Origin of the sequence: Marinobacter litoralis, from assembly GCF_003336705.1 — a bacterium.
Classification (GTDB): Bacteria; Pseudomonadota; Gammaproteobacteria; order Pseudomonadales; family Oleiphilaceae; genus Marinobacter; species Marinobacter litoralis.
In genome coordinates this window covers 115,343-172,867 of the sequence record NZ_QMDL01000002.1, presented here as the reverse complement: position 1 = coordinate 172,867, position 57,525 = coordinate 115,343, and the positions used below count along the sequence as shown (strand labels likewise).

The 57,525-nt window shown below is 51.2% G+C and carries 53 protein-coding genes (2 of these 53 only partly in view); 40 read left to right on the top strand and 13 right to left on the bottom strand.

Going from position 1 to position 57,525, the window contains the following annotated elements; all coding sequences use genetic code 11:
* The 20 genes from pseI to DOQ08_RS06150 form a co-directional block, all read left to right on the top strand.
* Positions 1-1,010 carry the 3' portion of a pseudaminic acid synthase gene (gene pseI / locus DOQ08_RS06245; protein WP_114334058.1) on the top strand. 40 nt of this gene lie to the left of the window's left edge, so 1,010 of the gene's 1,050 nt are visible here — the last part of the coding sequence; its start codon lies off the left edge, out of view; it ends in the stop codon at positions 1,008-1,010.
* Positions 1,003-1,650 (top strand): PIG-L deacetylase family protein, encoded by a 648-nt coding sequence (locus DOQ08_RS06240; protein WP_114334057.1) that lies wholly within the window; start codon positions 1,003-1,005, stop codon positions 1,648-1,650. The genes pseI and DOQ08_RS06240 overlap by 8 nt, the downstream gene beginning before the upstream one ends.
* Before the next feature lie 104 nt (positions 1,651-1,754).
* The gene (locus tag DOQ08_RS06235) at positions 1,755-3,083 is read left to right on the top strand and encodes a hypothetical protein (RefSeq protein ID WP_114334056.1); all 1,329 of its coding nucleotides are present in this window, start codon (positions 1,755-1,757) and stop codon (positions 3,081-3,083) included.
* A gap of 3 nt (positions 3,084-3,086) precedes the next feature.
* Entirely contained in the window at positions 3,087-4,421 is a 1,335-nt protein-coding gene (locus DOQ08_RS06230; RefSeq protein ID WP_114334055.1) for an O-antigen polysaccharide polymerase Wzy, read from the top strand.
* A complete protein-coding gene (locus tag DOQ08_RS06225; RefSeq protein ID WP_114334054.1) occupies positions 4,409-5,401 on the top strand; it encodes a glycosyltransferase in 993 nt (330 codons plus the stop codon). Before DOQ08_RS06230 ends, DOQ08_RS06225 begins: the two co-directional genes overlap by 13 nt.
* Positions 5,382-6,143, top strand: coding sequence for a WecB/TagA/CpsF family glycosyltransferase (locus DOQ08_RS06220; protein ID WP_165823624.1), 762 nt, complete (start codon positions 5,382-5,384; stop codon positions 6,141-6,143). The genes DOQ08_RS06225 and DOQ08_RS06220 overlap by 20 nt, the downstream gene beginning before the upstream one ends.
* A gap of 206 nt (positions 6,144-6,349) precedes the next feature.
* The gene (locus DOQ08_RS06215; protein ID WP_114334052.1) at positions 6,350-7,759 is read left to right on the top strand and encodes a mannose-1-phosphate guanylyltransferase/mannose-6-phosphate isomerase; all 1,410 of its coding nucleotides are present in this window, start codon (positions 6,350-6,352) and stop codon (positions 7,757-7,759) included.
* Between the two features lie 154 nt (positions 7,760-7,913).
* Positions 7,914-9,032, top strand: a complete 1,119-nt coding sequence (gmd, locus tag DOQ08_RS06210) for a GDP-mannose 4,6-dehydratase (RefSeq protein ID WP_114334051.1) — start codon at positions 7,914-7,916, stop codon at positions 9,030-9,032.
* A 1-nt stretch (position 9,033) separates the two neighbouring features.
* Positions 9,034-10,008, top strand: a complete 975-nt coding sequence (gene fcl / locus DOQ08_RS06205; protein ID WP_114334050.1) for a GDP-L-fucose synthase — start codon at positions 9,034-9,036, stop codon at positions 10,006-10,008.
* A 49-nt stretch (positions 10,009-10,057) separates the two neighbouring features.
* Positions 10,058-10,822 (top strand): Wzz/FepE/Etk N-terminal domain-containing protein, encoded by a 765-nt coding sequence (locus DOQ08_RS06200; RefSeq protein ID WP_165823622.1) that lies wholly within the window; start codon positions 10,058-10,060, stop codon positions 10,820-10,822.
* A complete protein-coding gene (locus tag DOQ08_RS06195; protein WP_114334048.1) occupies positions 10,822-11,667 on the top strand; it encodes a hypothetical protein in 846 nt (281 codons plus the stop codon). Before DOQ08_RS06200 ends, DOQ08_RS06195 begins: the two co-directional genes overlap by 1 nt.
* Positions 11,668-11,676: 9 nt before the next feature.
* Entirely contained in the window at positions 11,677-12,267 is a 591-nt protein-coding gene (locus tag DOQ08_RS06190) for a CatB-related O-acetyltransferase (RefSeq protein ID WP_114334047.1), read from the top strand.
* Positions 12,268-12,298: 31 nt separating this feature from the next.
* Positions 12,299-13,351: a hypothetical protein gene (locus DOQ08_RS06185; protein WP_114334046.1), complete on the top strand. Its 1,053-nt coding sequence runs from the start codon at positions 12,299-12,301 to the stop codon at positions 13,349-13,351.
* 5 nt (positions 13,352-13,356) lie between these two features.
* Positions 13,357-14,130: a glycosyltransferase family 2 protein gene (locus DOQ08_RS06180; protein ID WP_114334045.1), complete on the top strand. Its 774-nt coding sequence runs from the start codon at positions 13,357-13,359 to the stop codon at positions 14,128-14,130.
* Complete coding sequence (locus tag DOQ08_RS06175; protein WP_114334044.1) at positions 14,127-15,113, top strand: UDP-glucose 4-epimerase family protein; 987 nt, start codon at positions 14,127-14,129, stop codon at positions 15,111-15,113. Before DOQ08_RS06180 ends, DOQ08_RS06175 begins: the two co-directional genes overlap by 4 nt.
* Positions 15,110-15,667: a sugar transferase gene (locus tag DOQ08_RS06170; protein WP_114334043.1), complete on the top strand. Its 558-nt coding sequence runs from the start codon at positions 15,110-15,112 to the stop codon at positions 15,665-15,667. Before DOQ08_RS06175 ends, DOQ08_RS06170 begins: the two co-directional genes overlap by 4 nt.
* A gap of 3 nt (positions 15,668-15,670) precedes the next feature.
* Entirely contained in the window at positions 15,671-17,614 is a 1,944-nt protein-coding gene (locus DOQ08_RS06165) for a nucleoside-diphosphate sugar epimerase/dehydratase (protein WP_114334042.1), read from the top strand.
* A 44-nt stretch (positions 17,615-17,658) separates the two neighbouring features.
* The gene (locus DOQ08_RS06160; RefSeq protein WP_114334041.1) at positions 17,659-19,101 is read left to right on the top strand and encodes an MBL fold metallo-hydrolase; all 1,443 of its coding nucleotides are present in this window, start codon (positions 17,659-17,661) and stop codon (positions 19,099-19,101) included.
* 11 nt (positions 19,102-19,112) lie between these two features.
* Complete coding sequence (gene tviB, locus DOQ08_RS06155; RefSeq protein ID WP_114334040.1) at positions 19,113-20,375, top strand: Vi polysaccharide biosynthesis UDP-N-acetylglucosamine C-6 dehydrogenase TviB; 1,263 nt, start codon at positions 19,113-19,115, stop codon at positions 20,373-20,375.
* A 163-nt stretch (positions 20,376-20,538) separates the two neighbouring features.
* Positions 20,539-20,910, top strand: a complete 372-nt coding sequence (locus DOQ08_RS06150; RefSeq protein WP_114334039.1) for a histone-like nucleoid-structuring protein, MvaT/MvaU family — start codon at positions 20,539-20,541, stop codon at positions 20,908-20,910.
* Positions 20,911-20,949: 39 nt separating this feature from the next.
* On the opposite strand, the gene DOQ08_RS06145 is transcribed toward DOQ08_RS06150, so the two are convergent.
* Positions 20,950-21,906 (bottom strand): sensor domain-containing diguanylate cyclase, encoded by a 957-nt coding sequence (locus DOQ08_RS06145; protein ID WP_114334038.1) that lies wholly within the window; start codon positions 21,904-21,906, stop codon positions 20,950-20,952.
* Between the two features lie 2 nt (positions 21,907-21,908).
* Positions 21,909-22,934 (bottom strand): response regulator, encoded by a 1,026-nt coding sequence (locus DOQ08_RS06140; RefSeq protein ID WP_114334037.1) that lies wholly within the window; start codon positions 22,932-22,934, stop codon positions 21,909-21,911.
* A 168-nt stretch (positions 22,935-23,102) separates the two neighbouring features.
* Between DOQ08_RS06140 and DOQ08_RS06135 the strand changes: the two genes are divergently transcribed.
* From DOQ08_RS06135 to DOQ08_RS06085, 11 genes are all read left to right on the top strand, one after another.
* The gene (locus tag DOQ08_RS06135; protein WP_114334036.1) at positions 23,103-23,999 is read left to right on the top strand and encodes a hypothetical protein; all 897 of its coding nucleotides are present in this window, start codon (positions 23,103-23,105) and stop codon (positions 23,997-23,999) included.
* A 59-nt stretch (positions 24,000-24,058) separates the two neighbouring features.
* Complete coding sequence (locus tag DOQ08_RS06130) at positions 24,059-24,289, top strand: DUF4160 domain-containing protein (RefSeq protein WP_114334035.1); 231 nt, start codon at positions 24,059-24,061, stop codon at positions 24,287-24,289.
* Positions 24,270-24,512: a DUF2442 domain-containing protein gene (locus DOQ08_RS06125; RefSeq protein ID WP_114334034.1), complete on the top strand. Its 243-nt coding sequence runs from the start codon at positions 24,270-24,272 to the stop codon at positions 24,510-24,512. Before DOQ08_RS06130 ends, DOQ08_RS06125 begins: the two co-directional genes overlap by 20 nt.
* Before the next feature lie 51 nt (positions 24,513-24,563).
* Entirely contained in the window at positions 24,564-26,012 is a 1,449-nt protein-coding gene (gene sbcB / locus DOQ08_RS06120; protein ID WP_114334033.1) for an exodeoxyribonuclease I, read from the top strand.
* Positions 26,013-26,172: 160 nt separating this feature from the next.
* On the top strand, positions 26,173-28,281 hold the full coding sequence (locus DOQ08_RS06115) for a motility associated factor glycosyltransferase family protein (protein WP_114334032.1): 2,109 nt from the start codon (positions 26,173-26,175) through the stop codon (positions 28,279-28,281).
* 145 nt (positions 28,282-28,426) lie between these two features.
* Positions 28,427-29,251, top strand: coding sequence for a flagellin domain-containing protein (locus DOQ08_RS06110; protein WP_114334031.1), 825 nt, complete (start codon positions 28,427-28,429; stop codon positions 29,249-29,251).
* Positions 29,252-29,324: 73 nt separating this feature from the next.
* Complete coding sequence (locus DOQ08_RS06105; protein ID WP_114334030.1) at positions 29,325-29,708, top strand: flagellar protein FlaG; 384 nt, start codon at positions 29,325-29,327, stop codon at positions 29,706-29,708.
* Positions 29,709-29,917: 209 nt separating this feature from the next.
* Positions 29,918-31,294: a flagellar filament capping protein FliD gene (gene fliD, locus DOQ08_RS06100; RefSeq protein ID WP_114334029.1), complete on the top strand. Its 1,377-nt coding sequence runs from the start codon at positions 29,918-29,920 to the stop codon at positions 31,292-31,294.
* Between the two features lie 35 nt (positions 31,295-31,329).
* Positions 31,330-31,731 carry a flagellar export chaperone FliS gene (fliS, locus tag DOQ08_RS06095; RefSeq protein WP_114334028.1) on the top strand — a complete coding sequence of 134 codons (402 nt, stop codon included), beginning with the start codon at positions 31,330-31,332 and terminating at the stop codon, positions 31,729-31,731.
* Between the two features lie 135 nt (positions 31,732-31,866).
* Positions 31,867-33,078, top strand: coding sequence for an argininosuccinate synthase (locus DOQ08_RS06090; protein WP_114334027.1), 1,212 nt, complete (start codon positions 31,867-31,869; stop codon positions 33,076-33,078).
* A gap of 90 nt (positions 33,079-33,168) precedes the next feature.
* Positions 33,169-34,191, top strand: coding sequence for an AraC family transcriptional regulator (locus tag DOQ08_RS06085; RefSeq protein ID WP_114334026.1), 1,023 nt, complete (start codon positions 33,169-33,171; stop codon positions 34,189-34,191).
* 220 nt (positions 34,192-34,411) lie between these two features.
* On the opposite strand, the gene DOQ08_RS06080 is transcribed toward DOQ08_RS06085, so the two are convergent.
* Positions 34,412-35,383, bottom strand: coding sequence for a response regulator (locus tag DOQ08_RS06080; protein ID WP_114334025.1), 972 nt, complete (start codon positions 35,381-35,383; stop codon positions 34,412-34,414).
* A 135-nt stretch (positions 35,384-35,518) separates the two neighbouring features.
* On the opposite strand from DOQ08_RS06080, the gene DOQ08_RS06075 reads away from it, so the two are divergent.
* Positions 35,519-36,001 carry a YajQ family cyclic di-GMP-binding protein gene (locus DOQ08_RS06075; RefSeq protein WP_114334024.1) on the top strand — a complete coding sequence of 161 codons (483 nt, stop codon included), beginning with the start codon at positions 35,519-35,521 and terminating at the stop codon, positions 35,999-36,001.
* A 61-nt stretch (positions 36,002-36,062) separates the two neighbouring features.
* On the top strand, positions 36,063-37,433 hold the full coding sequence (locus DOQ08_RS06070; protein WP_406565352.1) for an AmpG family muropeptide MFS transporter: 1,371 nt from the start codon (positions 36,063-36,065) through the stop codon (positions 37,431-37,433).
* 61 nt (positions 37,434-37,494) lie between these two features.
* Here the strand turns inward: DOQ08_RS06070 and DOQ08_RS06065 are convergent, their stop codons facing one another.
* On the bottom strand, positions 37,495-38,949 hold the full coding sequence (locus DOQ08_RS06065; RefSeq protein WP_114334022.1) for a protein adenylyltransferase SelO: 1,455 nt from the start codon (positions 38,947-38,949) through the stop codon (positions 37,495-37,497).
* A gap of 235 nt (positions 38,950-39,184) precedes the next feature.
* On the opposite strand from DOQ08_RS06065, the gene DOQ08_RS06060 reads away from it, so the two are divergent.
* From DOQ08_RS06060 to DOQ08_RS06050, 3 genes are read left to right on the top strand one after another with little or no spacing between them, the layout of a single operon-like run.
* A complete protein-coding gene (locus tag DOQ08_RS06060) occupies positions 39,185-41,305 on the top strand; it encodes a type VI secretion system Vgr family protein (protein ID WP_227537530.1) in 2,121 nt (706 codons plus the stop codon).
* Positions 41,302-44,820 (top strand): toxin VasX, encoded by a 3,519-nt coding sequence (locus DOQ08_RS06055; RefSeq protein WP_114334021.1) that lies wholly within the window; start codon positions 41,302-41,304, stop codon positions 44,818-44,820. The genes DOQ08_RS06060 and DOQ08_RS06055 overlap by 4 nt, the downstream gene beginning before the upstream one ends.
* Positions 44,817-45,890: a hypothetical protein gene (locus DOQ08_RS06050; RefSeq protein WP_114334020.1), complete on the top strand. Its 1,074-nt coding sequence runs from the start codon at positions 44,817-44,819 to the stop codon at positions 45,888-45,890. Before DOQ08_RS06055 ends, DOQ08_RS06050 begins: the two co-directional genes overlap by 4 nt.
* A 285-nt stretch (positions 45,891-46,175) precedes the next feature.
* Here the strand turns inward: DOQ08_RS06050 and DOQ08_RS06045 are convergent.
* Positions 46,176-47,287, bottom strand: a protein-coding gene (locus tag DOQ08_RS06045) for an IS3 family transposase (RefSeq protein ID WP_227537529.1) whose coding sequence is annotated in 2 segments (ribosomal slippage) — positions 46,176-47,026 and positions 47,026-47,287 — 1,113 coding nt in all. Because the reading frame shifts where the segments join, the coding sequence is not laid out codon by codon here.
* A gap of 93 nt (positions 47,288-47,380) precedes the next feature.
* Between DOQ08_RS06045 and DOQ08_RS06040 the strand changes: the two genes are divergently transcribed.
* A complete protein-coding gene (locus DOQ08_RS06040) occupies positions 47,381-47,869 on the top strand; it encodes a hypothetical protein (RefSeq protein WP_133297159.1) in 489 nt (162 codons plus the stop codon).
* 150 nt (positions 47,870-48,019) lie between these two features.
* On the opposite strand, the gene DOQ08_RS06035 is transcribed toward DOQ08_RS06040, so the two are convergent.
* Entirely contained in the window at positions 48,020-48,460 is a 441-nt protein-coding gene (locus DOQ08_RS06035; RefSeq protein ID WP_114334018.1) for a VOC family protein, read from the bottom strand.
* A 25-nt stretch (positions 48,461-48,485) separates the two neighbouring features.
* A complete protein-coding gene (locus tag DOQ08_RS06030; protein ID WP_114334017.1) occupies positions 48,486-49,394 on the bottom strand; it encodes a DUF1853 family protein in 909 nt (302 codons plus the stop codon).
* A gap of 179 nt (positions 49,395-49,573) precedes the next feature.
* Here DOQ08_RS06030 and DOQ08_RS06025 point away from each other — a divergent pair, with 179 nt between their 5' ends.
* Both DOQ08_RS06025 and DOQ08_RS06020 read left to right on the top strand, forming a co-directional pair.
* On the top strand, positions 49,574-50,983 hold the full coding sequence (locus DOQ08_RS06025; RefSeq protein WP_114334016.1) for a hypothetical protein: 1,410 nt from the start codon (positions 49,574-49,576) through the stop codon (positions 50,981-50,983).
* Complete coding sequence (locus tag DOQ08_RS06020) at positions 50,955-51,329, top strand: hypothetical protein (protein WP_114334015.1); 375 nt, start codon at positions 50,955-50,957, stop codon at positions 51,327-51,329. The genes DOQ08_RS06025 and DOQ08_RS06020 overlap by 29 nt, the downstream gene beginning before the upstream one ends.
* Positions 51,330-51,393: 64 nt before the next feature.
* Here the strand turns inward: DOQ08_RS06020 and DOQ08_RS16180 are convergent, their stop codons facing one another.
* Positions 51,394-51,933 (bottom strand): cold-shock protein, encoded by a 540-nt coding sequence (locus DOQ08_RS16180; protein ID WP_114334014.1) that lies wholly within the window; start codon positions 51,931-51,933, stop codon positions 51,394-51,396.
* A 167-nt stretch (positions 51,934-52,100) separates the two neighbouring features.
* Between DOQ08_RS16180 and DOQ08_RS06010 the strand changes: the two genes are divergently transcribed.
* Positions 52,101-52,319, top strand: a complete 219-nt coding sequence (locus DOQ08_RS06010; RefSeq protein WP_114334013.1) for a SlyX family protein — start codon at positions 52,101-52,103, stop codon at positions 52,317-52,319.
* An 87-nt stretch (positions 52,320-52,406) separates the two neighbouring features.
* Here DOQ08_RS06010 and dapE read toward each other — a convergent pair whose 3' ends face one another.
* The 5 genes from dapE to DOQ08_RS05985 form a co-directional block, all read right to left on the bottom strand.
* Positions 52,407-53,537, bottom strand: a complete 1,131-nt coding sequence (dapE, locus tag DOQ08_RS06005) for a succinyl-diaminopimelate desuccinylase (RefSeq protein WP_114334012.1) — start codon at positions 53,535-53,537, stop codon at positions 52,407-52,409.
* Between the two features lie 64 nt (positions 53,538-53,601).
* Complete coding sequence (dapD, locus tag DOQ08_RS06000; protein ID WP_114334011.1) at positions 53,602-54,630, bottom strand: 2,3,4,5-tetrahydropyridine-2,6-dicarboxylate N-succinyltransferase; 1,029 nt, start codon at positions 54,628-54,630, stop codon at positions 53,602-53,604.
* Positions 54,631-54,734: 104 nt separating this feature from the next.
* Positions 54,735-55,076, bottom strand: a complete 342-nt coding sequence (locus DOQ08_RS05995) for an ArsC family reductase (protein ID WP_114334010.1) — start codon at positions 55,074-55,076, stop codon at positions 54,735-54,737.
* Positions 55,073-56,275, bottom strand: coding sequence for a succinyldiaminopimelate transaminase (dapC, locus tag DOQ08_RS05990; RefSeq protein ID WP_114334009.1), 1,203 nt, complete (start codon positions 56,273-56,275; stop codon positions 55,073-55,075). Before dapC ends, DOQ08_RS05995 begins: the two co-directional genes overlap by 4 nt.
* Positions 56,272-57,525 carry the 3' end of a [protein-PII] uridylyltransferase gene (locus DOQ08_RS05985; protein WP_114334008.1) on the bottom strand. Its footprint extends 1,392 nt past the window's final position, so only the last 1,254 of its 2,646 coding nucleotides appear in the window; its start codon lies beyond the right edge, outside the window; it ends in the stop codon at positions 56,272-56,274. Before DOQ08_RS05985 ends, dapC begins: the two co-directional genes overlap by 4 nt.

Sequence of the window (57,525 nt, the reverse complement as noted above, 5' to 3'; positions counted from 1 at the left end):
ATCATCCCCCCTACATCATTGCTGAGTTATCTGCGAACCACAATGGTTCTTTGGAACACGCCCTGGCCACTATAGATGAAGCCAAAAAGCGTGGTGCATCTGCGATCAAGCTCCAGACCTATACCGCAGACACCATGACCATAGACTCCGACCGCCCTGAGTTTTTGATTAAAGGCGGGCCATGGGATGGCTTTAAGCTCTACGACCTCTACAAGTGGGCAGAAACACCATTCGAGTGGCACAAGGCGATGTTCGAGCATGCCCGTAAAATCGGAATTACCGTTTTCTCGACACCGTTCGATGAAACCGCGGTGGATCTGCTCGAAGAGCTGGATGCTCCCGCCTATAAAATCGCCTCTTTTGAAGTAACCGACCTCCCCCTGATCGAATACGTAGCCAAAACTGGCAAGCCCATGATTATGTCGACAGGTATGGCCAGCGAAGAGGAAATTGAGGAAGCGGTTGCGACAGCCAGAAATGCAGGCTGTGAAGAACTGGTTCTGCTTCATTGCATTAGCAGCTATCCCGCGCCCATGGAGCAGGCGAACATCGCACAGGTCAACGAGCTGGGTAATCGCTTTCAGGCCATACCAGGGTTGTCTGACCATACGCTTGGCACCACTGCCTCTGTAGCAGCGGTTGCTCTGGGAGCCTGTCTGATCGAAAAGCACTTTATCTTGAATCGAGAGGATGGTGGCCCCGATAGCGGTTTCTCGATAGAGCCGGAAGAGCTTGAACGCCTATGCCTAGAAACCCGCCAGGCTAAACTCGCTATCGGCAAGATAGGTTATGGTCGCCAAAAAGCTGAAGAGCAGAACCGGATCTTTCGTCGTTCCATATACTTCATGCGCGACATGAAGGCTGGTGAGACGATTCAAGAAAAAGATATTCGTAGAATCCGGCCGGGAATTGGTATTGAGCCCAAATACTTCAGAACCCTCATCGGAAAAACGCTAAAAAACGACGTAACGCGCGGTACTCCAACCAGTTGGGAGCTTTTTAATGAGTAAAACCGTTCTAGTGGTTGCAGCCCATACTGATGACGAGGCTCTAGGCTGCGGAGGCACCATAGCTCGCCACGTGGCGGAAGGAGATATCGTTTACGCTGTTTTTCTGGCGGATGGAGTAACGTCACGCCCAGGTGCCACAACTGAAGAGTTAGAGCAGCGGAATGCAGCTGCAGAAAAAGCCCACAAGATACTGGGAATAACCAAAGCGTATATGCTCGGATTTCCAGACAATCGGATGGATAGTGTTCCTTTGTTAGATATTGTTCAAAGCCTTGAAAGTGTGCTTAAAAAAGTTGAGCCTCAAATTGTGTATACACATCACCACGGTGACCTAAATATCGATCATAGGATAACGCATCAGGCAGTATTAACAGCTTGTCGGCCGGCACCGGACGCTTCGGTCAAAGAAATCTATGCCTTTGAAGTACTCTCAGCGACTGAATGGAATACCCCGGGTGTCGCACCATTTATTCCCAATGTGTTCGTTGACATTTCAAACTATTCTGTTCAGAAGTCCGAAGCATTACGTGCTTACAAAATGGAGATGAGAGACACTCCTCACTCCAGATCCTTAGAAAATAGTGCGAGGCAGTCTGNCCCCCCCCCCCCCTCCTGGACGAATACTCGACAATACTTTTAGTTTTCTTGTTATATTCGAACTTTCCATTCACTCCTCGGATCCACTGTAAACGTTCGGATTGAACCCTGAGGTTTGAGGCGCTTGTCATTATTTTTGGAAATGTGATGAAAACAATTTGTTTTATAGCAAATTTTGAAAAGACATTCTTTTATCTGGAAATTGCCAAAGCACTTAAATCTGAAGGCTATTTAATAAGTTGGATTACGACAAGTAAAGAGTTGAGGAAAAAGATTATCTCTGATATGCCCGCCTCAGATATCTTATATTTGAGTCCTGATGATCTAGAGACATTTGATAATCCGAGTCAAAATGTTGACATCAATGTCAATGAGATCCTTGCTATCGATAGAATTTTAACTGATTCGGCTAGAAATAAGAAATTATTACAGTCACAGGCGATTAAGATAGAGCGCTATTTGCGATCGTGCAACGTAAACCTGATTATAGGTGAGTTAACTTGGGCGCATGAGCTCTTAATTTCGAGGCTCGCATCGGAATTGTTTGGGGTCACATATGTCAACCCTCATACGATTAGGATTCCAGACAACAGAATTGCCTTTTTTACCGACGAGGAGCAGTCAAAAGCAATTGCTTTAGAAACAGGTGATTTGATAGATGAAGTTAAAGCTAAGAAACCTAAATATCTGAAATACAACGATGAGAAAATAAAAAAAACAACCAGTGCTACTTATAGAGTTAAGAAACTGTTTACATCGATGATACATAATAAAAATGTTGACCCAGAGGACCAGACCAAATTTTCTTCCTGGATCAAATGGTTCGTGGCCCGTATGAAAGAAGGCTTTTACAGGGATGCATATGGATTGATAGAAAAGAAGTTTGATCATCTCCAATTAGATCGTCCTTATATCCTATATACCCTACATAAACAGCCAGAAGCATCAGTTGACGTAATCGGGAGTTACTTTAGTGACCAAGAGGCATTAATTAAACGCTTATGGACGGCACTTCCAGATAGCTGGGATTTGATAGTAAAGGAGCATTCAAATGCGGTTGGTGATCGATCTCCTCTATTTTATGCGCGCTTAAAAGGTCATCCAAACCTTTTCTTTGCTAAAGTTTCAACTGATTCGTACAGCCTTATCCGGGGCGCAAGGGCCGTATTTACGATTTCTGGCACATCAGCATATGAGGCTGCATTAATGGGGGTGCCATCCTTCACCTTTTCTAATTGTTTTTTTAACTGCCATCCTCTGTGCCAAAGAGTCTCGATTTCTGATCTAAAATATAAAGGAATTAAGTCCTTAATTACTGAATCATTGAGTTCGAAAGAAAACCCTTCTCTACAGTTAACTGCTTGGTTAGAAAAATATTCGATGGAAGGGCAAGTTGGTGATCCTATCAGATTACCAAGCTGTATGGAGCCATCCAATATCCAGAATATAGCCCGAGCATTGAAGAGAATGATCTAAAAGATGAAACTTTCAGAGATAGTGGCGGTTATAGGGCTTTCCCTTGTTTTTATGGCTCTTTCGTCTTTGCCTTACTTAGGCCAGTTACCAAGCTGGATATTTGCATTTTGCTTGCCTGTTTCAACTTTGGCCCTAATGCTTGTGCTTGTGGTTTCTTCAATCAAAAAAGATATTGTTACATTCTGCTTTTTTCTGTTTTTCTTTTTATATTATATTGGTCCTATTCTGGCTGATCGAGCGTTCGGGCTCTACGGCTTGGATCTGCAGTTTCCAAAGTATTTAAATATTTCAATATACATATTTTCTGTTTTTTTCTTGTATTCATGCGCGCTCTATCTAGTTGTTTTTAGGAGTAAAGTCCGTATTATTCGCGAGGTTCTTGACTTAAATCAGCACATCAGGCCTAGCTTAAATAAGGGTCAAACAAAGTCTTTATTCTATGTTTTTGTTATTTCAGTTTTGGTAGTTAGCCTTCAGGGGGACTTGTCTTTCAGTGAAGGCGGATTTGATGTGGAAAGAATACACGCGCAGGCTGGAAGCGGGCTAAAAATTGCTCTTGTCAAGATTGTAGGTTCATATTTGTTTTTTGTGATAGTGCTGCGATTTAAAGATGATTTTTTTCTGCATATTGTTGGGTGTTTGCTCTTATCCTACGCTGCTTTCGCATTGACTGGACATCGTTCTTCGATCGCTGTCTTCGTTTTGCCTTTAATGTTTGTTTATTATCTTAGAGGGATTATATCATTTAAAGTTGGGCTAGTGTTCTCGCTATTGCTGGTATTCTTGTTCACAGTTTTGGGCGCTTACCGCGCTTCAGGAGAAATATCCCTAAGTGTTGCGAAATTTTTGTATATTTTCTTTGGCGCATTGGGAGACATTAAGCCTTACGTGATAGCCATCAAGCACTCCTTCGTTGAAGGACCAAGCATGGGCGGTGAATTATTGGATACAGTGATTCGGTTTATTCCCAGAGAGTTTTTCCCTGAAAAGCAATTGACATTTGGGGTTGCCGGTGATCTTGGTGGTGAAGAAGTTTTTTCAAGAGTTCCTGGGCTGATTGGTGAAGGAATGTTTTTGTTCGGCCCTTTTGGAGCTTTGGTTTTAGTTTTCGTTCATACTGCTTTCTCTACAAATTTGATATCTTTAATCAGAGAATCGAAGACGGTTTTTTCTAAAGCCTTTTTTATTTGGTTGGCACCTGGTGTCGTATTTCTAAATAGAGGAGGTCTTGATGCTTTTTTCTATAATCTTATTTTCATATTTTTTTTGCTGACTTTTTTATCGATTTCTGTGTATATTTTTTCGAATAGAAAGCTTGGAGAATCATGCCTTACTTGACAGCGCCAGTTGTTTACGTTTTTTGTTTAAAGCAGGGAGGCCAGAAAAATGGCCTTTTTTACTACGGTTTCGATCTCTTGGATGAGTTGTCAAAGCGTGGCTCAAAGGTGGTTTTGTTTTCTACGAAAGATTACTTCCTCCAAGGTAAGAAGGAAGGGCTAGTGCCGGATGTGAAATTCGTTAAGCTTCCAAGAATTTCGAATCGAGCCATGAAATGGATTCTTTTATCTATTTATTGTTTTAAGATTATGGGGAAAAGAGGGGGGCGAGAGTATATTTTTTCCTCGGAAGATCTGCCTGCTCTATTATGCGCCTGGCTTGGAAGGGGGCCAATTGGAGTGGTTGTCCATGATTTAGGTGAGTTTTATGTTCGAAGATATGGGTTGATGAAGGATTTTTTCCGGCGAACTTGGATTAAGAAGTTGTTGTCGAAAGTTAATTATGTAGTGTGCGTCTCATCAAGAACCAAGGCGGATGTAGAGAGAGTTTCACCTGGACAGAAGAATATATTAACTATTTTAAACTCACCATGCAGAATAGATGGCTCCGGAAAGTCGGTGAAACTCCTGTATGTCTCGGGATTTGATTACCCGTCGAAAGGTCACTCTAGTTTTATTTCGAAGTACGCGAATTTTCTCAAAGAGAACTCGATTGAAGTTCACTTTGTAGGCAACTGCGGAAATTTTAAAATGCTTGGTGAATTGAGAGCATTATGTCAGAGCCTTGGTGTTGCAGATCTAATAAGTTTTCATGTTAATGTTACAAATTCATTTATCGATTTAATGTATCGTAGTGTTGATGCCTTTGTTTTTCCGTCGCACTACGAGGGGTTTGGGCGGCCCCTCATCGAGGCGGCTCGCTATGGTTTGCCGATATTTTCGAATGATGTTGGGGTTTTTCGGGATCTCCAAGAATCGGGATATCATAACATTTTCCCACTTGACGAACTTGAGTGTGCCTATGGATCTTATGCGACGTGATTTTATATTTGACGTTGGTATTGTTTCAGAAGACTTCGATAATGCAATCGATTTGATCGCCCATTCTTTAGAAAATGGGCTACCGTTTACATTGGTTTTTCTCAATTCGAATCTTTTGGATTATTACTATAACAGAAAATTAGATCTTGATTTAAAAAATGAGAACGTTTTCATCTTTCCAGATGGTATTTTTCTTGATCTTTGTAATATCCTGTTTAACGGAAAGCGGTTCAAAGCTAACCTTAATGGTACTGATGTGTGTCCGAAGGTTTTGGACTTGTTGGATCCGGAGGCTAGTGTTTCAATAGTTGGTGGCGACAGCGATTTGCATAATCTCGTGCGCCAAAGGCTGAGCGGTTCTTATGATGTGAATTTGGGTTGCTTATACTCCGGTTTTTTTCGAAATGAACAAGAGAAACATGCCGTAATAAACGATATTATAGAGAAAAACGTAGAAGTTATATTTGTTGCAATGGGGAATCCGCTCCAAGAAAACTTCGTCCAAGAGCTTAGGGATGCCGGGTTTCAGGGTGCTGCGATATGCGTTGGTGCTTTCTTTAATTTTTTCGTTGGTTTAGAAAAGAGGGCTCCAAGAATATTAAGGATAGTTCGCATGGAATGGTTTTATCGATTTGTCAATAGCCCGCGCAGGCTCTTTAAAAGGTACTTTTTAGCTGGTCCTAGGCTGTTCCTTTTGGTTGTTATCTATAATTTGAGATCTAGGTTTCGTCTCTCGGACTGAAGTGACCATTGGGGTTAGTTTGGTATTTAAGCGTGGTTTGGCGGCTAAGCAATTTAAGGTTGGTCATCCCAATTTCCGCGCCCTCGCCCTAAGGTAGGTTGGTTTTTGATTTTTTTAAAATCGCTTCTTATTGGAGTGATTTAAATTAGATTATTTTTTTCATTTAACTTATTAAGTCATCCATTTTTTCTCAAGGTCTCAGTAGTTTGCTAAATCTAGTCGTTTTGGCTGGGGGCTCCGGCTCTCGCCTTTGGCCTCTCTCTCGCCAGTTAAACCCCAAGCAGTTCCTTGCTTTGACAAACGCCCATTCAACGATGCTGCAGCAAACAGTAAGCCGTTTAAAAGGCCTGAATATTGGTGCGCCAGTAATCATTTGCAATGACGAGCATCGGTTTCTTGCTGCCGAGCAGTTGCGGTTAGCGGGTGAGGATACCGCCCGGATTATTCTGGAGCCAATGGGGCGGAATACCGCGCCCGCAATTGCGCTTGCTGCTCTGCAGTCTGTTGCCGGTGGAGAGGACGATATGCTCCTCGTTCTGGGGGCGGATCATTTGATTAGCGATGTGGCGGCATTCCGAGAGACAGTTTCTCGGGCGTTGCCTCTTGCTGAGGCTGGTAAATTGGTCACCTTTGGGATTGTTCCCGGAAAAGCCGAAACTGGTTACGGTTACATTCAGAAAGGCGCGGCGCTGGATACCGGCGGTTTTGTTGTTGAGCGTTTCGTCGAAAAGCCAGATTACGGCACGGCTCAAAGCTACCTTGAATCCGGCGATTACCTCTGGAACAGCGGTATGTTTCTTTTCAAAGCCAGCTGTTACCTGGAAGAGCTGGAACGTTTTCGTCCCGATATTCTTGACGCCTGTCGGACTGCTTTAGAGAGTTCCGCAAAGGACTTGCACTTTACTCGAGTCGACCGTGGGGCTTTTTCAGCTTGCCCTGAGGAATCTGTGGACTACGCGGTGATGGAAAAGACATCTTCTGCGGCCGTTATGCCAATGGACGCTGGCTGGAGTGATATTGGATCCTGGTCTGCATTGTGGGAGGTTTCAACCAAGGATGAATCTGGTAACGCGGTTTCCGGAGATGTGATCCAACAGAATAGCTCGGGGTGTCTGGTGCGGGCCGATCATCGACTGGTAGCGACAGTCGGTTTAGAGGATCTGGTCATCGTTGAAACCAAAGATGCCGTGCTGGTTGCCCATAAAGATCGGGTTCAGGATGTTAAAAATGTCGTCAGCCAGATTGAGGCGGATGGTCGCCATGAACACTTGAATCATCGGGAAGTCTATCGCCCGTGGGGTGTTTACGATTCCATTGATAATGGTCACCGTTACCAGGTAAAGCGTATAACTGTGAAGCCGGGTGCAAAGCTTTCGGTGCAGATGCACCATCACCGGGCGGAGCATTGGATTGTTGTGAGCGGTACTGCGAAGGTGACGAATGGGGAGAAAACTTATTTGGTGACTGAGAACCAGTCTACCTATATCCCTGTTGGTCAGGTTCATGCTCTTGAGAACCCCGGGGTTATGGATCTTGAGTTGATTGAGGTGCAGTCTGGCTCATACCTGGGTGAAGACGATATTGTGAGATTTGAGGACAAGTACGGCAGGGCCTGATTGGTACCTACAGCGAATCTTTACGTTACGTGATGGTTACTGAAAAAGTCGTGCTGTTGGCGTAAACTTGCGCCAATCTCCGAGTAAGCGGGCTTTCGTGCGGAGCGAAGGCCCGTTTCTGTTATGTTGTTTGCAAAATTTCTAGGGTCGCACAATGAAGAAGGCGTTAATTACCGGTGTTACCGGCCAAGATGGTTCGTACCTTGCAGAGTTTTTGCTGGAAAAGGGCTATGAGGTGCATGGTATCAAGCGCAGGGCTTCGTCGTTCAATACCCAGCGTGTAGACCATATCTATCAGGATCCTCACACCGATAATCAGCGATTTGTTTTGCATTACGGTGACTTGACGGATTCATCAAACCTGACGCGCATTTTGCAGGAAGTCCAGCCAGACGAGGTTTATAACCTTGGGGCACAGTCTCATGTGGCGGTAAGTTTTGAGTCTCCGGAATATACTGCCGATGTAGATGCCATGGGCACCTTGCGCCTGTTGGAAGCGATTCGTTTGCTGGGATTGGAGAAGAAAACCCGTTTTTATCAGGCGTCTACCTCAGAGCTTTATGGTTTGGTTCAGGAGATACCTCAGAAGGAAACTACTCCGTTCTACCCACGCTCGCCCTATGCGGTGGCCAAGCTCTATGCCTACTGGATTACCGTGAACTATCGGGAAGCGTATGGCATGTATGCCTGTAATGGCGTGCTGTTTAACCATGAGTCACCTCGCCGCGGTGAAACTTTCGTTACGCGGAAAATCACTAGGGGCCTAGCGAATATCGCTCAAGGGCTTGAGAGCTGTTTGTACATGGGAAACTTGGACGCGCTTCGGGATTGGGGGCACGCCAAGGACTACGTGCGCATGCAGTGGATGATGCTTCAGCAAGATCAGCCGGAGGATTTTGTTATCGCAACCGGCGTTCAGTATTCGGTTCGGGAGTTTATCCAGTGGTCTGCGGCGAAGCTGGGCATAGAGCTTCGCTTTGAAGGTGAAGGTGTAGATGAAACCGGCGTAGTTGTAGCGGTGACTGGTGATGCTGCGCCGGCGGTGAAGCCCGGGGATGTGATTGTGAAGGTAGATCCCCGTTATTTCCGCCCGGCTGAAGTAGAAACCTTGCTGGGGGACCCAACCAAGGCGAAGGAAAAACTGGGTTGGGTACCGGAGATTACCGTGCAGGAAATGTGTGCTGAGATGGTTCAGGAAGATCTTCAGGCTGCCAAACGCCACGCCTTGCTCAAGGCCCATGGCCATGATGTACCTGTCTCGGTGGAGAATTAAGATGTCTGAGTTGCGTAATCAGAAGGTATTCGTTGCAGGCCACCGTGGTATGGTGGGGTCGGCGATTGTTCGTCGCCTCGAGGCTTTGGGGTATGCCAATATCGTAACCGCCGGTAGGGACCAGCTGAACTTGCTGGATCAGGCTGCCGTGCACGCCTGGTTTGCTGAGCATCAGCCGGAGCAAGTTTACATTGCCGCTGCGAAGGTGGGTGGCATTCATGCGAACAACACTTACCCAGCTGAATTCATCTACGAAAACTTGATGATCGAAGCGAACCTGATACACGCCGCTCACAAGGCTGGTGTGCAGAAGGTGTTGTTTCTGGGGTCTTCCTGCATTTACCCCAAATTTGCTGAGCAGCCGATGCGCGAGGATGCGTTGTTGACGGGTATTCTTGAGCCTACCAACGAGCCTTACGCCATTGCCAAGATTGCCGGCATCAAATTGTGTGAAAGTTACAACCGTCAATATGGCCGAGACTACCGTAGCGTAATGCCTACCAATCTGTATGGCCCCAACGATAACTTCCATCCGGAAAACAGTCATGTAATCCCGGCACTGTTACGCCGATTCCATGAGGCGGTCAAAGCGGGAGACGAAGAAGTGGTTATCTGGGGGAGTGGAAAACCCATGCGAGAGTTCTTGCATGTGGACGATATGGCTGCGGCCAGTGTTCACGTAATGGAACTGGATTACGAAACGTATGCCCGCAATACAGAGCCGATGCTTTCTCATATTAATGTGGGTACGGGTGTGGATTGCACAATTCGCGAGTTGGCGGAGACGGTGGCCAAGGTGACGGGGTTCTCAGGAAGGCTTGTGTTTGATAGTAGCAAGCCTGACGGAACGCCGCGGAAGTTGATGGATGTTGGTCGGTTGAATGCGTTGGGGTGGGAGGCTTCTATTGGGCTAGAGAAAGGGTTGCAGAATAGCTATCACTGGTTTCTGAAGCATGAAAAGGCTATACGCAGCTAATTTTTGTCAGCCATCGTGTTCGATTGATTCAAAAGGTATAGATGCCCTTATGCAACCTCCTGTGTCCACTGCGAACGATAAAGTCCAAGAAGTTAGCCTCATCGATTTGGCTTTGGTTTTTATCCGGTTTAAGAAGGTGTTTTTTTTGGTGTTCTCGGTAGTTCTGCTAATCGCATTAGCGTTGGCTCTTATACTGCCGGAAAAATATCAGTACACAACGCTTATGCAACTAGCGGAGAAAGCATCTGATGAACCAATGGAGTCACCGAGAGCTATAGTCGGTTGGCTTGAGCTCTCTCTCTTCCCAATGATAGAAACGAAGTATCGAGATGAGGGTTCGCGGAGAATGCCGTTTGAGCTTGAGGTTGTCGTGCCCACTGACACGGTGCTGCTGAAGCTGGCTTCTAAGGCGGAGCGAGAGGATTATGTTGACTTGGAGCAAATTCATCATAGTGTGGCAAATAAGATCATGGAGCGGCAGAAGGCTGCAGTTCACCGTCACGTGAAGAGGCTTCAGGACCAACTAACCAGCGTAAATGAGACGATTGAGCTTTTGCGGGCTATGGATGGACCAGGGACTGCTCTGCCCGATGCACTTGATCGGAAAGCTGGTCTGGAAAGGGAGATTTTACTCGTAAGAGAATTTGAAACCGTTACTGTGGCGCAACAGAGTCTGGAGCCGGTATCTAAGAGTCCCCTATTCATTATTGTGATAGGAGGGTTTTTGGCCGGTGTGCTGGCGAGTATAGCTACTTTGGTGTGGGCGCTGTTTAGTCATGCTAGAAAACGCCTGAGTGTTACTGAGGTGGCGTAATGTCTAGGTTGGTGAAATACGCCGTGCGCTTTTTTCTGTCATTTCTTCCTAGCCAATCTCGCCATGCGTCAATTGCTCCTTTGGAGGACAGAAAGCCTTCTTTAGTTATTCTCGCGAATGGCCCGGGGTTAAGCCATTACATTGAGGGTTTGTCCGAACCAGAGGCAAGCACTGACTCTATGTGTGTGAACCTTTTTGCCTTGAATAGCAATTTTGAATTCTTTAAGCCTCGCCACTATGTGATTTTCGATCCCTTGTTTGTTGTCGGCCTAGATGATCCAGACTCGATGGCGAGTAAAGTTTTTCGATCAATACACTCGAAGCTCAGCTGGCATATGACACTTTATATCCCATTGCGATTCAAGGGATATGAGGCACAGATTGAAAAGTTGGCATCTGTAGAAAAGCTGCGAATTGTCTATTTTAGAGATGCTGGGCTTCCTTTAGATGGCGGTGCCACAACGTTGTGGCTAATGGATAAGCAAGTGATTATGCCGCGAGCACAGAATGTTTTGGTGGCAGCCATTTATATTGGGATTCTGCTTGGGTACCCTAAGATTTTTCTTGAGGGAGCTGATCATAGCTGGCATCGGTACCTTCACCTGAATGATGAAAACAAGCTGATGATCAAGGATGTCCATTTTTATGACGGTAATCCTAAGATGACGCCGCTACTGAAGGATGCAGAAAATAGAGTTCATTTTTCCGTGGAAGATATTTTCCGAGCATATTACCTGCTGCATAAAAGCTATAGGGTTCTCGCTAAGATTTCCAAGAGGAGAGGTGTCCAGGTTATCAACCGAACGCCCGACTCATTCATTGATGCTTTTCAAAAGAAACAGTAGGGGCTTGACGTGGCATTCCTATCTGTAATAACAGGCAGTCGCATTTCAAAGCTTGCAAAAGTCAATAAATTTTGTCGTCTCAACAAAACTATAATGGGCGACTGTTCTTACATCGCAAACGGAGGTCGAGTAAATAATGCGGAGATTGGCAAGTTTTGCTCAATCGGTCCGGATGTGAGGATTGGGCTTGGAAAACACCCCATTCGTGATTATGTATCCACCCATCCTGCCTTTTATTCGAAATCAAATGCTTCCGGCCTGAGTTTTTCAAACCGGGATAAGTTCAATGAATCGGAGCAGGTTGTCATCGGAAATGATGTCTGGATCGGCCAAGGAGCTATTGTCTGCGATGGTGTTCACATTGGTGACGGAGCATGCGTGGCGGCTGGTGCTGTGGTGGCAAAGAATGTTGAACCGTATGCATTGGTTGGGGGGGTGCCTGCCAGATTCATACGGTATCGATTTGATGTCGATACGATCGAAAGGCTATTGAAATTAAGGTGGTGGGATAAGGACCTATCTTGGATAAAAGAGCATTGGGAATTATTTTCAGATGTTGAGAACTTCTTGATAGAAAGTGAGAAAAGCGGTGAGGCTTAGCCTTCCTATATCGATTGAGGTGGATCGTGCCATGCTAACAGTCATGGCGCTGATTTATTTATGCTTTTGCTTTGCGGCGTTTTTCTTTGGAAGTAGTATGTTTAGGCTGCTAAGCGGCCTGACTGGTTCTTTCTTTGTTTTCTACTTTCTTCTGGTTTATCGAGTTCGTGTTTGGGTGCCAGTTGCCACTGCGCTAATGATGCTCGGAATTGCGGTGCTGAAGGTGGATTCGAGTTTCCAGGCAAGTCTGTTTTTTGTTTTATCGCTCTTTTCTTCGGTTTGTTTGGCAATATTGATTAGAGATTATGGGCTCGGGCGGGTTTTAATAACGGTACCTTTGCTCCTGTATTCATTATTTTTGTTGTACCTTTTTTCGGTTTTGGAGTTTGGGCCCAACGAGTTTAATAGTGTTTTCGACGGGTACAGTAGAAATGGCGTTGGTGCAGTGCTGCTGGCGTTCTCCATGGGATATGTTTGGTACTGTTATGAAAAGGATTTAAAACCGTCGTTGTTCTTGGGGGCGCTGGTTCTTTTTTTAATGTTTCCACTTTATGGAAGGGCAAATATTATCGGCGGCGCAGTTCTATTTGGGCTGATGCTGTATCTCAATTTCGGCTTCGTAGGATTGTTGTTCTTGGGACTGCTTTTGAGCGTGGGTTCTGTGCTCGGGTTTGACTATATCTCTGGCTATCTGTCAGTGAATACCAACTTTTCTTCCGGTCTTGAGAGCCTTAGGTCTGAAATGCTAAGAGGGTATGCCGAGCAAACGAACCTCGGTTCGTTTTTCTTGGGTACGAAGCTTTCGGCTGTGGAGTCTATCGTTGATCACGGTGGTAATGCTCATAATGCTTTTCTTCGTGCCCATAGTTATTTCGGGTTGATGAGTTTTTGCGTGATTTTGGCTTTTGCGGCGGCTGTTGCTTTGATGCTTTCGAACGGTCAATTTGTGCTGGCGATTATTTCATTGGTTCTCATCGCTCGCGCTTCTCTCGATATTATTTATCTCGGAAATATCTTTGATTTTCTCATGTTGGGGCCGTTTTTATATTTTTATCGGCCGATCCGTTCAACCGTCTGTTTGTGATTATTATGAGTGACAGGTTATCTGTATCTATTATTACTGTGTGCTTCAATAGTGAAGCAACGATCCGTGGAACACTAGAGTCGGTGCGGTCACAGGATTATGAAAAAATTGAACATGTTGTGATCGATGGTGCGTCCAGCGACAGCACCCTAAGTATTGTGAGTCAGTTTCGTGATACCGTTAGCACTGTCATCTCCGAACCCGATTGCGGCTTGTACGATGCGATGAACAAAGGCGTTCATGCAGCAACAGGTGATATCGTTGGCATTCTGAATTCGGATGACTTTTTCGAAAGTGAAGAGGTGATTTCAGAGGTGGTCAGATTTTTTAAAAACCACCCTAATGTCGATGTCGTATTTGGTGACGTGGTTTTTGTCGAACCCGGCAACCTTGAGCAAGTGACTCGTTACTACAGAAGCCGCCATTTTCAGCCTTGGAAACTCAGATTCGGCTGGATGCCCGCTCACCCTGCTACCTTCGTCCGGTCCTCTGCCTATCGCAGAGTTGGGGGCTACCGTTTGGATATGAAAATATCAGCTGACTACGAAATGTTCGTGCGTTGGCTATTGGTCGCAAGGTTGCGCTGGAGTTATTTGCCCCGAGTGCTTGTTAGAATGCGCTCAGGCGGAGTCAGTACTAGCGGTATAAAAAGTAGTATCCGGTTAAATCGAGAAATTGTGCGTGCCTGCAGAGATAATGGCGTCTATACAAATCTGCTTTTTGTCCTAAGTAAAATTCCGTTCAAGCTGTTGGAGTTGATCAGGCGGCCAAAACAATGAGTAAGCAGCGTGTGTTGATAACCGGTGCCTCAGGTTTCGTTGGTGGGGCTGTAGTGAAGCGTCTATTGGCGCAGAATGAGTTCTATGAAGCCGTAGCTGTCGCTCGAAACGGGGGGACGGTTGACCACGCAGGGCTTCGTTTATTTTCAGGCCTTGAGCTGAATGACCCCCGGGGGTGGTCTCAAGCACTTCTTGGCGTTGATGCAGTGATCCACTGTGCAGCCCGCGCCCATGTTATGAATGATACATCGTTGGATCCACTTGCGGAGTTTCGGCGTGTTAATGTGGATGGTGCTCTGACGTTGGCCGGTGAGGCCAGCAAAGCGGGGGTTAAGCGCTTCGTGTTTGTGAGTACGGTTAAGGTTCATGGTGAGAACACCAACTACCGAGCTCCGTTCAGTGAGGCTGATGAGCCGGCTCCGGAGGACGCTTATGGGCTCTCAAAGTATGAGGCGGAGCAGAAGTTACAGGACTTCTGTACGGAAACGGGCATGGAGTTAGTCGTTGTGCGGCCTCCGCTGGTTTATGGCCCAGGAGTAAAGGGCAATTTCCGGAGTTTATTGAAGCTGTGTAACTTGCCGATACCTCTGCCATTTGGTTCTATGAAGAACAATCGCAGCATGGTTTACGTGGGCAATCTGGCAGATTTTTTGGTGAAATGTGTTGCCTCGCCTAATGCCTCAGGGCAAACGTTTTTGATCAGCGACGACGAAACGTTCTCCTTTTCGGAGTTGTTAGGTGAACTTCGCTACGCGCAGAGCCGGGCGCCATGGCTGTTGCCGGTTCCTGTGTCCCTGTTTCGAATTGCGGGAACCCTGTTGGGCAAGTTTGCTGCGGTCGAACGTCTGACCGGGGCTTTGACGGTTGATTCGAGCCAAGCTCGTGAAGTGCTGAATTGGTCTGCTCCATACACAGCTCGTGAAGGCCTTATAGCGACTGCGAGAGCATTTCGTTGCAGCGAAGAATCCGGAGAGTTTGAGTGATAAGAGTATTGGATATAGTTTTCGCGACATTAGGCCTGCTGTTCGGTTTGCCTTTTCTTGTGGTTATTTATGTTATTGGGTTGTTTGATACGGGCTCTCCTTTGTTTCGCCAAGAGCGGGTTGGGCGTTACGGCAAGCCATTTATCCTAGTGAAGTTTCGCACCATGGCGCCGGATACCCAATCGGTTGCCAGCCATCTGGCAGATTCTTCGTCTATTACACCTGTTGGTAGTTTTCTCAGGCGGACAAAGCTTGATGAGTTGCCTCAGTTATGGAATGTACTAAAAGGCGAGATGAGCCTGGTGGGGCCTCGCCCGTGTTTGTTTAATCAAGCTGATCTTATTCAGGAGCGGAATAGCCGTGGTGTACTTGAGGCACGGCCGGGTATTACTGGGCTCGCGCAGGTTAACGGTATCGATATGTCAACGCCTCAATTGCTTGCGGAAACCGATGCAGCCATGCTTCGCTCATTAGGCCTGAAGCATTACTTGAGCTATATCCTGCAAACCGTTAGAGGTAAAGGGGCGGGTGATCGTGTGAGATCAGAGGATTAGGTGATGACCTCAAGAATCATTAATGCCGTATTGGCTTGGCCCAGACCGATGAAGCGTTTGCTTTCGGTTGGTGTCGACTTTTGTTTGTTAACTGTTGCAATTTGGGCGGCTTTTGCGCTGCGCTTCGAGACGTTTTATTGGGTGCCCGAGACAAAACAGTTGTATGTCTCTGTTGCGACTATCACCGTTACGATTGGTGCGTTTATTCGGCTGGGACTTTATCGCGCGGTCATTCGTTATCTTAGTGAGCATGCTTTTCTGGCTATTATTTCGGGAGTTTTGTGTTCAAGCGTGGCCTTGATTGTATTTGGGTTTTTGTTTCAAGCTTTTGTTCCTCGCTCGATCCCGGTACTTTATGGCGCATTTTCGTTTCTTTTGGTGGCGGGAACCCGGTTTTCCGTTCGAGCTGTAGTTCGTCGCCCGAAAGAAAAGGCGAAAAATAGTGTTTTGATTGTTGGAACTGGCCCAAGAGGGTTGCAGCTAGCGTCCGCTCTTTCGCAGGGTGTGGAGTTTCGCCCTGTAGGTTTTGTGTCTTTGCTCAGGAGTAATCATCGCTCGGTCATTGGTGGCTTGCCAGTTTATTCCGTCGAGCATTTAGATAAGGCAGTTCGAGAACTTGAGGCAACCCGCGCTTTATTAGCGCTCGAAGACTCTATTCCTATAAGCCGTAAAGAGCTGCTGTCGGCGTTGGAGACGTTGCCGATTCCGGTTCAAACTGTGCCCTCTATGTCGGAAATGATGGCGGGGCATGCACGGATCAACGACATACGGGATTTGGAAATTGAAGATTTATTAGGGAGAGATCCAGTAAGGCCTGATGCTGCGATTGTTTCTGACAGCCTTTACGGTAAATCTGTAATGGTTACCGGAGCCGGCGGGTCAATCGGTTCTGAGCTGTGCCGGCAAATTATCCGGCATAAACCTCGCGTTCTGGTGTTGTTCGAACAGTCTGAGTTTTCGCTGTACTCCATCGAGCGTGAGTTGCGCTCAATCAATAATCTCGAGAATCTTGAGGTTGTGATACATGCTGTCTTGGGAAGCGTTACTCATCGTAGAAGGTGTGAGGCTGTTTTGACAGCTTTCAGAGTTCAAACTGTATACCACGCAGCCGCATACAAGCACGTCCCTTTGGTTGAACACAATGTAATCGAAGGTCTTCAGAATAATGTGTTTGGTACCTGGCACATGGCTGAGGCGTCAATATCGGCGGGAGTCGAACGCTTTGTTCTTATTTCAACAGATAAGGCTGTGCGGCCCACAAATGTTATGGGGGCTACTAAGCGAATGGCGGAGCTAGTGCTGCAAGCGTTAGCGAAACGCCAGTCTGGAACCGTATTTTCAATGGTGCGCTTTGGAAATGTTTTGGGCTCGTCCGGTTCTGTGGTGCCGTTATTTCGTGATCAGATTCGCGATGGTGGTCCGGTAACCGTAACTCATCCAGACATCATTCGGTATTTTATGACTATCCCGGAAGCCAGCCAGTTAGTGCTTCAGGCGGGCAGTATGGGGGAAGGCGGCGAGGTATTTGTCCTGGATATGGGCGAGCCGGTGAAAATAGTGGACTTAGCTCGGCGCATGATTCATTTGATGGGGCTGGAAGAACGCACCGAGGACAATCCGGAAGGTGATATCGAGGTGCTGTTCTCCGGCCTTCGGCCGGGAGAAAAGCTGTTTGAGGAATTGTTGATTGGAGATAATCCTCAGGGTACAGCCCACCCTCGAATTATGATGGCTCGTGAGGTGTCTTTACCTTGGGACTCTGTGGAGGATATGCTCGCTCGGTTCACTCAGGCGAGCCAGTCGTTTGATTGCAAGGCAGTAGTGGATTTGTTGATAGAGGCTCGTACCGAATATGCTCCGAATGGGGATCCGGCGGATTTGGTTTGGCAAAATGGTGATAATAATTTTGCACTGCAGCACGAGACCCGGGTGACAAACATCCACTAAGATAAATTACTGAATCTCTGAATCGAGTCAACAAGGATTGTTGCATGATAGGTATTAATCATCACGGTGCCATCAGCGGCGTCACGGGCTCCTGCCACGAACTCTCTTTACCCTCGGATGAACCGCGTTCGCGAGCCGGAGTCCTAATAGACTGCGGCCTATTCCAAGGCTCCGAATCCAAAGGCCGCTCCACCGCCGAAGACCTAGCCATAGATTTTTCCATCGACCACATTCGCGCCTTGGTGGTCACTCACGTCCATATCGACCATGTAGGCCGAATTCCTTATCTACTAGCCGCCGGCTTCGAAGGTCCAATTATTTGCTCTGAGCCATCTGCCGAGATGCTTCCGGAAATTCTGGAAGATGCCCTAAAGATTGGTTTCACCCGGGACCGTCGATTGATCGAACGTGTATTGGCTGTGATCCGAGAACGCTTGGTGCCGGTGCCTTATAACCAGTGGCACCCTGTGTTCGATAAAACCGGTTGTTCGCTTTCGGTGCGGTTGCAAAGGGCAGGGCATATCCTCGGCTCGGCTTATGTGGAATGTGATGCGCGGAGTGGAGAGCTTGAAGAACGCGTTGTGTTCAGTGGTGATCTTGGCGCGCCGCATTCGCCATTGTTGCCGGAACCGAGCTCGCCTGAGCGTGCTGACCGCCTAGTGATTGAAAGCACCTACGGCGACAAGAATCATGAGGACCGTGAAACACGCCGTTACCGTTTGAAAGGGGTGTTGGAGCACGCACTTCAGGATGGTGGTATGGTGCTGATTCCGGCGTTCAGTATCGGGCGCACTCAGGAATTGCTGTATGAGATTGAGGGGGTGATTGCGGAGTTTGGCGACGAACAGGTTACAAAGGGGGCTGACCCCGAGGGGTCAGACCCCACCCAAGGTTTGACGTGGAGCAACCTCGAAGTAGTGGTGGACTCCCCGCTGGCCGCCAAATTCACCAACATCTACCGCCAACTTAAGCCCTTTTGGGATGACGAAGCACAAACACTTGTAAAATCTGGCCGCCACCCTCTGTCGTTTGAGCAGTTAACAGTAATCAATTCTCACGACGATCACCGGAATGCCGTAGAATATTTGGCCAAATCTCACCGCCCCTGTGTGGTTTTGGCCGGCTCGGGTATGTGCGCCGGCGGCCGTGTGGTGAACTATTTGAAAGCCATGCTGGGCAATGAGCGCAACGATGTATTGTTCGTGGGCTATCAGGCTGTCGGCACACCCGGACGGGATATATTGACCCATGGACCAATAGGTGGTTGGGTTGAACTGGAAGGCAAACGCTATGATATTCGTGCCAAAATTCACCAGGTCAGCGGATATTCTGCACACGCAGGGCAAGCTGATTTGTTGCGGTTCGTTGAAGGTATTTCCGTACCGCCCAAAGAGATTCGAATTGTGCACGGTGATAGCCACGCTAAACAAGAATTCGACACTATACTGAAGGCAAGGTTGCCTAATAGCAGGGTCTGCATTCCATAAGGAATTGGTTTATGAAGAAGATTGCCGTAATTGGCTTGGGTTATGTGGGGTTGCCGCTGGCTGCCGCGATTGGAGAAAAGCGGGAAGTCGTTGGCTTCGATATTAACTCTAAGCGTATTGGAGAGCTTAAAGATGGTATCGATTTCACTTTAGAGCTGTCTCGAGAAGAGCTGGTTGCGGCAAAAGGCTTGTCGTTTACAGACTCACTGGATGGAATTGCTGATTGCCAGATTTATATTGTTACGGTGCCGACCCCTATCGATGAGTTTAAAAAGCCAGACCTAACCCCACTCGTCAAAGCCAGCGAAACCGTAGGCAAGGTGCTGAAGCAGGGCGACATCGTTATTTACGAATCCACCGTATACCCAGGCGCCACGGAAGAAGTCTGTGTACCGGTTTTGGAAAAAGTGTCTGGCCTGACGTTCAATAAAGATTTCTTCGCCGGTTATAGCCCAGAGCGCATTAACCCGGGTGATAAAGCGCACCGTGTGACGACTATTATGAAAGTCACTTCTGGCTCCACGCCGGAGATCGCTGATGAGGTGGATGCCTTGTATGCGGATATTATTACCGCCGGTACCCATAAGGCCAGTTCCATTAAAGTCGCTGAAGCAGCGAAGGTGATTGAAAACACGCAGCGCGATTTGAACATTGCGTTGATGAATGAGCTTTCCATGATTTTCGCCAAGCTGGGTATTGATACCCATGAAGTATTGGCAGCAGCCGGCACTAAATGGAACTTTTTGCCGTTTAAGCCCGGTTTGGTGGGTGGCCATTGTATTGGTGTGGACCCGTATTATTTGACTCATAAGGCGCAGGCCATCGGTTATCACCCGGAAATTATTCTGGCTGGCCGTCGAGTGAACGATAACATGGGGCCTTATGCCGCATCTGAGTTGGTTAAGGCGATGATCAAAAATGGCCAAGCGGTTTCCGGCGCGAAAGTGTTGGTAATGGGTCTGACGTTTAAAGAAAACTGCCCGGATTTGCGTAATACCCGTGTGGTTGATGTGATTGAAGAGCTAAGAGATTATAACTGCGAAGTAGATGTAACCGATTGCTGGGCGGATAATGCTGAGGCGGAAGAGGAATACGGTATTTCGTTGGTGGATAAGCCTGAAAATGGCTATTACGATGCGGTGTTCCTAGCGGTGCCTCATAATGAGTATGCCGCAATGAATGTGCAGCAGTTGAGAGCCTATACAAAAGATAAGGGTATTCTTTTCGATCTGAAAGGCGTTTTACCATTGGGCGAAGCCGATATTCGATTGTAATAATCGGATTCGATTTTTATATAAAAGCCGACCAGAGTGTCGGCTTTTTTTATGATCGTTAATTAATCTTCTTTACGAGTGATGCACTTATTTATTAATATGCAGGCTGACTTTCCGGTCATGTTTTTTTTGTTTAAATCATCATAGATAAGGTCTCACTTTCATGGCGAAGATCAACGATTACTATCAGAAAAAACAGCTTATGGAAAAGCTTGCGGCAGAGCTGGAGCAGCTCGAAAACGACCAAGCGCTGAAGCGCGAGTTGGAGTTTGAAAATAAAGTTCGTGAGTTGATGGCTGAATACGATAAGTCACCAAAGCACGTATTGCAGATTCTGGCAGCGATTGATCCTTCTATTGCCGGTGCTAAAGCCGAAACTGCAACAGGTACTCGTGCCAAGCGCCCGATGAAGACCTATAAAAACCCGCACACCGGTGAAGTGGTTAAAACCCGTGGCGGTAACCACAAGACTCTGAATGAGTGGCGTGAAAAGCACGGTAAAGAAGCGGTTCAGAGCTGGCAGCAGCAGGACTAAATCGCTTTATTAAACCCCTTGCCCCTAGCGGGGAAGGGGTTATGCATAAATCACGACTTTATTACGCCCGCCTTCTTTTGCTCTATAAAGCGCCTTATCCGCCTCTTGCATCCACTGCATATAATTCTCCGGCTCACCCGTTAATTGCGCGATACCCATGCTGATGGTGTATCGAATATCACCCGCGGTGGTATTCACTGTACTTTGTGCAATGGTTTCCCGTATGCGCTCACACAGAATGTGGGCGTTTTCCGCATCGGTTTCAGGCAGGATAATGCCGAACTCTTCCCCGCCGTACCGGCCCGCAGAATCGGATTGGCGAATGCTGTCGCGGGTAACTTGTGCAGTGTGGCGAATCACATCGTCGCCGGCTAGGTGGCCGTAGGTGTCGTTCACGGCTTTGAAGTGGTCGATGTCGAACATCACCAAGGTGGTGGTTTGGCCGTATCGGCCGTAGCGTTCGAATTCTGCATCCACCAGGTTTTCCCAGGTGCCTCGGTTCAGCAAGCCGGTTAATCGGTCGGTCATGCTCAGTTTTGCCAGTTGTTCGTTTGCCCGTTCAAGGGCGCGTTTGCTGCTGGCAAATTCGGTGACGTCGTAAATAAGCAAGCAGACCTTGTCGACCTTGCCGCTGGAGTTGGTGAGTGGGCTGATGGTCAGGTTTTGGTACATGAATTCTTCGGTGCCCGTGATGGGGCGGGAATTCCGAAACTTGAACAAATAGGGCCGCTGCTCCCACGAAGTGAAGGCTCGGGTGTTCAGAGTGGTGACGGCATCCACCTTCCGCGTCAGCCAGGCTTTGGGAATATCGGGGAAGGCGTTGAATATCTGTTGGCCGCGAATTTGAGTGGCGGTAATGCCACTGTGATTTTCCATAAAGCCATTCCACGCTTGCACGCGGAATTCAAGATCCAGCACAACCAAGCCGACTTCCACGGTTTCGATCATGTCGGCCAGCCAATGGAAGGCGTCTAGGTTCTGCGAGTCAAAAGCCATGGTCAGTCCACCAGATATTCGAGACGTTTTTCCAGAAAGGGTACGGAGTCTTCGGTAAACAGCACCAGCATGTCACAGCGAATGTCCCGGTTTTCGATGGTGTAGCAAATTTCCAGGCACAGCAATTGCTCTTCACGGGTGCTGTGGTGTTCCAACAATTCGTTGATGGGGCGGTGCTGGCCCAGAACGGTCGGGTGGCCAAGCCCCAGCTTGATGTCGAGCTGATCGCTGACGCCGTTCAGGAAGGCGCCAAACAATATGCTGGACATGTCCATCAACACTTCAACGTTAATGGCATCGCCTTCTACGCCCTCGTAATGCAGCAACTCCGCCATTTCTTCAAAGCTGGCGTCGTCAAATAGAAGGAGGGCTTCTCCGGCTAAACCGGCGCCGGTGAAACCTTGGCAAACCGCCGAAAAGGTGTTGCCGGTTCCCGCCGACGAGATGGCCATGTGCAGTTCTGAGCTGGCGATAAAGGCCACTTTCGGGATGGGCTGTTTGACAAATACCCGGAGTAGCCGGGCTAGAAGGTCAGACGACCGGCCCATGGCAACGTTGGCGGTTTCCTGAAGGTATTCTGCCAAGCTGACCGAAATCTCAGGCGTTCGGCTCGACTTTAGGAACGAATCGTTTTGTGCAGCCAGTGCCGAGAGCTCTTCGGACCGGAAAAAACCGTATTCCTGCAGCAGTTTTGCGACAAGCTCCGTGCTTGTGGGCTTTTTGATGAAGTCGATAGCGCCGAGCTTGCGCACCCGTTCCCGCGCCTCTGGCTGTATGTCGCCGGAAACCACGATGGTCAGCACAGGCAGGTCTTCTTTGCGGATGTGTTCCAGCACCTGATAGCCGTCCAGGCCCGGCATGTTCAAATCGAGAAACAGCAGTTCCGCTTCGCCATTGCGCAGAATCGTCAGTGCTTCTTCCCCGTCTTGGGCGAATAGCACTTGGTCGGTCAAGCCGGAGGGCAGTGCGCGGGCCATTTGTTTTCGGGCGAGCGCTGAATCGTCGCAAATCAGGATTTTGGTGCTCATAGTACGTAGTTTGGTGCCCGAATGGTGAAGTGGCAAGAGTAACTTACGTTAATGTGTCGATATATACTACGTTTCGGTGGTTCGGGTTTGTGAGGTAACGCACTCTATTGTCAGTCGGCTCTCGGCTATAGTGTTCGCGTGCTAAAAAAACAAATAGAGACACGATCTATGATTAAGCGAGCGTACGGATACGCTGCCCTTACTCTGTTCTGCGCGGGTATTGCGTCTGTTGCCCAAGCGGAATTGGCTCCCATTTCTGACGACGCAATGGGCGATGTGACCGGGCAGGCGTTTATGCAGGTTGAAAACATCGCTGGCCAAAATCACGATTTTACCCGGATGTCATTAGGCATCGATGTGGAAACACGGGTGAATGTGGATGAGGTGAAAGTCGGCGAACTCAATGCTGGCACAGACTTCGCGGCTATCCATCTGGCTCTTGGCCACATCGCACGGACCAATGGCGAAGTTTATAACGGCGTTACCTACAATGCCGGAGACGACGTTCACTTCGAAGCTCGCCGTCCCTATATTGAACTGGCCGAAGACGCTGCCGGTTTGGCCGGGTTCCGCATGGGCTTTCATGAAGCCCGGGGATCGGTTTCTTCCAATACCACCAGTTTTAGCGGCAATATTGGGATGAAAATTGAATCATTCGGCCAAGTGTATGATGCTCAATTATTTCAAGGGCCGGGTGGCGCGGCTACCGATTATCGCGCCACGCACATTGGTTTAAAACCGAATAATCCGAATCAGGCTGTCGGATGCAATGTGAGTGGAACGTTGGCCAACTGTGCACCACTTACCCAGCTTCGCTCACTGGATATTGGTGAAGACTCCGGGCAGGAAGGCGTTGCCGCGTTCACGGATGGCTTCTTTGTTGGTTTTCAGCGGGATGAGGGCGTGGCCTGGCAAACTCTGGATGGCATGAGTTCTGTGAGCGTAGGGAAAGGTGTATTCATCAACCTGCCCACGAACATGACCGTGAACCTAGAGCAGTTGACCGGCCCCGGCCTCGATCGCCGCCGGACGCATCAGGTGGATATGGGGACTAAGTTGTTTTGATTCTTCGGTGAGGTTCGTTAGAGGCTCAATCTTTCGGCGCAAAGCACAAGGAGCCGTGCGTGCCAACGCTGCTTTATTTGAATGGATTCAAATTTTTCTTTTACGCGAACGACCATTTACCGGCCCACGTTCATGTGCTTAAAGGTGAGCGATGGGCTAAGATTGAGCTGGTCACGCTATCGGTGAGTTACAGCACTCTTAAAAATCAGGAGCTGCGAGAGTGCCTAAAGATTGTTGGTAGCCATCAGTCGGAATTTCTGGAGAAGTGGAATGCCTGGTTTCGAAGGTAAATCCGTTCACGTTGATGATCGCCATTTGCATGTAGAACTGAAGGATGGGCGTGTAATCTCGACCCCGATCCATTGGTACGATGTACTAGAGCAAGCTTCAATCTCAGAGCTGAGAAAATACCGTTTCATCTGCGATGGTACCGGTATCGAGTGGGAATGCTTAGATTATCATCTGAGCATAGAGGCGATGTTATCTGGTGATGCCCGGCAAAGCGCCGCATGAATTTGCTAAACTCCGGGTTTCTAATTTGATTGGAACCGCAGGAGTCTTCCTTTGATCCGCTCTTTTTACTGGCACGATTACGAAACCTTTGGTGTAGACCCGCTGCACGACCGGCCCTCCCAGTTTGCCGGGGTTCGCACCGATGCGGATTTGAACGTGATCGAAGATCCGTTGGTGATTTACTGCAAACCAACGGACGACTACCTGCCTTCTCCTGAAGCTTGCCTGATTACCGGCATCACCCCGCAAAAAGCCCTCGAAGACGGTTTCCCGGAAGCGGAATTCATAGCGCAGATCAACGAAGCCTTCAGCCAACCCGGCACCTGCGTGGTGGGCTACAACAGCCTGCGATTTGATGACGAAGTCACCCGCAATACGCTTTATCGAAACCTGCGGGACCCCTACGCCCGTGAATGGCAGAACGGTAATTCCCGGTGGGACATCATCGACATGGTGCGGCTGACCTACGCATTGCGCCCGGAAGGCATCAACTGGCCGCGTAAAGAAGACGGCAGCCCCAGCTTCCGCTTGGAAGAGCTCACGGCCGCCAACGGCATTGCCCACGAGGCGGCCCACGATGCCATGTCGGATGTTTGGGCGACGATTGCCGTGGCCAAGCTGATTAAAGAGAAACAACCCAAGCTGTTTGACTTCGTTCTGAAGAACAAAGACAAACACGCCGCCCGCCAAATGCTGGACACCGCCACCATGAAACCGGTGTTCCACATCTCCGCCAAATTTCCAGCCAGTCGCGGCTGTTGTGCCTTGGTAGCACCATTGGCGGAACACCCCACAAATAAAAACCAGGTCATCGTCTACGACTTGCGGGAAGACCCAACGGAACTCATCAATGCCACGCCGGAACAGATTCAGGAGCGAGTGTTTACCTCGCAGGCGGAATTGGGCGAGGGCGTAGCGCGCTTCCCCTTGAAAGGCATTCAGGTAAACAAATGCCCCGTATTGGCCCCGGCAAACATGCTTTCTACGCTTTCCAAAGAACGCTTGGCGGAATTGGAGCTGGATGGTGACGTGTTGCGCGCGAATTTGGCCAAACTGCGAAACGCCGCGGACTTACCGGCTCGCATTGCTCAAGCCTTCGACCGCAGCTTTGAAGGTAATGACCTGACGGACCCAGACGAGCAAATCTACGCAGGCGGCTTTATCAGCAACGCAGACCGGGAGCGACTCAAAGACCTGATCGCCCAGCCGGTAGAAACGTTAGGCGAGCAAGAAGTACGTTTTGACGATGAGCGTTTAAGCGAGATGCTCTTCCGCTACCGCGCCCGAAATTACCCGAACACCCTGAGCGGCGAAGAAATGGAACGCTGGGAAGCCTTCCGAACCGAGCGCCTGATGAACCCGAAGAAAGGCTGGCGTTCACTGGAAGCCTACGGGCTGGAGTTGCAGCGCCTGGCGAGTGATCCGGAGCTGACGCCGAGGAATCAGCAGATCCTAGAGGATTTGCATTTGTATGGGGAATCTTTGATTCCTTATATGTAGCGTAAAGGGCTTGTTCAGTCGGTCACCTTTGACTACTTTCATCGTGACAATGTGTTTAATGAGTCTGGAATTAAATGCTGATCGCTCATAATGTTGGCGCTGTTTAGTGTTTTCATGCAAGTCAGTGCCGAGTGACGGAATCTCTAACGAGGAATACTTGATGTCTGTTAACGATGAAGATATTGCCGCGCCGTTCTTAAGACGTAAGCAAAAGAATCTGCTGTACTTTCAGAGATACCGGCCCGAAATTTTTGAATTTTTTGTTAACTACGAGCCTCGTCATTGTGAGTTAAGCGTTACGCCTGGTAGAGATGACGTGGATCTCATTGATCGTGGACGATCTGTATATCGGCATCTTGCACGGGAGTACTCTAGCACTGAAGTGAGGGAGTTTATTCAAACTAATCCTTCCGAAAAACCCATGTTCAGCGTTCAGCCTTTTTATTTAGAGGTGAATGAAGATGCACGATTTGCTTCCAGATTTGTTAGGGAAAGTCTAGCAAAAAGCCAGCTGACTCCGGCGACATTTAAAGGCTATCATCGAGGCAGGGTATTACCATCGGTAGTATTTCTGGGATGCGGTCTTGGCTATCACATAGACATCCTTACAGCCCAAGAGGAAGTGATTGATGCCGTTGTTTTTGAGCCTGACGCTGATCGGTTTGCTTTGACGCTATTCACGGTTGATTGGGAGGGCATCTGTGCTCGTTTCCGAGAGAGAGGGCGGTCAATCTCCTTTTGTATAGCTACCAAGCCGACTGAAGAAAACGTTCGGAGAGTTCTTGGTGCCAAGCTCGCAGAAATCGTACCGCTTTACCCTTATCTGACTAGCTACTACAACCACTTAGCCAATGTCGATTTGTATCGAATCGCCAAGGATTTGGAGAAGGATTTGCCGGTTGTGGGGGCAAACTGGGGTAACTACGATTTTGAGCTTAGAGGCTTCCGGAATGTGTTTCATAACTTGAGAATGGGGGGAGGGCAGGTTAAGCCCTATCAATTAGATGAATCGCAGGTGCCAGTCGCGGTAGTTGGTAGTGGGCCGTCGCTTGATACGCGTATCGATGGGCTAAAAGCGAATAGGGATAAACTGATTGTCATAAGTGCCGGTACAGGGCTTAGGGCGCTTCTCAGTCATGGCATCAGGCCGGATTTTCATGTCGAACTGGATGCCGACTATATGATCTATGAAATGCTCAAAGATATTGATGAGTTGTACGGTCTGAGCGGTATCACCTTGCTATGTACGATCAGTGTAAACCCACTCGTGCCTCCCCTGTTCGAGGACTGTCGATTTTATCTCTCCGCTGAGAACTACATTCCAGCATTTTTGGGGCTGAATGCCGACGCCATTCCTGGTTGCTCTCCAACTTGTACCAATGCGGCGCTTGCATTGGCATTTGCCTCTGGATTCCGAAATTTATTCCTGTTCGGAACGGATTATGGGTATCAGGATAAGTCACAGCATCACTCGCGATTCTCTGTGTATGGACAGGAGTCCCGAACCGGATTTGCTTCTCGATTCCAGAAAGAAACGGCGAGAGGCGCAGAAGCTCGGCCGAAATTTGAATCGGAAGGTGTTAACGGGACTACGATAATAACACAAGGCGATTACTATACAGCCAAACGAGCGGTAGAGAATTACTTGCTGGATCGTAAGAGCCAAGGGCTTAACTTTTCGGTGAGGAATTGTTCGGATGGCGCTCTGATCGAAGGCGCTGAATGGATGTCAATCGATGAGTTCAATGGACGATTCGAGCTTGCGGAGGTAGATCGAACCTGTGAACTGGATGCTCTTAAAACCTGCGTAGAAGATATGCCGGATTTTGATGTGCGACAGTTATTCGAGGCTGTTTCTAAAGAAATTTCAGAGACCGTGCGTGAATTTTTGTCAGTGCTCAAGAATAGTCGGCTCCGGGGACGTAAGGATTTAATAGTGGTGTGTAACCAAATACGGGATTATCTGAACAGAGTCGGCCCTGGCAGCAATCGACGGTCTCCCGTTGTCGTTCAGTTAATGGGATGGCAGATTCTGAAGGGAACAGTGCAGCGCTTTCTGCAAACTGGGCTTTGCCATGGCCTTGCGCACCAAGATAATGACTTGCAGCCATTCTTGGATCATTGGGGGGCGACATTTAAATCATTTCTTGAAGAGCTTCCTGTGCATTTTTCGTCAGTTATTCTTTCGGATCTACCTCCTGAGGACGATCCTTGGGTGACAACTCGCCTTATGGATGCTGAACCAAGCTTGCCAGAGCCTGCACAATAACATTTTGTTACACGAATAATTAAAAGAATTCTAAAGCGATCGGAACAGCTGCCGTTAAGAAGGGTATCAGGGCAGCTTTCCCGAAATATTAACTGGGAGCTGGCCATTCTAAAGTGTCTCTACACAATATCGAAGGGGAAGCATTATGGCTCTCGGAATCAACACTAACATTGCCTCACTGAACGCTCAGAATCAGCTTTCTAAGTCGCAGGGTATGGCGAATCAGGCAATGGAACGGTTGTCTTCAGGTTTGCGCATTAACTCGGCTAAAGACGATGCTGCTGGTTTGGCCATTTCTACACGTTTTGATACTCAGATCCGCGGCCTGACCGTTGCGCAAAGAAATGCTAACGACGGTATTTCTATGGTTCAGACTGCAGAGGGCGGACTCGACGAAACGGTTGCTAACCTCCAGCGTATCCGTGAATTGGCTGTTCAGGCTGCTAATGGTTCAAACACTGATGAAGATCGTGCGCTATTGCAGGCAGAGGTTGATCAGCGTATTGCTGAGATTACTCGAATTTCTGACGATACTCAGTTTAATGGACAGAATGTGTTGGATGGTACTTTGGGTTCTGCTGTTTCGTTCCAGGTAGGGGCAAACGCTGGGCAGACCATTGATATAGCTTTTGATTCGACTATGAACGCTGCAGGCCTCGGCATATCCGCAGTTTCGGTCGCTTCTGCTGGTGCCGCGAGCGCAGCGTTGGCTACGATTGACGGCGCGCTCTCGGAAGTGAATGCATTCCGAGCTGATCTGGGTGCTGTACAAAACCGGTTTGAGAGCACAATCAACAACCTTTCGACAAACCTTGAGAACCTGAGTGCTTCAAACAGTCGAATTCTGGACGCCGACTTTGCAGCCGAATCCGCCAAAATGGCTAAGGCTAACGTACTTCAGCAAGCTGGCATCTCAGTATTGGCACAGGCTAATGCCCGTCCAAACCAGGTTCTGTCCCTGCTTCAGTAATTGAAGCGGTTAGATAGATGATAAAGCCAGTCTTTCGTAAGGAAGGCTGGTTTTTGTGCTAGCGGGGTGGTCTATGAATGACATGAAGTTGTATGGCCCAAATCCAAATGTGAAGCTTGTTGAAGTTGCTGGTCAGGCACCCGGCGCTCAGCAAAATCAGCCCGTAAGTCGTGAAATCGTCACTGACTCTTCATCCGTTGGGAGTGCGCAGCCCGTTCGAACTGAGGTTCAGGTTGAAGAGCTTGGTGAAGCCGTCACGCAGCTAAATGATTACGTCCAAAATGTTCAGCGAGACCTGCAATTTGAGGTAGACATGGAGCGTGGCGAGACGATCGTGCGAGTTGTGGATAACGAAACCCAGGAAGTGATCCGTCAGATTCCGGATGAGGTTGCACTAAGGTTGGCAAAAAACTTGCAGGACGATGAGCCGCTGACGTTGTTTGATCTGAAGGTTTGAAGCGAAATTTTTATTCAGAGGCTTTTTGCTCTATGTGTGAAAGGGAGCAGCTAACACCGTCGCGCTCGCAAGGGTCGGCGGTGTTTTTCGTTTCGGCCTATAATATTTGTATCTAAAGTGTAAAAAGCGGCAAAGTTTTTCCGCTTGCTGCCGATATCTTTTATATACCGGTAGACATATTTGCAGTTTAGCCCCTATGGAGGCGCATCATGGCATCAATTTCTTCACTTGGAGTAGGCTCCGGCATATTTAGTGCTGACCTGGTCGACAAGCTTGTCGCGGCCGAGCGCGTTCCTACAGAAGAGCGTCTTAATAGCAAAGAACGGTCGATACAGGCCAAAATTTCGGCATTCGGTGCGTTGAAGAATGCATTGGAAGAGATGAAATCGCCTTTAGACGGCTTGAAGTCGGGCGCGGCTTTTGATGCTTACACGTCGAGCATCTCCAATGATGACGTTGCAGGCGTCACCCTCGATGAGAGTAGTGTCTCTCGGGGTTCCTACACTCTGAATGTGACGCAATTGGCCCAGCGTCAGTCGTTGGCTTCCGCCAGCCAAGCGGATAAAGATGCGACGACCTTTGGCAATGGTACGCTCACCTTCGAAGTGGGCGGGGTGACAACGGAAGTGACCATCGATGATAGCAACAACACCCTGGAGGGCATCGCGAGTGCCATCAATGATGCCGGTGCTGGTGTATCAGCGGGGGTGGTGGATACCGGTTCCGGCTACCGTTTGGTGATGACTTCCGATGAGAGTGGGACTGCTAACGCCATTAGTGTGACCGCTTCGGGTGACGCAGGGTTGTCTCAGTTTGCATATGATGGAAGCGGTACGGGCATGAGTGAAACCGTCGCCGCTCTAGACGCCAAGCTGGAAGTGAACGGTATTGCGATTACACGTTCTTCGAATACGGTTGAAGGTGTTGTAGAGGGTGTGACCTTTGATTTGAAATCAACGGGTACGTCTACGGTTGTCATCAATTCAGACCCGGATGCGGTGACTGAGCGGGTTCAAGAGTTCGTAGACAAGTACAATGCCCTGCAAGACGTGATCAAAAACGCGTCTGGGTACGATGCGGCCACGGATCGTGGTGGAGCGCTTACAGGCGATTCCACCATTCGCAGTCTTCAAAATGAATTGCGAAGCTTGCTGACTAGCATTCCGGGAGACCTTCAGAACTCTCCGGTGCGCATGTTGGCTGATCTCGGTATTTCAACCAACCCGGATACCGGAAAACTGGACTTCGATGCTAGCGAATTCAAAACGCAGCTTGCTGACCACTCAGAAGACGTAAAGACTCTTTTTTCGGGCGATTCCGGCATAGCCTCTCGGGCGCTCAATGCGGTGGATGAATATGTGAAGTTCAGTGGCCGGCTGGATAATCGAACAGAAGGTTTGAACCGAACGCTCGACGACATCCAGGATCAGCGCACTAAATTGGATGACAGAATCGAATCTTTAAGGGCTAGGTTAGTAAAGCAGTTTTCTGCTGCCGACGCGCTTATTGCTCAGTTTCAGAGTACCGGCAATTATGTTGCTCAGCAGCTTGCCGCTCTGGCTCCACAGAACAACCAGAACAATTGATCCGCTGAACCCGGTTCAAGTTAAAGAGGTTAGTTATGAACGGTTTGAACGCATATCAACGTGTTAACACCCAAACCAGCATCACCGATGCCGATCCACACAAGCTGATCCAGCTTTTGTACAACGGAGCTATCGAGCGCATCAACATGGCCAAGGCCCGTATGCAGGCCAAAGACTACGAGGGCAAAGGCAAGCTGATCGGTAAGGCCATCGAAATCATTGGAGGGCTAAAAAGCTTTCTGGACTTTGAAAAGGGTGGTGAGCTGGCAACTCGTTTGGAAGCGCTGTACGACTACATGGAACGCACGCTCCTGGAAGCCAGCGCCAAGAACGACATGGCCAAACTGGATGAAGTGATTAGCCTGCTCCGCTCCATCAAAGAAGGCTGGGACGGCATCCGCGAAGAAGCGGTTATCCAATCCGCCCACGTTGGCTGATATCTGAATTCCGCGTCACCCCCTCCTTTTGTGGGAGAGGGTGAATGCGCCTCCCAATAGCCAACTCCCCCGCCATCCCGTACAATATGCTCCTTCTTTTTGTTACATCCATTCTGTTCAGTCTGGAGCACAGACATGTCTGATATTAAAAAGGTGGTTCTGGCCTATTCCGGCGGCCTGGATACTTCCGTTATTGTTCGGTGGTTGCAGGATACATACAACTGTGAGGTGGTTACCTTTACCGCCGACATCGGCCAAGGCGAGGAAGTAGAGCCGGCGCGTGCGAAGGCGGAAGCCTTGGGCGTTAAGGAAATTTACATCGAGGACCTGCGCGAAGAGTTTGTGCGCGACTACGTGTTCCCGATGTTCCGCGCGAACACCATCTATGAAGGCGAGTACCTGCTGGGTACCTCCATTGCCCGCCCGCTGATCTCCCGTCGTTTGATCGAAATCGCCAACGAAACCGGCGCCGATGCCATTTCTCACGGTGCGACCGGTAAGGGTAACGACCAGGTACGTTTCGAGCTGGGTGCCTACGCACTGAAGCCGGGTGTGAAGGTGATTGCACCGTGGCGTGAGTGGGATCTGAACTCCCGCGAGAAGCTGCTGAAGTATTGTGAAGAGCGCAACATTCCGGTTGAGATGAAGAAGGGCAAGAGCCCGTACTCCATGGATGCCAACCTGCTGCACATCTCTTACGAAGGCATGAATCTGGAAGATCCTTGGGCGGAAGCCGAGGAAGACATGTGGCGTTGGAGTGTGTCTCCGGAAGCGGCTCCGAATGAGCCGACTTACGTTGAGCTGACTTACCGCAAGGGCGACATTGTTGCCATCGACGGTCAGGAGCTGAAGGCTCACGAAGTTCTGGAAAACCTGAACAAGCTGGCGGGTGCCAACGGCATTGGTCGTTTGGATATCGTAGAGAACCGCTACGTGGGCATGAAGTCCCGTGGCTGCTACGAAACACCGGGCGGCACCATCATGCTGCGTGCGCACCGTGCGATTGAGTCCATCACTCTGGACCGCGAAGTGGCGCACCTGAAAGACAGCCTGATGCCACGTTACGCCGAAGTGATCTACAACGGTTACTGGTGGTCACCTGAGCGTGAAGCCCTGCAGGCGCTGATTGACCAGACTCAGGAATACGTGAACGGTACCGTTCGCCTGAAGCTGTACAAAGGCAACGTAGACGTTGTTGGCCGTAAGTCTGACGACTCTCTGTTCGATGAAACCATCGCGACCTTCGAAGAAGATCACGGTGCATACGATCAGAAAGATGCAGAAGGCTTCATCAAGCTGAACGCGTTGCGGTTGCGCATTGCCGCCGGTAAAGGCCGCAAGCTCTGAGCGCTCCCTTTCTGAATCAAAACGCCCGGCACAATGCCGGGCGTTTTTGGTTATACTCTGCTGAAAACGCTAACAACCTAAGCCTGAACCATGACCCCGTTGGGAACCGCTTCTGTAGCTGCACTTCGTCAATACGTTCGCTTCGCCGATGCCAATTCGATTGCCGTGGCGGATTTGCTGCGCGAGTCCGGGCTGTCTGAAGATATTCTGGAAAGCGATGAAGGTCGTATCGACGGCGAGCAGTTCCAAACCTTCCTGCATTTGCTGGCCGAGCGTTCGAAGAATCCCATTCTCGGCTTGGAAACCGGTGATTTCGTGCAGCCCGGTTCTTACAGTGTTCTTGGCTATATCACCATGAGTTGCGCCACACTGGGCGAGGCCGTTACCCGCATCGCGCCTTATGAGAAGTTGGTGGGCGACATGGGCACCACCCGGATGCAGATGGCGGGTGACACGGTGACCTTGGTGTGGCACTGCAATTACACCGACCCAACGGTTCAGCCCCATGTGGTGGATAACGTATTTGCGTCTTGGGTGAATTACGCCCGTTGGCTGGCCGATACAAACGAGGCGTCACCGCAGCGTGTGACCTTGCAGCGACAGTCGCCGGGGCCGGAGCTGGAAGGCGAATACCATAAGCGTTGGGGGTGCCCGGTGGAATTCGGGGCAGAAGAAAATACCTTGTCCCTCAGTAAAGCTCTTCTTTCCGAGCGGTTGCGGCAGCCAGACCCGTTGCTTCGTAAAACTTTGGAAGCCCATGCTCTATCGCAGTTGGCCGAACTGGACACCGATACCGACCTGACCACCAAGGTGAAACAGGGAATTCAGCGGCAGTTGGCACGAGGCATCACCCGACAGGATCTGATTGCTGAAGATTTGGGGATGACCAGCCGAACCTTGCAACGCAAGCTAAGCCAAGAGGGCGCTTCGTATCAGAAGTTGTTGGACGAGGTGCGCCAGCAGATGGCAGAAGATTACCTGCGCGATACTGAGATGAGCATACCGGACATTGCGTTGCGGCTTGGCTATAACGAAACCACGTCGTTTCATCGTAAGTTCAAGGCTGCGGCAGGGCAAACACCGGGGGAGTATCGCAAAGGTGTGACCCCATAAAAAGAAAGCCAGCTCATCGGAGCCGGCTAAAAGATTCGGAAAGAACGAAAGTGCCTGAAAAATTCGTTGATCCTGAGGGAGAGCACCCATACGGCGGCGGAGGTACTACACGGCTCCTCCGCCATGGGTGGGTACTGCTAGATCCCACAAATCTAGAATAGGGCTTTTCGAGCTTTCGGTCTGTTTGTGATGTGTGTCGCAGTGTTACTGAATGTATTGGCTACACACCTTCCCGTAATTCCGGTTTGGTTTCGGTAAAGCGCCGGGTTTCGTAAGCGTCTACCAAGCCTTGCACGGCTGCTCTCTCGACATCTTGCACTGTGGGCGTGCCGTCTTCTGCACTGGCTCGGCATAGCACCATGCCGGCTTCCACGGAAATATAGCCTGCGGAGGTTTTCAGCGCCTTGTGGTTGATGCCGTCGAAAATCCGTCGGAAGGCGGTGGTGGTGCAGTGGTCGCTGTTTTGAAAATAAGACACGGTGGCAAACTGGTTGTCGCCCACTCGGCACAGGGCGTCGATCGGGCGAATTAAGGTGTTCAGGCGGCGGGCAATGCCCACGCACAGTTCGCTCATAATGCTGGGCGGATGCTTGCGCTTCAGGTCCTGCCAGTTGCGAATGCCACACATCACGTAAGCGGTGGCGCCACCCCGGGATTCCGCGTGGCGCAGGGTTTTCTGCAAACGCTCGCGGGCGTATTTGGCGTTACACAGGCCGGTTTCCAGATCAATGATGTTGCTGTTTTCCAGTTCCTGGTTGTTCTCGACCAGCAGGGCGTTGGCGCGCAACAGGGTGTTCTGGCGATCGGCCATGCGGTCTGCCGCAAAGATTCGGGGGATCAGCTGCTTGGTCATGTCCGATTTGTAGATGAAGTCGTCTACGCCCCGGTCAAAGGCTTCTGATAGCGCCTCCACGCTTTCTTTCGCGGTCAGCAGCATGATGTAGGTGTAGTGGTTATCGTGCTCATCTTGCTGGCGCACCCGGTCGGCCAGTTCCAGACCGTCCATTTCCGGCATTAACCAGTCGGCAATAAGCACGCTCACCGCGCGTTCTTCCATAAGCTTCAGAGCGGCGGGCGCGTTGTTGGCTACGCGTATGTCGCGGTAACCGGCATTTCGCAAGGTGCGGCCGACCACCATACTGCTGAATTTGGCGTCATCTACTACGAGAATGGGTAGGTCGAGATTGGGCATTGTGTATCTACTTGTTACCAGGCCATTGTCAGATGCGATTAGTCGCCGCTCTTGGTATGCTTTGGCGGTTTCTATCATCCAGAATTTAAAATGTCGCCCTAGTATACCCCCGGCGGCCTTTGGAGAATAACGACTATGCCATCTTTTGATATTGTTTCAGAAATTGAAATGCACGAAGTCACCAACGCGGTAGACCAGGCCAAGCGTGATCTGGGCAACCGTTGGGATTTTAAAAACGTAGAAGCCGGGATTGAGCTGGAAGACAAGCGGCTGACATTGAGCGCCGAGCAGGAGTTCCAGCTGGAGCAGTTGGTGGAAATGATGCGGATGGCGTTTGCCAAGCGCAACATTGACAGCCGTGCACTGTCGGAAGACGGCGAAAGCAAAGCCGGCAAGCTGGTGAAGCAGCACTTTGCGCTGAAGCAAGGTATTGAAACGGATATGGCCAAGAAGATCGTGAAGATGATCAAAGATAAGAAGATGAAGGTGCAGGCCAGCATCCAGGGCGACAAGGTACGGGTAACCGGCAAGAAGCGTGACGACTTGCAGGAAGCCATTGCCATGCTGCGTGAGGCAGAGCTGGATATTCCGCTGCAGTTTAATAACTTCCGCGATTGATGAGTGCCAAGGCCGGGTGATTGGCACTCGGCCTTTGTATGACCACCCAGGAGATTAACCTATCCAACTCGGCTCCCTTCTGACCCTGCTTCGGCAAAGCATTTACACCTATACCCGTTGGCAGGCGATTGTCATGCTGTTCCTCGGCTTCTCGGCCGGCCTGCCTTTTCTGCTGGTGTTTTCAACGCTGAACGCTCGGCTGGCGGATGTGGGTGTTGAGACGGCAACCATCGGGTTTTTCAGTTGGCTGGGCATTACCTATTCCATCAAAGTGATCTGGGCGCCGGTGGTGGATCGTCTGAAATTGCCGCTGCTGGACCGGTTGTTTGGCAAACGGCGAAGTTGGATTTTGTTGGCGCAGGCGGGGATTGCGCTGGGCTTGTTCCTGATGGCCACCGTAGACCCGGTAAAAGCGCCAGAGATGATGGCGTTGTGCGGTTTGTTGGTGGCGTTTTCGTCAGCAACACAGGATGTGGCCATTGATGCTTACCGAATCGAGATTGCGGAAGAGCGGTTGCAGGCGGCCTTGGCGGGTACTTACATTTTTGGTTACCGCTTAGCGCTGTTGGTGGCCGGTGCCGGGGCGCTTTACCTGGCGGCGTTCTGGTCGTGGGAAGTGTCGTATTTGGTGATGGCTGCGTTGGTGGGCGTGGGTGCATTAACCGTGTTGTTGGCCCGTGAGCCTGAGGTGAATCACTACGCCGCCGCTCAGGATATTGCCCACAAGATTGAAGAAGAGGCGAGCAAGCGGACGCATTTGCCCCCGCGGGTTGCACGTTTTGTCGGTTGGTTTTATGCGGCCATAGCCGGCCCGTTTGTGGACTTCTTCCGCCGTTATAAGGAATTGGCGATTGTCATCTTGTTGCTGGTGGCGGTTTACCGGATTTCCGACATCGCCATGGGCGTAATGGCCAATCCGTTCTACCTGAACTTTATGGGCTTCAGCAAAACCGAAGTGGCGGATGTGACTAAGGTGTTTGGCTTCCTGATGACCATTGTCGGTTCGTTGGTAGGCGGTGTGTTGGTGATGCGTTACGGCGTTCGGCGGATATTGCTGGCCGGTGCCGTGCTGACGGCCGCGACCAATTTGCTGTTTGTGTGGCTGGCCCAGAATCCGCCTGATCTTGTGACTTTGGCCGTGGTGGTCAGTGCCGACAACCTCAGCGGCGGCATCGCCAACGTGGCGCTGATTGCCTGGCTTTCCAGCATGACCAGCGCTTCCTTCACCGCAACACAATACGCGCTGTTCAGCTCGCTCATGACCTTGCCGGGTAAATTCCTCGGCGGCTTCTCCGGCATTGTCGTGGCCAACTTCGGCTACGCCGAATTCTTCGCCGTGGCTGCTGCCATGGGCGTTCCTGCCATTCTTCTGGTGCTCTACCTCTTCAAACACGCCGCCCGCCTGGACGCGCTGGCCCCGGCCAAATCCTAAACCGGGGTCAGACCCCCGAGCATTTCGGCTGGCCAAATGTATGGGGGGTCTGACCCCATTGTTAGGATGAGCAGCTGATGTTCATGTGCTTGCCCCAATCTGGTGGTGCGGCGGCAAAGTGTTCGTAACCGGGGTGCTCATCAAACGGGTTTTCTAACACCTTTAGTAATTCTTTCATTGGGGCGTAGTCGCCGTTTTGGGCTTCCAGAATCACTTGCTGGGCCAGGTAGTTTCGAAGGATGTATTTCGGGTTTACCTGGCGCATGGCGTATTCCCGCTCGTCGTGGGCGCGGGTTTCTTTTTGCAGGCGGGCTTCGTACCGTTCCAGCCATTCGTCGGCGATACTGCGATCGACGAACAGGTCCCGAACCGGTGCGTGGCCGTGGCTGTTCAAGTTGGAGAGGCCGCGGAAGAAGTGGGTGTAGTCCACTTTGTGTTCGTGCAGCATGCTGAAGGTGTCCATGATCAGGCTTAGGTCGCCTTCGTCGCCTTCTTCCAGCCCGAGTTTGCCGCACATGTTGTGTTTGAAACGTTCGTTGTAGGCGCTTTCATAACGGCTTAGGCTCTGACGAATGGTGTCTTCATCCATCACCGGCAGCAGCGCGCTGGCCAGATATTGACAGTTGGTGAAGCCCATTTGAGGTTGGCGGTTGTAGGCGTATCGGCCGCCTTGGTCGGTGTGGTTGCAGATGTAGCCAGCGTCGAAATCATCCAGGAAGGCGTAGGGGCCGAAATCGAAGGTGTCGCCGATGATCGACATATTGTCGCTGTTCATCACGCCGTGGCAGAAACCCACTGCTTGCCAGTCGGCGATGAGCCGGGCTGTGCGTTCCACGACTTCTTCCAGCCAGCGCGCGTAACGCTGCTGTTCTGGTAGGTTAATCAGGTGGGGGAAATGCAGACTGATGACATGTTCCAACAGCGTTTTCACCGCGTCCGGGCCTTCGTGATGTGCGGCGAATTCGAAGTGGCCGAAGCGAATGTGGCTTTGAGCCACGCGCATGAGGTTGGCGGCTGTTTCAATGGATTCTCTTCGAACCGGTTCTTTCGCGCTCACCATAAACAGCGCACGTGTGGTTGGGATGCCTAAGCCATGCATCGCTTCCGAACACAGGTATTCCCGAATGGTGGAGCGCAATACCGCACGGCCATCTCCGAAACGGGAGTAGGGCGTGGTGCCCGCGCCTTTGAGATGCCAGTCCCAGCGTGTGCCATCGGGCGCAACGGTTTCCCAGAGCAGCACGCCACGGCCATCGCCCAGTTCGGGGTTGTAGGCGCCGAACTGATGGCCGGTGTACTTCATCGCCACCGGGTCCATACCTTCAAGCAGCTCCGCCCCTGCACCTATATTGGTCCAGCCGTCTTCTTCGCGGGCATGAAAACCCATCTGCTCGGCAAGAGCGTGGTTAAAACACACCATCTTCGCATCGGAAAGCGGCGTGGGCATCACCCGGGAATAGAAGCTGTCTGGCAGCTCCAGATAACGGTGTTCCACCTTAAAAGCATTCGTGCTCATAACTCGACTCTTCAACAATGGGGTCAGACCCCCGCGCATTTGATGGCATGAAATGTATCGGGGGTCTGACCCCACAGAGTGCAGAGGGGGTTGGATAAATGCAACCGGCATTAAAAGTTTGGAGTTTGAGATGTGGTGCAGGTACCGGTGGTTTGTATTCGAAAATAGGGCCGTTATAATCGGCGCAGACTCAGGAGGAGTCGGTTTTCACTTTTAAACTTCAGGGATCGAAGTTATGCCCCAGGCAAGCGGATTGCAGTTCACCGCCCGTGTTGGCGAATTCCCCTCAGACCACTTCGTGGTCGCCAGTTTTGTGCTCACCGAAGGTTTATCCACGCTCTCCCATGGCCGTTTGAAACTGGCCAGCACCGACCCGGACGTGCAAGCAGCGGATGTAATGGAACAGCCGGTGGATCTGGTGGTGTGGCAAGACGGTCAGCCTCTGCGCCGCTTTACTGGAGTGGTGAACGAATTTATTAGGGGCAACACCGGTCACCGCCGCACCCATTACGAAGTGGTGATTCAGCCTCCGGTGTGGCGATTGGGCTTAATGCACAACAGCCGGATTTTCCAGGCCCAGACCACCGATGCCATTGTGCGCACATTGCTGGAGGAACGGGGCATTGTGGATACGGTGTTCGACCTGAAGCGCTCCCCCGAGGAGCGGGAATACTGTGTCCAGCACCGCGAAAGCGACCTGAAATTTGTTGAACGACTGGCTGCGGAAGAAGGTTGGCACTACCGCTACCAACACGGCAGCATAGATGGCGAAGAGCAGCCCGCGTTAGTCATCGCCGACCATCACGGTGATGCGCCCAAACTAGACCCGGTAGAATGCAACACCAAAGCCGGCGGCAGCACCCAACAGGCCTGCATCTTCAGCTTCGCCTACGAAGAACGTGTGCGGGCTTCATCGGTGGCGATGAAAGACTACACCTTCAAGAACCCCGCCTACGCTCTGATGCACGAACAGAGTGCCGGTGGTGTGAACCATCGGGAAGACTATCAACATTATGATTACCCCGGCCGCTACAAAGCCGACGCCAGCGGCCAGCCGTTTACCCAGACTCGTTTAGACGCGCTGAGAAACGATGCCTCCGTCGCCAAAGGCAAAAGCAACCGCCCGGACTTTGCCGCCGGTGCCAAAGTGGAACTGCAAGACCACGACAGCCAAAGCCTGAACCGGGAATGGCTGCTGACCGCCATCACCCACACCGGCAAACAACCGCAAGCGCTGGAAGAAGAAGGCGGTAGCGAGCCAACCAGCTACACAAACGAATTCACCGCCATCCCCGCCGATAAAACCTGGCGCGCCCTCTGTGAACACAAACCCATGATGGACGGCCCTCAGATAGCCATTGTGACCGGCCCGGAAGGCGAAGAGATTCACTGCGACCAATACGGCCGCGTAAAAGTGCGATTCCCTTGGGACCGTTACTCGAAAAACGACGAACACAGCAGCGCTTGGCTCCGCGTCTCCCAAGGCTGGGCTGGCGGCCAATATGGCTTTATGGCGCTACCGAGAATTGGCAACGAAGTGATTGTCAGCTTCCTCGACGGCGATCCGGATCAACCCATCATCACCGGCCGTACCTACCACGCCACGAATACGCCACCGTACGCCTTGCCGGAACACAAAACCCGCACCACGTTAAAAACCAAAACCCACAAGGGTGAAGGCAGCAACGAACTGCGTTTTGAGGATGAAGCCGGCGAAGAGCAAATTTACGTTCATGCCCAGAAAGACCTGGGCCTGCTCACGGAAAACAACCGCACGGAAGTGATCAAAAATGACGGCCATATAACGGTGGAGAACGACCAATTCAACCACGTCAAAGCGGCTGAAAACTGCACTACCGATGGCGAAAGCCGACTGTCCGTTAGCGCAGATTGTAGCCAAACTGTAGGCGGTACTTTTCATCAGAAGACTGCTCGAACCATGGCGTCAGAAGCCGGCACAGAAGTGCACCACAAAGCCGGTGCCAAGGTGGTGCTGGATGCGGGCGCTGAGCTGACCATTTCCGGTGGCGGGAGTTTTATCAAACTGGACCCCAGTGGGGTGACGCTGAGCGGGCCGGGAATCAAGATTAATTCGGGTGGGGCGCCGGGGAGTGGGAGTGGGCACAGCGTAGCTGCTCCGGAACTGCCCCAGGTGCTTGGGAACGATGGAGCAGCAATGCCGCAATCATCTAAATTGGCAAATGTGGCGCAGCGTAAATCAGCCGTTCCTGACCAGATGGATGCTGAGCCGTTACCGGGAGCTGATCGAAAACTGATTATTGATGTCATTGGAGGTAATCTCGAGCGGGATTCAGTCGAGGCTGTAAGAGGAACGGAAGGGGAAGCAAACGGATGACTGACACAGTGGGTTTTGTGGATGAGTCCAGGGATCGCTCGATTCTGAGAAAGGCCGAATATGACGATGCTGACCCAAAGGATTTGGTGCTGACGGTACCCAAGCGAGATGGCGGCAAGATTGCCATCCCTCTTCTTGAAAATGCTCGGTCCAATATTGAGCGTGAAGACTACCAGGAGAATACCCTGCTTAGGGTAAAGCCGTTGGCAGAGATCGCTAGTAATCTGCCTGTGAAATCTGGCGGGCTAACGATTAATCAAGGGAAGGGCGTAGCGCTTCTGCGCCCTGGCTATTTGTATATTTTTCGGAAAGATCGGCTTTGGCGGGAGTTGGAGATTAGTCCGGACTCTCAATTTAGCGATGTTGATCTACAGGCCGTGCGACAGAAAGCGGGTAAGCCGGACGCTGAGTGCCGGAGGGTTCGTCAGTCCGTAGGTCAATGGCTCGATGATGTGCTAATGCCGGTTTTTCTGCAGGGACAGGCGGTGATGCACGATTTCCGCATGGCTTACAGTGAAATCCAGTGGGATTGGTATTACGTTGAAAAGCTCGAAAAGAATGAGGCGCTTCGAAACGCCAGAACAACGGCTGTGGGGCACGCTTGGGCCGTCACCACGGTAGATTCCCTAAATTTTCAATCCGGTTTTCCTGCATCACGTGTTGAGGATGTCCCAGAGCTTAGACACCGGGATCTCGGCGTTGAGCTTATGATCGAAAACCCTGCCGATTTTGTTCCTAGTTTTGAAAGGCCTGCTGAGAATGAGCTTTACAGCAAGCTCTCAACGTTGTTCCAAACTAACGAGAGGAGCGCCAAAGAGGGATCGTCGAAAGAGAGCACTCACCCCGATGTAGCCGACCCGATGACCTACGCTGAGCAAATGATGGGTAGTCCCCTTGATATGGCGGTTAAAGCGACGGCGCCTAACGAGGGAGAGGAGAGCGATGAAGGTGGTGAGGCGAGTTCTTTCGGCCTATCGTGTCCGGCGGGGGCGGATCTTCTCCATCATCTTCGCAAGCAGAAAGGCATTGCCTGCGTAGCTTTACCTGATCCTTTGTTCAAAATGCGGCACTGTTTAGCGCAGATCCACTTGGCCCTACATTATTTCGATGCCATTGATGTTTCGATACAAGACAAGCCTCTGGTGCATTCGGCCACGTTAATACATCAAACTCTATTCCATCCACAGGTACGTGCCTCTGACGGGCATATAAAAAAACTTCGATCTGCGGTGGATCAGAAAAAGCTGCATAGAATACTCGAGCAATCTGAACGCGAGGCAACGTTCAAAAAAATAACTGAGCATTTGGAATGTCTGGAGAGCCTTATTATAGGTGGTGATTTTGGCGTGGCCTGCGGTGACTATCTGAATCACGGTGGTCTTGGTCCATGCGAAGCTTTTGCTCTTGAAACGAACTTGCTTGATCTGGTCCAACAGCTGCCAGGGGTTTTGAGGGCACAGAGTTTTGGGCAGCCCCCGATATTGGTGCGGGTACTTAACCTAGTGCTAAAAAATAACACTCTTATTGATGCAATCGTCGAGAGTATAGAGTCAGGTAGCGAGGATCATTCACTAATACCTCAATTGAGAACATTGGCTATGGACAAAGAATGGCTCGCCGGCGACCACTTGAATGAGGTGGGTTTGTCGTCTGTGAGTGCCTTGGCCCAACACTTAACACAGGAGTCAGGGAACACCGAATCCAACGAAGCACTCGGCAATGGTTCTGCTGTCTCAGTAGGTACTGCGGGTAAGGTTGTGGGCATGGTAGAAACTGCGCTGTCAGGATGGAGCGCGGCGGTTTTAAAAACGGCAGATCGCCTACGCGAGAGCGGCGATTTGAAAGCTATCAAACTGGAGCGTGTATTTTCTGCAGTCAGTGCGGTCGCGGATGTTGCAGATCCAAAACTCGGTGGGGAATTGCAAGTGATGCGTCGAGATGCGGTCGATCTCACGCGATTTAGCATAGTAGGTGTTCATGGGAAGGGCGTATCTTTCGGGCTGACAGATTTAGATCTTCAAAGCGAAGCCTTAACGAGACGCAACGATTACCTTTTCGCGGATCGTGTGGATCAGACCGGTAAAAAAGTCGCTTCTACAAGTCCGGCTCGCCTTGCAGACGAGATTGGCGAAACGGTAGCGAAGGCTGCAGCGCATACTTGGGTGTTTGTGTTGCCGATTGATCACTCGGAGGCTCTGAAGTTCAGGGCTTGGAAATTTGATTGGGCAAACAAGGCGAAAGCCGTTGCTGATGGGCCGGGCGTTTCTCGAGTTTTGGTTGGGTTAGCTGCATATAATATTATCTCTGAACTTTTGGCTTTAAAACAAAGTAGGTCAGGCGAAGTTGGGTATTCTCTAGCAAAGTTCGTTAGTGCAGGCTTGGATCTTTCAACTGCGCTGATGAAACTCCATTCTTTGGGTGCTGCCTCTGAAGGGAGACTTGTCTCATCAGTAATACTACGGCCACTCTTTGAGATGAAATCAATACCGGTGATAGGCCCAGTCATACATAAGAAGCTCATGAAGGATGGCGCGAGTACCATTGTGCGCACTATATCTCTTGTAAACTTTTTTGCCGTCGGAGTAACTGTGGCTGTAAGTTCTTGGGATTATCGGAACAGCATAAGTCGAGGAGATATGGATGCGGCTTTGGGGCACGCACTTGCAGTAGTGGGCGGCAGCATTTTCGCGTTTTCGAAATTGATGGCTGGCTTGCTTTTAGTTCCTGGCTGGGGAATCGCTTTGTTTGGCTTGGGGCTGGTGCTGGGAGGAAGCTTATACGCAGCTATATCTACTGACAGTGAGATGGAGCAGGTTTTGAAACGAGGCCCATTCGGAGTTGGCCCTAGTCACCCCGGCCTTCCGGCTAGTGATGCTTCATACTATAGCCAGTTGCTCAGTATTTTCTCACCTTTAAACATCGTTGCGAAACGTTTCAGCGATTTGGATGAGTTCGAAAAGTTACAGTTTTCGGGCCACGCCCCCTCCCCAAGTGATTACAGAGTGACGATAAGTTCGCCGTTGATCAGTAGATTTGAGCTTGGTCAGAAATCTAAGGGCAAGGCCTCGGCCGCTCAGCAAAGTAAAAAGCCTCGGTTACGAATAGGGGTCCAAGAGCTGGAGTACACAAAAACAACCGTGCAGACTTCCAAAACATCCGCTTGGAATGTTGATCAATACAGTTTGACCAAAAATACACCGCTGCAAAGAATCAAGAGCTGGATTCCGGCTCCTGAAAATAGTGCTGTTCACTTTCTTGTTGAGAAGAGTTTGATTGGAGGCGAAATCAGAGGGCATGGATACAGCGAAAAAAGAACAATTTACTTGCGGGTTGTTTTACAAGCCCTTGTCGAAAGTGAATTGGGAGTAATTAGATATCCTATGCCTGTTTTAGATGAATACGAGGCTTATGATAGGACTCGCCATGACGTGTTGCCGAATAAGGAAAAACATGTGTTTAACCCATTCAAAAATGACACGGTACCCTATTGGTTTGTTAAAGAGGTTAGGGTGTGATTGAAAACGCCAAGGAATTTGCTAGTGAGGGAAATCCAAGTCGGTGGGGGCGTATTCCTCCAATCCCAGAAGCAGCAAAAAGCAGGCAAAGACTAGGGCAAGATTTGCAGCCTGTTGGGGACTACGCAGGTGTCGAGCCTTTTTATCGGGTATCTGAAGATTCAGCGCAGATCCAGTATCAAGACCAAAAAGATCCCGAGGCTTTTAATTCAGGTGATTGGTGGTGGGATCAATGCCAGATTCGATTCCTAAATGGTAAAGCGTTTATTGGATTGTCGGCCCTGTTATTATTAATACCATACGCATGGGGAGGCGTCGTTCTTGTGGGTGGGGCATGGTGGTTCTATTCCTTAGCCTATCAACTGGTAGTTAATGCTTCAGATATCGTTTTTATGTTGGTAATGCTACTTGCCGTTGCTATTTGGCTACCACTATCAATTCTAATTCTTATAAAAACCACGCCGTGGGTCGTAGGTGCTTTTGCATTTTTACTGCGGCCGTTCGACAAATTTCTTGGACAACTCATGGAACGTGGCCTAACAGCGGGTGAAAGCTTCTTCAGCCGAGAAACCGGCCAAGTAAGCTTTGCTATGCCCGGCGGCAAAAAGCTGACAGCGCCCTTTGAAGAATTCGATGCCTATGTTGAGCGCGTCATTGAAGCGGGCGGTATCTATTATCGCTTGATGTTTGTGCATCGCTATACCGGTAAACAGTTTAGCCAGACGTCCCTTAGTCGGGTTGAGCCTACAAAAGAAGAAGTGATGGCGCTTTGGGATATGCTCCAGCGCTACATGGACACCTCGCAACCCCTACCTGACGTACCAAGGCTAGAACCATTCCGGCACTTGGATCCTGCCACCGCAGAGCATGACAAACGTATCGGTCGTAATCCACGTTTCTGGCGCGATCTGGATTTGGAAGCTTGGAAGCAAGGGGGCGGCGTAGAGTGGCTGAAGCGACAGATGGAATACCCTTGGGGGAAGCGCAAATGTAAGCTCACACCGCAGCTTGGCAAGATCTCAATGGATGAATACCGCAAGCAGCGGCCGGCAGGCGCATGGCCGATATAAGTCTAGGGCTCCCAAGCGGTGCCATCGCTTCCGGTGGATCCGTCAGAAGGACGCTGAGTGGATGGATCATCAAGGAGGGAGTTTCGCATTTGCGGCAGAGCTGTCGCTGATGTTTCTCAGTCTTGCTTGCGTACTATGGCAGTTGGCTTGGCTTGAGATCTACCTTTGAACCCCGCTAAAAATGGGGGGATTTACCAATGGAGCCTGCTGGGAAGCGGGCCAAATTAATATGACAAGGATGATGGAAAATGGATAAAACTATTAAAGAGTGTAAACATCCCTGTTTTAGTTGCACCGCTGATTAGAGTTTTCCGCCCGTTGGTGTTTCGCCAGGTATTCCCATGGCGTCAGGTCTTCCAGTGAATCGTGGGGACGCTCATCGTTGTATTCCGTCATCCAGGATTCGGTCAGTTCTCGGACTTCGGTTAGGTTCCGGAAGACATACATGTTCAGGATCTCGTCCCGATAAGTCCGATTGAAGCGCTCAACATACGAATTCTGAGTGGGTGTGCCCGGCTTGATAAACTCCAGCTCGATACCGTGTTGCTCAGCCCAATCTGCCAAGGCAATCGAGATGAATTCAGGACCGTTATCCATGCGTAGTTTTGCCGGGTAACCTCGCCAAGCAATGATGCGTTCCAGAACCCGTATGACCCTCGGTGCTGGCAGGTTCAGGTCAACCTCGATAGCCAGTACCTCCCGGTTAAAATCGTCCACCACGTTGAAGGTGCGGAACCGGCGACCACAGAACAGACTGTCGCTCATGAAGTCCATGGACCAGCATCGATTAACGGTGACTGGCACGCTCAATGGCTCCGGGTTTCGTGTCGGGAGTCGTTTCTTGCCCCGTCGTCGTTTGTTCAGGTTGAGTGCGCAATACAGCCGGTGTACCCGCTTGTGATTCCATCCGTGCCCCCAGCGTCGCAGCACTTTGAACAGTTTGCTGAAACCGTAGGCGGGATAGCGCTCAGTCGCGCTTTGAAGCGCTGCAATCACCGGTTCATCCCGGGAGGTGTCCGGCCGATACCGGTACACAGAGTCACTGATGCCAGCGATTCGGCAGGCTCTGCGATTGCTGACGCCGTGAGCCTGCTTGAGGTAATCCACCAGTTCTCGTCGAACGGCTGGCTTTACAGCTTTTTTTCGATCACATCCTTCAGCAGTTTGTGATCCAGGCTCAGCTCGGCATACATCTGCTTCAGCCGGCGGTTTTCCTCTTCCAACTCTTTGAGGCGCTTCACATCAGAGGCCTCCATGCCCCCGTACTTGGATTTCCAGTTGTAGTAGGTCGCATCGGAGATGCCGTATTCCCGGCAGACTTCCTTGACCAGGCGGCCGCCCTCGACCTCCTTCAGGATCTTGACGATCTGTGACTCGCTGTACCGTGATTTCTTCATGTCGTTCTCCGTTTGCCTCATTGTAGGCCGGAGAACTCTAATTACGCATGCACCGATTTTAGGGGATGGTTACAAGAGCTTCTGGCGCAGGGCTTGGGGCGAGATGAAATCATTGAACGACTGAGAACAAAGACGGGTAATGAAATGCGGTTGGCCGAAAAAATAGCAACAATTGATCATGGTCGCCCGTCTGTCTTTTTAGCAAAGCTTAACCATGTTCTCTTGGCGATCTGTCTTATTCAATCTAGTTTGGCTGTTTGGGCAACGTATTACCATGTTGTGCCATTAGATGAATCGTTCGGGTGGCTGGGAATAGCTGTGATTGTACTTTTGACGGTTTTATATTTTATCGGTCTGGCGAAGTTGTCGTTTAAAGGGTATGCGTCATTTGTTTTGTTCTGTGTGATGGCAACTGCACACTATGTGTATTTCTTCTCTTTTGTCCCCGTTATATCGATCGTTGGTGTTCTTTTGGCCGTCTCCGGTGGAGCCCTTTCATACACGATGAAAGTTCGTCTATTTCCTCATATGGGATTTATGGGGGCTAGGAAAGATGAGGCTGGCGAATACATTTTTGAGTAGTTTTCATCTAGCGCCTTCGGTGAACACGCAGGTTCACCGATTATAAGGCTTGCTGAGCATGGGGTTTTCCGAGCGCCATGTTCAGCATGTAGCTAATCACTCGGGTCGCTTAGTTGAGCATGCGGGCCCTCTGCTGCAAAGCATGGAGCCTCACCAACTCCCCACATTCTCCATACTCGCCCAAGGCTCTTGAGCCGGCAGCGCCTCCCCCTTCTGCAGCAACTCAATAGAAATCCCGTCCGGGGTGCGAATAAACGCCATATAACCGTCTCTCGGTGGGCGATTAATGGTAATGCCGTTGGCCTGTAGCTTCTCACACAGGGCATAGATGTCGTCCACCCGAAACGCCAGGTGCCCGAAGTTGCGGCCACCGGTGTATTCTTCCGGGTCCCAGTTGTAGGTAAGTTCAATAGTCGGGGCTTTGTCTTCCCGTGCTCGCGCTTCGTCTTCAGGAGCGGCCAAGAACACCAGTGTAAAGCGGCCTTTCTCGCTGTCTTTTCGGCTGATTTCGACCAGGCCGAGTAGGTCGCAGAAGAAGTGGAGCGTCTCGTCCAGGTTGCTGACCCGAATCATGGTATGTAGGTATTTCATCGTGTTCTCCTGTGTTGATGTTGGGTTAGCGTTTGTTTTGGGGCCAATCGCGTGGGACCACAAACCAGCGCTCTTTCTCTACCCAGCAGGATAGCTCGGCTCGCCAAACCATTTCAGCAAACAAGGCCGGAAAGCCTTCGGCTTCAACCCATTGAATGGTTGTGCGTGCCGCTTTGGCATCTGGCGTATCTATTTGGCTCCAAGGGCCAATCCAATGCGGTTTGTTGAGGCGAACCCAGCGGCTGGTGTCTTCTGTCGCCAAGTCCGCAGCATAGCGCCATTTCCCGGTCAGGTGGTCGTCGGGAACCGTGTCCGGGAGCTGAGTCGTATCCCCGTTAGGGTAGAACAGATACCCGGGCATGAAGATACGTGGCTTGATGCTTTCCTGAATGCCGAGTTCCGCCAACACATTGCGGGTTTCAGGCCGCTGGGTCATTTGGCTTTGGTGGGACAACATGTGGTTGGTTTTAAGGTCGAGCCGGTCCCGGGCATTGGGGCCGTACCACAAGGTTGGCCCATTGGCCGTGGGTACGCCCAGATAGTACTTTATGGCGATTTCGTGGTGTTCCAGTTCGCCGGAAACCGGGTTTCGTAGCAGGAAATCCAGCTCTCCCAGCGTTTGTTTCTCGGTCCGTATTTGTTGGTTTTTCAACACAACGTCCCAGCCCATGAGATCGCTTACCATCACTTCGTAAAGTCGTTCAAAGTAGTGGCCGAGCCGTTTTTCCATGGGAGCCATTAATTGAGCTGGTGCGGCTTCTGGATGGTTATCCCAATGGGCCAGCGTGCTTCGGTAGTCCGCAGGGAGGAATTCCAGGGGGTAGAAACTGATTGGAGATGCCAGCAACTGCGGTGCCTCACACAGCCACGCCAAGTGGCGTATCGTGGGTGTTTTGAAATGATGCAGAGGGAATAGCGCTGAGGTTGTATCCATTCTTTCAGGATACCTTAATCCGATGGCAGGTGAGAGCTTGGTGCGCAGCCACCCATAAGCGATAGCTTTCAGAAGTTTAATTCAACGTCGTGAGTAGTGTGTGACTTTAACCGCCAAAACCAAGCATAGGCTTTGATAGAGTTTCGGCCTGATTTATTCCCCTAATGGAGAACGCAGCAATGGAAGATTGGCAAGGATGCCTGGAGCCCCAATGCCAGCAAGCACTACTTGTGGCCCGAGACAGCGTTGATAAGCGTGGTGGCTCGGTGATTACCGCGGAAGATTTTCTGTTGGCGATGCTGGATGTGATTGAGCCCATTGCGCCGTTTCTCAAGCGCCAGGGTGTGGATTTTGATGAGCTGATTCGGACGATTCAGGGTGAACAGCCGATTGTTGTTGAAGTCCACGGGGATGGCGATTTGTCGTCTCAGCTCATTTATTGGATTTCTGCAACCCGTGAGGTTGTTGAAGGTCCTTGGTTGAGTTGGTCACAGCTTTTACGTGGGCTGGTGACCTGCGCCGAGCGGCTGCAAGACAAAGCCTATGTGGCTGTCTTGGAGTTGGTGGGCTTCTGGCCGGATGATTCTGAAGTACCGGCACAAGCTCGCGGTTTAACTGGGCAGGAATTGGTCCCGCTCATCGTAGTGGAGCCTAGCTGGCTCAAGTTGGCAGAGGATGTCGCTGTTGCGCTTGCGGCAAATAAATCCGGTCTGATCTGGATTGAAGGCGCACGTGGCAGCGGTAAAACGGCTTGGCTCCAATCGCTTCTGGACACTCCGGGCATCTATTGGGTTCAGGTAGACCTGCGCCGTCAGGCTGAAGTTATGGCTGTTGAGCAGCCTACGGTACCGTCACAGAGCGAAGAGGGGTTTGGGTGGCCGGTCTTAGTGTTGGATAACGTATCGCCTGCGGGGTTGTTGGAATTGATGGCGCTGCCAAACGGTGTCGCTAGAGAGCTGGTCACGGGCTGGCAAGGGCCGATTGTGCTTTTGGCACCGAATGAGGGCGGGGATGCCGGCGGCGAGCAACGGCTAAGCCATTTGCTTGGAAGAACGCTTGAGGTTATATCAATGCCTGCCGTGGGCCGGGCGCAGCGCCGGGCGATTCTCACAGCTCATCAACCGTTAATTGAGAAAAGGTTTAATGTCGAAATTGCTCTATCGGCATTGGAGTACGCAGCCACTCGCCAAAGCCGCTGTGTTGCGGCGCCCGGCGGCATGCTGGAGTGGGTGCGAAGAGCTGCAGCCCGCTTGGAGCTGTTTGCAAGCCGTGGCCCGTTGGAATCCGCAGAGCTTGCGGGCCGGCAGGAGGTTTCCCGAAGACAGGCGTTGGTCGCAATGGCGCGGGAAGAAAGTTTCAGCGGCGAAGATAAGGACTTAAAATACGTCGAACTGGAGAGGGCTGCTGCCGAAGTGCTTTGGCATGAACGACAACGCTCTGGCACATTGCGCCGGTTAACGGTGGACGATCTTCGGCAGGAATTGGAGCGATGGCTTGCAGCCGCGCCAGAGCCGGTTCACTATGTGCGGCAGTACGAGCAACAGCATGGAGATACCTTGGGTGCAGGATCTGGAAATATATATTCGTGACCTTGAACCGGGTGCCGTATCCCGGTGGCTTGAAGGTCAGCTTGATAATGTTCGGTTGGATGATGCGGACGTCGCTACGGTTTCAAAAGGCACAGGTCTGTTCAATGGGGCAGCGCTGCGCATTACTTTGTATCCGGGGGCGTTCGGCAAGCGGTTTACGTCGCTGGTGATCGAGGGCGACGAGTTGCCTTGGAACAGTGATCTGGAGTGCGCACGCAGTGCGTGGCGAATGATGGAAGGCGAGATCCGCTGCAGCTTGGGTGAGTGGCAGGAAGGCGATTCGCTGGACGATGAACAATGGTGGCGGTTAGATCACCGAGGGGAACAGCAGGTCGTGTGGAATTAACAGGGCCCGGAACGTAAAAAAGGCAGCCTATGATGGCTGCCTTTTTCGTTTCCGCAGGGGGAGATCAATCGCTCAGGATAGACACGTTGTCTGCCTGCAGGCCTTTGTCGGCATCAACTACGTTGAAGCGAACCAGTTGGCCTTGGCGTAGTACGCGGCGGCCACGGCCACGAATGGCGCGGAAGTGAACGAAAATCTCGTCACCGCTTTCACGTACGATAAAGCCGAAGCCTTTTTTGACGTTGAACCATTTGACGGTGCCTTCTTCATCTCCTTCAGGAGTGGTGTCGTCAAAGTCGTCTTCGTCGTCGTAATCGTTTTGTGGCTGACTGGCACGAGCCGGGCGGTTCTGGGTGCGAGCTGGGGCAGCAGGAGCTGCTTGCTTACCGGCAACCAAAACGGCGACAAAGCCCACAATGGCGAAAACAGCAAACGCCATCAAATACGCGGCAATACCACCTTGGCTACCCAGTGCTTCAACGCCTTCGCCCATGGCGAGCAGTTTCAGCGGTGCCGGGGTGGCAGACAGTAACAGGCCCAGTACAAACGGTGCCGGAATTGCGATCAGGATAGCAACAAGGATCGCTTTGGCTGGATTACGCATTGGTTGGTTATTCTCCATAATTAAACGCTAACGATAAAAAGCCGCACATCGGGTAAAATGGCATGTCCGGCAGTGAACACCGCCGCTGAATTCTGTGTTTAGAATATCTGGCGTAGGCGGTAAAAGGCGCCATGATACCAGATTAAGGAAAGGGCTGACCAAATCTCATGAGTAAAAACACTCTCGAAGACCGGATTGCGGATCTGGAAATGCGACTTGCGTTCCAGGACGACGTAATCAACACCCTGAGCGAGCAGGTAACCAAGCAGGAAATGGACATTCGGGAGCTGTGGGAGGCGAAGCGGCTGATGCACCAGCAGCTTAAGGATGTGGCGCCTTCCAACATCCGGCGGGAAGATGAGGAAACGCCTCCGCCGCATTATTGATTTTGGCGTTTAGCTTTAAGTTAGGGGTCAGACCCTCGCGCGGCCTTAGGGCCCAAAGACGCGCGGGGGTCTGACCCCTCGTGCATACTATCCCAGCAGTTCGACCAGAATCTGCTCGTAGATGTCAGACAGCGTATCCAAATCTTCCGCTTTCACGCATTCGTCCACTTTGTGGATGGTGGCGTTGATGGGGCCGAGTTCGACCACTTGCGCACCCGTGGGGGCGATAAAACGACCATCTGACGTGCCACCTGAGGTAGACAGCTCGGTTTCCCGGCCGGTGACGGTGCGAATGGCTTCCTGGCTGGCGGAGACCAAAGCACCCCGGTCGGTCAGGAAGGGACGGCCGCTAAGGTTCCACTGCAGGTCGTACTTGAAGTTATGGCGGTCCAAAATAGCGACCACACGTTCTTCCAGACTTTCCGCGGTATTTTCGGTGCAGTAACGGAAATTGAAGTGCACCACGCACTCACCGGGAATGATGTTGCTGCCCACGCCGGATTCAATTTTGGTGATTTGAAAGGTGGTCGGCGGGAAGAAGTCGTTACCGTTGTCCCAGAACTCTTTTGCTAAGGCATCCAGAGCTGGGGCTACAGTATGTACCGGGTTCTCGGCCAGATGCGGGTAGGCGACATGGCCTTGGGTGCCGTGAACGGTCAGGTAGCCGTGCAGCGAACCGCGGCGGCCGTTTTTGATGACATCACCGACCTCGTGTGTGCTGGACGGTTCGCCAATCAAACACCAGTCGATTTTCTCGTTTCGGGCTTCCAGTGTTTCAACCACTTTCACCGTGCCATCGTGCGCCGGGCCTTCTTCATCGCTGGTGATGAGTAGGGCAATAGAGCCGCGATGGTTCGGGTTCTTCGCTACAAAACGTTCGCAAGCTGTGACAAAGGCAGCAAGGCTGCCTTTCATGTCGGCAGCACCGCGACCGTACAAAAAGCCTTCCTCAATGACCGGCTCAAAGGGCGCGTGGGCCCAATTACGCTCGGGGCCGGTTGGTACCACATCGGTATGGCCGGCAAAGGCCAGCACGGGGCCGTCGGTGCCTTTACGAGCCCAGAGGTTGTCGGTTTCACCAAATCGCAGGTTCTCGCCGGCGAAGCCAAGAGGTGCAAGGCGGGACATCATCAGTTCCTGACAACCGGCGTCGTCGGGTGTGACCGACTGGCGGCGAATGAGGTCCATGGCGAGTTCGAGGGTAGGCGATAAGGTCATAGGGCGGCTCTTGCTGGGTCTGGAATGGCCCCTCTTCGCGGCGGAAAAGGGGCTTGTGCGGGTCTTAGTTGTTGGCGTGCAGTTCTTCGTTCAGCTCGATGGCTGATTTGTTGGTTTTGCACTCCACTGCGCCGGTCTGGCTATTGCGGCGGAACAGCAGGTCGTTCTTGCTGGCCAGGTCACGGGCCTTAACCACTTCAACCAGTTCGTTGTTGTCGTCCAATAGGGCAACTTTGGTGCCTGCGGTGATGTACAAACCGGCTTCTACGGTGCAACGGTCGCCCAGCGGGATGCCGATGCCAGCGTTTGCGCCCAGCAGGCAGTTCTCGCCTACAGAAATGATGATGTTGCCGCCACCAGACAAGGTGCCCATGGTGGAGCAACCGCCGCCCAGGTCAGACCCTTTGCCGATCATTACGCCCGCAGAAATACGGCCTTCGATCATGCTGGTACCTTCGGTGCCGGCGTTGAAGTTGATAAAGCCTTCGTGCATTACGGTGGTGCCTTCACCCACGTAAGCGCCCAGACGAACGCGGGATGTGTCGGCGATACGCACGCCTTTCGGTACCACGTAATCGGTCATCTGCGGGAACTTATCGACAGATTTCACTTCCAGAGTGCGACCTTCAACTCGAGCCTGCAGCTGGCGAGCTGGCAGTTCGTTCAGGTCAATGGCGCCTTCGTTGGTCCAGGCCAGGTTTGGCAGCAGGCCGAAGATGCCGTCCAGCTTCAGGCTGTGGGGCTTGGCCAAGCGGTGAGAAATCAAGTGCAGCTTCAGGTACACCTCAGGCGTGCTGGACGCGGTATCGTCGGTCGCGAGTACGGTGACGACCACCGGGCTTTTGCTTTCAGCAGCTTGCTCGGCCAGTTTTGCTTGAGCGGTTTCGCCCAGCTGGCGGAGGGAGGTGGCGAACTGAGTCAGCTGCTCGGCGCTCGCTTCGATGGCCTGGTTGCCACCTTTGTAGTTCAGCGCGGTTTCAACCACGTCGATCAGGTCTTTGCCTGGGGTCATAACCGGTTGCTGGTAGAACACTTCCAGCCATTCGCCCTGGTTGTTCTGGGTGCCGATGCCGATGCCGAATGCAAAACTCATCTGGTGGTTGCTCCTGTTACTTAAGTTTAAAAACCGAGTTCTTTCTCGCTCGCCCTTACTTCTTTCCCATGGGGAAGATGTAAGCGGCAGGCGGTATTAGTGTGTTAGTTCGTCCACGCAGCCCATTCGTCTGCGTTAAAGCCCACGGTCACCGTTTCGCCGCGTTCAACAACCGGGCGTTTGATGATGGAGGTGTTCTCCAGCATAACTTGGTGGGCAGTTTGGGCCGTCATGGTATCACGAACCTCATCCGGAAGTTTTCGCCAGGTGGTGCCGCGCTTGTTGATCAGTGTTTCCCAATTCAACGATTGCTCCCACTCGGCCAGCTTTTCGCTGGTGAGGCCGTCTTTTTTGAAATCGTGGAATTCATAAGCGATGCCGTTTTCATCCAGCCATTTACGGGCTTTTTTGACGGTGTCGCAGTTCTTGATGCCGTAGAGCTTCATGCTTTAAATCCTTTTACAAACTCGACAATGCGGTGAGCCGCTTCAACGCACTCTTCTACAGGTGCCACCAAGGCCATGCGAACCCGGTTTTCGCCGGGGTTGTGGCCGTCCACGGTGCGGGACAGGTAGCGGCCGGGCAGTACGTGTACGTTTTGCTGCGCCGACAATTCGCGGGCAAAGGTTTCGTCATCGAAGGGTGTTTCCGGCCAGAGGTAGAAGCCGGCATCCGGGAAGTCGACGTTCATGACTTCGCGCAGGATGGGAACCACCGCTTCGAACTTGGCTCGATACGCCGACCGGTTTTGTTTGACGTGTTCCTCGTCGTTCCACGCTGCAATGCTGGCCAATTGATTGTGAATGGGCATGGCGCAGCCGTGGTAGGTCCGGTATTTCAGGTAACCCGCCAACACGTCGGCATCGCCGGCGACAAAGCCGGAACGCAGGCCAGGCAGGTTGCTGCGCTTCGATAGGCTGTGAAACACCACGCAGCGTTTAAAATCGTGGCGGCCTATGGCGGCACAGGTTTGCAGCAGGCCTTCGGGTGGATTGGCTTCGTCCGGGTAGAGTTCGGAGTAGCACTCGTCAGACGCCACAATAAAATCGTGACGGTCGGCCAGCTCAATTACTTTGGTCAGTGTTTCACGGCTGATTACGGCGCCACTGGGGTTGCCGGGCGAGCACAGGAACAAGACCTGGCAGCTGGCCCAGACCGATTCCGGCACCTTGTCGAAATCCGGAATGAAACCGTTGCTGGCATCGCAAGGCAGGTAAACAGGATCGGCGCCCGCGAGGAATGCAGCGCCTTCGTACACCTGATAAAAGGGATTCGGGCTGACCACGGTAGCGGGTTTGCTCGAATCCACAACAGCCTGCACCAGAGAAAAAATGGCTTCGCGGGTGCCGTTAACGGGAACAATGTTGCGAGCCGGGTCCATTGAGCCTTCGCTCAAGCTGAAGCGGCGCGTCGCCCAGTTGGCAATGGTTTCGCGCAGTTCGTCGAGGCCCTTGGTGGTTGGGTAGTTGGCGAGCCTGTCCAGATTGTCGGCCACCACCTGTTTCACGAAAGCTGGGGCAGGGTGCTTGGGTTCGCCAATGCCCAGTGAAATGGGCGCGAGATGCTCCGGTACGGTGATACCGGCTTTCAGCTTCGCCAGTTTCTCAAAGGGGTAAGGGTGCAGTCTTTCAAGATTGGAATTCATTGAATATCGTCCAGCATTTTGCAGAGGTGCTGTTGTAAGGCTTCACACTTGGCAGGGTCGCTCAGTGGCCGGCCTTGTTCATCAGTAATAAAGAAAACGTCTTCTACCCGCTCGCCCAAGGTGGCGATTTTGGCGTTGGTCAGCCGCACCCTGTGCTCCAGCAGCACCTGACCAATTCGCGCCAGCAGACCGGGGCGGTCGGGGGTGATGACTTCCATTAACGTTCGTTGGTTAATGGTGTCGTTCGAAAAGGTCACTTCCGTGGGGAAGGCAAAGTGTTTGAGTTGCCTTGGGGTGCGCCGGTGAATGATGTCCGGGTAGTCTTCCGGATCATCCAGTTCTTCGATCAGGCGCTTGCGTGCCCGTTCTTTGCGAGCGGGGTCGATGCCTAGCGGTTGCCCTTGCTCGTCCAACACAATGTAGGAACTGATGGAGTGCGGGCCTTCGCTGGAGTTAATGCGAGCATCGACGATGTTCAGGTTCAGCTGCTCCAGCACGGCGGTGGTGGCTGCAAACAGGGCGACCCGGTCTCTCATGTAGATGATGATCTGGGAGTAACCGTCGGTTGGCCCGCCGCGGGTGTCGCGGATCAAGACCAGTGGGTCCGGGTTGTCGCCATGGCGGATGATCGCAGCGGTCTGCCAGGCGATATCGACGGTGGAATCCTGCAGGAAGTATTCTTCGTCCACCGTGTCCCAGATTTGGTCAATCTGCTCGTCGCTCATGTTCTGGGCGTTGAGGATTTCCCGGGCTTCTTCACGGGTGGCATCAATCCACGCCTGCCGGTCAACCGGTGTGTCTATGCCACGGCGCAGTGCTCGCTTGGCTTCTATATAGAGTTGGCGCAAAAGCGAGGCGCGCCAGGTATTCCAAAGCTTGGGGTTTGTGGCGCTGATGTCGCACACGGTCAGGGTGTAAAGGTAGTCCAGGTGTGCCTGACTGGGAATGGCCCGCGCAAAGGCCTGGATGATGCCCGGGTCTGAGATGTCTTTGCGTTGGGCGGTCATCGACATGAGCAGGTGGTTCTCTACCAGCCAAGCGATTAGCCGGGTGTCCCGCTCACTTAAATGGTGCCGTTCACAAAAAGCTTCAGCATCAATGGCGCCGAGTTCTGAATGGTCACCACCCCGGCCTTTGGCTACGTCGTGGTAAAGGCCGGCGATAAACAGGGTGTCCATTTTCGGTAAGCGGTGGATCAAACGTGATGCCAGCGGGTACTCGGTTCTGGCTTCGTCACTGGTCAGCCTGAC

What these genes read in the sequence shown, in the direction of transcription:
- DOQ08_RS16180 (WP_114334014.1), bottom strand. Translation starts at nt 51,933, where the DNA reads ATGCGTAATCCAGCCAAAGCGATCCTTGTTGCTATCCTGATCGCAATT.
- dapE (WP_114334012.1), bottom strand. Translation starts at nt 53,537, where the DNA reads ATGACCTTATCGCCTACCCTCGAACTCGCCATGGACCTCATTCGCCGC.
- DOQ08_RS06035 (WP_114334018.1), bottom strand. Translation starts at nt 48,460, where the DNA reads ATGAAATACCTACATACCATGATTCGGGTCAGCAACCTGGACGAGACG.
- DOQ08_RS06010 (WP_114334013.1), top strand. Translation starts at nt 52,101, where the DNA reads ATGAGTAAAAACACTCTCGAAGACCGGATTGCGGATCTGGAAATGCGA.
- DOQ08_RS06195 (WP_114334048.1), top strand. Translation starts at nt 10,822, where the DNA reads ATGTCTAGGTTGGTGAAATACGCCGTGCGCTTTTTTCTGTCATTTCTT.
- DOQ08_RS06150 (WP_114334039.1), top strand. Translation starts at nt 20,539, where the DNA reads ATGGCGAAGATCAACGATTACTATCAGAAAAAACAGCTTATGGAAAAG.
- DOQ08_RS06060 (WP_227537530.1), top strand. Translation starts at nt 39,185, where the DNA reads ATGCCCCAGGCAAGCGGATTGCAGTTCACCGCCCGTGTTGGCGAATTC.
- dapD (WP_114334011.1), bottom strand. Translation starts at nt 54,630, where the DNA reads ATGAGTTTTGCATTCGGCATCGGCATCGGCACCCAGAACAACCAGGGC.
- DOQ08_RS06075 (WP_114334024.1), top strand. Translation starts at nt 35,519, where the DNA reads ATGCCATCTTTTGATATTGTTTCAGAAATTGAAATGCACGAAGTCACC.
- DOQ08_RS06235 (WP_114334056.1), top strand. Translation starts at nt 1,755, where the DNA reads ATGAAAACAATTTGTTTTATAGCAAATTTTGAAAAGACATTCTTTTAT.
- DOQ08_RS06225 (WP_114334054.1), top strand. Translation starts at nt 4,409, where the DNA reads ATGCCTTACTTGACAGCGCCAGTTGTTTACGTTTTTTGTTTAAAGCAG.
- DOQ08_RS06110 (WP_114334031.1), top strand. Translation starts at nt 28,427, where the DNA reads ATGGCTCTCGGAATCAACACTAACATTGCCTCACTGAACGCTCAGAAT.
- DOQ08_RS06055 (WP_114334021.1), top strand. Translation starts at nt 41,302, where the DNA reads ATGACTGACACAGTGGGTTTTGTGGATGAGTCCAGGGATCGCTCGATT.
- dapC (WP_114334009.1), bottom strand. Translation starts at nt 56,275, where the DNA reads ATGAATTCCAATCTTGAAAGACTGCACCCTTACCCCTTTGAGAAACTG.
- DOQ08_RS06200 (WP_165823622.1), top strand. Translation starts at nt 10,058, where the DNA reads ATGCAACCTCCTGTGTCCACTGCGAACGATAAAGTCCAAGAAGTTAGC.
- DOQ08_RS06065 (WP_114334022.1), bottom strand. Translation starts at nt 38,949, where the DNA reads ATGAGCACGAATGCTTTTAAGGTGGAACACCGTTATCTGGAGCTGCCA.
- DOQ08_RS06115 (WP_114334032.1), top strand. Translation starts at nt 26,173, where the DNA reads ATGTCTGTTAACGATGAAGATATTGCCGCGCCGTTCTTAAGACGTAAG.
- DOQ08_RS06145 (WP_114334038.1), bottom strand. Translation starts at nt 21,906, where the DNA reads ATGGCTTTTGACTCGCAGAACCTAGACGCCTTCCATTGGCTGGCCGAC.
- DOQ08_RS06080 (WP_114334025.1), bottom strand. Translation starts at nt 35,383, where the DNA reads ATGCCCAATCTCGACCTACCCATTCTCGTAGTAGATGACGCCAAATTC.
- fliS (WP_114334028.1), top strand. Translation starts at nt 31,330, where the DNA reads ATGAACGGTTTGAACGCATATCAACGTGTTAACACCCAAACCAGCATC.
- DOQ08_RS06125 (WP_114334034.1), top strand. Translation starts at nt 24,270, where the DNA reads ATGCCTGGTTTCGAAGGTAAATCCGTTCACGTTGATGATCGCCATTTG.
- DOQ08_RS06180 (WP_114334045.1), top strand. Translation starts at nt 13,357, where the DNA reads ATGAGTGACAGGTTATCTGTATCTATTATTACTGTGTGCTTCAATAGT.
- DOQ08_RS06140 (WP_114334037.1), bottom strand. Translation starts at nt 22,934, where the DNA reads ATGAGCACCAAAATCCTGATTTGCGACGATTCAGCGCTCGCCCGAAAA.
- gmd (WP_114334051.1), top strand. Translation starts at nt 7,914, where the DNA reads ATGAAGAAGGCGTTAATTACCGGTGTTACCGGCCAAGATGGTTCGTAC.
- DOQ08_RS06175 (WP_114334044.1), top strand. Translation starts at nt 14,127, where the DNA reads ATGAGTAAGCAGCGTGTGTTGATAACCGGTGCCTCAGGTTTCGTTGGT.
- DOQ08_RS06135 (WP_114334036.1), top strand. Translation starts at nt 23,103, where the DNA reads ATGATTAAGCGAGCGTACGGATACGCTGCCCTTACTCTGTTCTGCGCG.
- DOQ08_RS06230 (WP_114334055.1), top strand. Translation starts at nt 3,087, where the DNA reads ATGAAACTTTCAGAGATAGTGGCGGTTATAGGGCTTTCCCTTGTTTTT.
- DOQ08_RS06025 (WP_114334016.1), top strand. Translation starts at nt 49,574, where the DNA reads ATGGAAGATTGGCAAGGATGCCTGGAGCCCCAATGCCAGCAAGCACTA.
- DOQ08_RS06085 (WP_114334026.1), top strand. Translation starts at nt 33,169, where the DNA reads ATGACCCCGTTGGGAACCGCTTCTGTAGCTGCACTTCGTCAATACGTT.
- DOQ08_RS06160 (WP_114334041.1), top strand. Translation starts at nt 17,659, where the DNA reads ATGATAGGTATTAATCATCACGGTGCCATCAGCGGCGTCACGGGCTCC.
- fcl (WP_114334050.1), top strand. Translation starts at nt 9,034, where the DNA reads ATGTCTGAGTTGCGTAATCAGAAGGTATTCGTTGCAGGCCACCGTGGT.
- DOQ08_RS06220 (WP_165823624.1), top strand. Translation starts at nt 5,382, where the DNA reads ATGGATCTTATGCGACGTGATTTTATATTTGACGTTGGTATTGTTTCA.
- DOQ08_RS06165 (WP_114334042.1), top strand. Translation starts at nt 15,671, where the DNA reads ATGACCTCAAGAATCATTAATGCCGTATTGGCTTGGCCCAGACCGATG.
- fliD (WP_114334029.1), top strand. Translation starts at nt 29,918, where the DNA reads ATGGCATCAATTTCTTCACTTGGAGTAGGCTCCGGCATATTTAGTGCT.
- DOQ08_RS06185 (WP_114334046.1), top strand. Translation starts at nt 12,299, where the DNA reads ATGCTAACAGTCATGGCGCTGATTTATTTATGCTTTTGCTTTGCGGCG.
- tviB (WP_114334040.1), top strand. Translation starts at nt 19,113, where the DNA reads ATGAAGAAGATTGCCGTAATTGGCTTGGGTTATGTGGGGTTGCCGCTG.
- DOQ08_RS06105 (WP_114334030.1), top strand. Translation starts at nt 29,325, where the DNA reads ATGAATGACATGAAGTTGTATGGCCCAAATCCAAATGTGAAGCTTGTT.
- DOQ08_RS05995 (WP_114334010.1), bottom strand. Translation starts at nt 55,076, where the DNA reads ATGAAGCTCTACGGCATCAAGAACTGCGACACCGTCAAAAAAGCCCGT.
- DOQ08_RS06090 (WP_114334027.1), top strand. Translation starts at nt 31,867, where the DNA reads ATGTCTGATATTAAAAAGGTGGTTCTGGCCTATTCCGGCGGCCTGGAT.
- DOQ08_RS06030 (WP_114334017.1), bottom strand. Translation starts at nt 49,394, where the DNA reads ATGGATACAACCTCAGCGCTATTCCCTCTGCATCATTTCAAAACACCC.